The organism is Mycoplasma procyoni, from assembly GCF_017052595.1.
In the GTDB taxonomy this organism is placed as follows: Bacteria; Bacillota_I; Bacilli_A; order Mycoplasmatales; family Metamycoplasmataceae; genus Mesomycoplasma_A; species Mesomycoplasma_A procyoni.
In genome coordinates, this window is sequence record NZ_JAFIDB010000008.1 from 1 (window position 1) to 51802 (window position 51802).

General features: G+C 29.9%; 45 protein-coding genes, 1 tRNA gene and 1 rRNA gene. 39 read left to right on the plus strand and 8 right to left on the minus strand.

Translation table 4 applies throughout. The features are described from left to right. Nucleotides 1–104 precede the first annotated feature (104 nt). Nucleotides 105–890, minus strand: coding sequence for a hypothetical protein (locus JV122_RS03360; RefSeq protein WP_205843109.1), 786 nt, complete (start codon nt 888–890; stop codon nt 105–107). A gap of 7 nt (nt 891–897) precedes the next feature. Between JV122_RS03360 and JV122_RS03365 the strand changes: the two genes are divergently transcribed. Genes JV122_RS03365 through JV122_RS03375 form a run of 3 tightly spaced genes read left to right on the plus strand, consistent with a single transcriptional unit; the run spans nt 898 to nt 3199 of the window. Continuing rightward, nucleotides 898–1146 (plus strand): hypothetical protein, encoded by a 249-nt coding sequence (locus JV122_RS03365; RefSeq protein WP_205843110.1) that lies wholly within the window; start codon nt 898–900, stop codon nt 1144–1146. Nucleotides 1147–1177: 31 nt separating this feature from the next. After that, nucleotides 1178–2017, plus strand: a complete 840-nt coding sequence (locus JV122_RS03370; RefSeq protein WP_205843111.1) for a Bpu10I family restriction endonuclease — start codon at nt 1178–1180, stop codon at nt 2015–2017. 54 nt (nt 2018–2071) lie between these two features. After that, nucleotides 2072–3199, plus strand: coding sequence for a DNA cytosine methyltransferase (locus tag JV122_RS03375; protein WP_205843112.1), 1128 nt, complete (start codon nt 2072–2074; stop codon nt 3197–3199). 20 nt (nt 3200–3219) lie between these two features. Here JV122_RS03375 and msrA read toward each other — a convergent pair whose 3' ends face one another. Then, complete coding sequence (msrA, locus tag JV122_RS03380) at nt 3220–3729, minus strand: peptide-methionine (S)-S-oxide reductase MsrA (protein WP_205843113.1); 510 nt, start codon at nt 3727–3729, stop codon at nt 3220–3222. Between the two features lie 134 nt (nt 3730–3863). Here msrA and gyrA point away from each other — a divergent pair, with 134 nt between their 5' ends. The 19 genes from gyrA to JV122_RS03475 all read left to right on the plus strand — a co-directional run bounded on the left by gyrA (nt 3864) and on the right by JV122_RS03475 (nt 24125). Then, nucleotides 3864–6449, plus strand: a complete 2586-nt coding sequence (gene gyrA / locus JV122_RS03385; protein WP_205843114.1) for a DNA gyrase subunit A — start codon at nt 3864–3866, stop codon at nt 6447–6449. A gap of 130 nt (nt 6450–6579) precedes the next feature. After that, the gene (uvrA, locus tag JV122_RS03390) at nt 6580–9426 is read left to right on the plus strand and encodes an excinuclease ABC subunit UvrA (protein WP_205843115.1); all 2847 of its coding nucleotides are present in this window, start codon (nt 6580–6582) and stop codon (nt 9424–9426) included. Then, nucleotides 9413–10324 carry an HPr(Ser) kinase/phosphatase gene (hprK, locus tag JV122_RS03395; RefSeq protein ID WP_205843116.1) on the plus strand — a complete coding sequence of 304 codons (912 nt, stop codon included), beginning with the start codon at nt 9413–9415 and terminating at the stop codon, nt 10322–10324. Before uvrA ends, hprK begins: the two co-directional genes overlap by 14 nt. Then, nucleotides 10324–11286 (plus strand): prolipoprotein diacylglyceryl transferase, encoded by a 963-nt coding sequence (locus JV122_RS03400; protein WP_205843117.1) that lies wholly within the window; start codon nt 10324–10326, stop codon nt 11284–11286. Before hprK ends, JV122_RS03400 begins: the two co-directional genes overlap by 1 nt. A gap of 1 nt (nt 11287) precedes the next feature. Beyond that, on the plus strand, nt 11288–12205 hold the full coding sequence (locus JV122_RS03405) for an NAD(P)/FAD-dependent oxidoreductase (RefSeq protein ID WP_205843118.1): 918 nt from the start codon (nt 11288–11290) through the stop codon (nt 12203–12205). 67 nt (nt 12206–12272) lie between these two features. After that, nucleotides 12273–13166: an RluA family pseudouridine synthase gene (locus tag JV122_RS03410; RefSeq protein ID WP_205843119.1), complete on the plus strand. Its 894-nt coding sequence runs from the start codon at nt 12273–12275 to the stop codon at nt 13164–13166. A 67-nt stretch (nt 13167–13233) separates the two neighbouring features. Then, nucleotides 13234–14031 (plus strand): Rho termination factor N-terminal domain-containing protein, encoded by a 798-nt coding sequence (locus tag JV122_RS03415; protein WP_205843120.1) that lies wholly within the window; start codon nt 13234–13236, stop codon nt 14029–14031. 186 nt (nt 14032–14217) lie between these two features. Further along, nucleotides 14218–14475 (plus strand): 30S ribosomal protein S16, encoded by a 258-nt coding sequence (rpsP, locus tag JV122_RS04780; protein WP_205843121.1) that lies wholly within the window; start codon nt 14218–14220, stop codon nt 14473–14475. 4 nt (nt 14476–14479) lie between these two features. After that, nucleotides 14480–15154 (plus strand): tRNA (guanosine(37)-N1)-methyltransferase TrmD, encoded by a 675-nt coding sequence (gene trmD / locus JV122_RS03425; RefSeq protein WP_205843122.1) that lies wholly within the window; start codon nt 14480–14482, stop codon nt 15152–15154. Continuing rightward, on the plus strand, nt 15144–15500 hold the full coding sequence (rplS, locus tag JV122_RS03430) for a 50S ribosomal protein L19 (RefSeq protein WP_205843123.1): 357 nt from the start codon (nt 15144–15146) through the stop codon (nt 15498–15500). Before trmD ends, rplS begins: the two co-directional genes overlap by 11 nt. Before the next feature lie 64 nt (nt 15501–15564). Then, entirely contained in the window at nt 15565–16341 is a 777-nt protein-coding gene (locus JV122_RS03435) for a hypothetical protein (protein WP_205843124.1), read from the plus strand. Continuing rightward, a complete protein-coding gene (locus JV122_RS03440; RefSeq protein WP_205843125.1) occupies nt 16314–17393 on the plus strand; it encodes a M42 family metallopeptidase in 1080 nt (359 codons plus the stop codon). The genes JV122_RS03435 and JV122_RS03440 overlap by 28 nt, the downstream gene beginning before the upstream one ends. Nucleotides 17394–17401: 8 nt before the next feature. Further along, nucleotides 17402–18487 carry a M42 family metallopeptidase gene (locus tag JV122_RS03445; RefSeq protein WP_205843126.1) on the plus strand — a complete coding sequence of 362 codons (1086 nt, stop codon included), beginning with the start codon at nt 17402–17404 and terminating at the stop codon, nt 18485–18487. A gap of 7 nt (nt 18488–18494) precedes the next feature. Next, complete coding sequence (locus tag JV122_RS03450) at nt 18495–19049, plus strand: hypothetical protein (protein WP_205843127.1); 555 nt, start codon at nt 18495–18497, stop codon at nt 19047–19049. Between the two features lie 62 nt (nt 19050–19111). After that, nucleotides 19112–19197, plus strand: a tRNA-Leu gene (locus JV122_RS03455). Between the two features lie 118 nt (nt 19198–19315). Continuing rightward, nucleotides 19316–21130 carry a hypothetical protein gene (locus JV122_RS03460; protein WP_205843128.1) on the plus strand — a complete coding sequence of 605 codons (1815 nt, stop codon included), beginning with the start codon at nt 19316–19318 and terminating at the stop codon, nt 21128–21130. 25 nt (nt 21131–21155) lie between these two features. Beyond that, nucleotides 21156–22130 carry a 6-phosphofructokinase gene (pfkA, locus tag JV122_RS03465; RefSeq protein WP_240463521.1) on the plus strand — a complete coding sequence of 325 codons (975 nt, stop codon included), beginning with the start codon at nt 21156–21158 and terminating at the stop codon, nt 22128–22130. A gap of 332 nt (nt 22131–22462) precedes the next feature. Then, complete coding sequence (locus tag JV122_RS03470; RefSeq protein ID WP_205843129.1) at nt 22463–23200, plus strand: MAGa3780 family membrane protein; 738 nt, start codon at nt 22463–22465, stop codon at nt 23198–23200. Between the two features lie 58 nt (nt 23201–23258). Continuing rightward, nucleotides 23259–24125 carry a DegV family protein gene (locus tag JV122_RS03475; RefSeq protein ID WP_205843130.1) on the plus strand — a complete coding sequence of 289 codons (867 nt, stop codon included), beginning with the start codon at nt 23259–23261 and terminating at the stop codon, nt 24123–24125. 22 nt (nt 24126–24147) lie between these two features. Here JV122_RS03475 and JV122_RS03480 read toward each other — a convergent pair whose 3' ends face one another. The 4 genes from JV122_RS03480 to JV122_RS03495 all read right to left on the minus strand — a co-directional run bounded on the left by JV122_RS03480 (nt 24148) and on the right by JV122_RS03495 (nt 27805). Beyond that, nucleotides 24148–25464: an MAG0480 family ComEC-like protein gene (locus JV122_RS03480; RefSeq protein WP_205843131.1), complete on the minus strand. Its 1317-nt coding sequence runs from the start codon at nt 25462–25464 to the stop codon at nt 24148–24150. A gap of 1 nt (nt 25465) precedes the next feature. After that, the gene (locus JV122_RS03485) at nt 25466–25972 is read right to left on the minus strand and encodes an MAG0490 family ComEA-like DNA-binding protein (protein WP_205843132.1); all 507 of its coding nucleotides are present in this window, start codon (nt 25970–25972) and stop codon (nt 25466–25468) included. A 111-nt stretch (nt 25973–26083) separates the two neighbouring features. Continuing rightward, nucleotides 26084–27136, minus strand: coding sequence for a DUF3137 domain-containing protein (locus JV122_RS03490; RefSeq protein WP_205843133.1), 1053 nt, complete (start codon nt 27134–27136; stop codon nt 26084–26086). A 9-nt stretch (nt 27137–27145) separates the two neighbouring features. Continuing rightward, the gene (locus JV122_RS03495) at nt 27146–27805 is read right to left on the minus strand and encodes a LemA family protein (RefSeq protein ID WP_205843134.1); all 660 of its coding nucleotides are present in this window, start codon (nt 27803–27805) and stop codon (nt 27146–27148) included. A 172-nt stretch (nt 27806–27977) separates the two neighbouring features. Between JV122_RS03495 and trpS the strand changes: the two genes are divergently transcribed. The 9 genes from trpS (at nt 27978) to rbfA (ending at nt 40012) form a co-directional block, all read left to right on the plus strand. Continuing rightward, complete coding sequence (trpS, locus tag JV122_RS03500; protein ID WP_205843135.1) at nt 27978–28964, plus strand: tryptophan--tRNA ligase; 987 nt, start codon at nt 27978–27980, stop codon at nt 28962–28964. Next, on the plus strand, nt 28964–30721 hold the full coding sequence (gene thrS / locus JV122_RS03505) for a threonine--tRNA ligase (protein WP_240463524.1): 1758 nt from the start codon (nt 28964–28966) through the stop codon (nt 30719–30721). The genes trpS and thrS overlap by 1 nt, the downstream gene beginning before the upstream one ends. Beyond that, entirely contained in the window at nt 30705–31097 is a 393-nt protein-coding gene (locus JV122_RS03510) for an MAG3450 family membrane protein (protein ID WP_205843136.1), read from the plus strand. Before thrS ends, JV122_RS03510 begins: the two co-directional genes overlap by 17 nt. A gap of 70 nt (nt 31098–31167) precedes the next feature. Further along, a complete protein-coding gene (locus JV122_RS03515) occupies nt 31168–35487 on the plus strand; it encodes a PolC-type DNA polymerase III (protein ID WP_205843137.1) in 4320 nt (1439 codons plus the stop codon). A 75-nt stretch (nt 35488–35562) separates the two neighbouring features. Beyond that, nucleotides 35563–35979, plus strand: a complete 417-nt coding sequence (locus tag JV122_RS03520; RefSeq protein ID WP_205843138.1) for an LSm family protein — start codon at nt 35563–35565, stop codon at nt 35977–35979. Nucleotides 35980–35988: 9 nt separating this feature from the next. Continuing rightward, the gene (locus JV122_RS03525) at nt 35989–37605 is read left to right on the plus strand and encodes a NusA N-terminal domain-containing protein (RefSeq protein ID WP_205843139.1); all 1617 of its coding nucleotides are present in this window, start codon (nt 35989–35991) and stop codon (nt 37603–37605) included. Continuing rightward, nucleotides 37595–37873, plus strand: a complete 279-nt coding sequence (locus tag JV122_RS03530; protein ID WP_205843140.1) for a YlxR family protein — start codon at nt 37595–37597, stop codon at nt 37871–37873. Before JV122_RS03525 ends, JV122_RS03530 begins: the two co-directional genes overlap by 11 nt. Beyond that, nucleotides 37857–39662 carry a translation initiation factor IF-2 gene (gene infB, locus JV122_RS03535; protein WP_205843141.1) on the plus strand — a complete coding sequence of 602 codons (1806 nt, stop codon included), beginning with the start codon at nt 37857–37859 and terminating at the stop codon, nt 39660–39662. The genes JV122_RS03530 and infB overlap by 17 nt, the downstream gene beginning before the upstream one ends. Continuing rightward, the gene (gene rbfA / locus JV122_RS03540; RefSeq protein ID WP_205843142.1) at nt 39662–40012 is read left to right on the plus strand and encodes a 30S ribosome-binding factor RbfA; all 351 of its coding nucleotides are present in this window, start codon (nt 39662–39664) and stop codon (nt 40010–40012) included. The genes infB and rbfA overlap by 1 nt, the downstream gene beginning before the upstream one ends. 52 nt (nt 40013–40064) lie before the next feature. On the opposite strand, the gene JV122_RS03545 is transcribed toward rbfA, so the two are convergent. After that, nucleotides 40065–40895, minus strand: a complete 831-nt coding sequence (locus JV122_RS03545) for a hypothetical protein (RefSeq protein ID WP_205843143.1) — start codon at nt 40893–40895, stop codon at nt 40065–40067. Then, nucleotides 40885–42936, minus strand: a complete 2052-nt coding sequence (locus tag JV122_RS05080) for a S8 family serine peptidase (RefSeq protein ID WP_205843144.1) — start codon at nt 42934–42936, stop codon at nt 40885–40887. Before JV122_RS05080 ends, JV122_RS03545 begins: the two co-directional genes overlap by 11 nt. A gap of 318 nt (nt 42937–43254) precedes the next feature. Between JV122_RS05080 and JV122_RS03555 the strand changes: the two genes are divergently transcribed. The 8 genes from JV122_RS03555 to JV122_RS03590 all read left to right on the plus strand — a co-directional run. Beyond that, entirely contained in the window at nt 43255–44487 is a 1233-nt protein-coding gene (locus JV122_RS03555) for a YbhB/YbcL family Raf kinase inhibitor-like protein (RefSeq protein WP_205843145.1), read from the plus strand. Then, nucleotides 44480–44833 carry a YigZ family protein gene (locus JV122_RS03560; protein ID WP_205843146.1) on the plus strand — a complete coding sequence of 118 codons (354 nt, stop codon included), beginning with the start codon at nt 44480–44482 and terminating at the stop codon, nt 44831–44833. Before JV122_RS03555 ends, JV122_RS03560 begins: the two co-directional genes overlap by 8 nt. Nucleotides 44834–44920: 87 nt before the next feature. Further along, complete coding sequence (locus JV122_RS03565; protein WP_205843147.1) at nt 44921–45739, plus strand: energy-coupling factor transporter ATPase; 819 nt, start codon at nt 44921–44923, stop codon at nt 45737–45739. Continuing rightward, the gene (locus JV122_RS03570; RefSeq protein ID WP_205843148.1) at nt 45730–46629 is read left to right on the plus strand and encodes an ATP-binding cassette domain-containing protein; all 900 of its coding nucleotides are present in this window, start codon (nt 45730–45732) and stop codon (nt 46627–46629) included. The genes JV122_RS03565 and JV122_RS03570 overlap by 10 nt, the downstream gene beginning before the upstream one ends. Before the next feature lies 1 nt (nt 46630). Then, the gene (locus JV122_RS03575; RefSeq protein ID WP_205843149.1) at nt 46631–47548 is read left to right on the plus strand and encodes an energy-coupling factor transporter transmembrane component T family protein; all 918 of its coding nucleotides are present in this window, start codon (nt 46631–46633) and stop codon (nt 47546–47548) included. A gap of 11 nt (nt 47549–47559) precedes the next feature. Continuing rightward, nucleotides 47560–49749, plus strand: a complete 2190-nt coding sequence (ligA, locus tag JV122_RS03580; RefSeq protein ID WP_205843150.1) for an NAD-dependent DNA ligase LigA — start codon at nt 47560–47562, stop codon at nt 49747–49749. Between the two features lie 99 nt (nt 49750–49848). Continuing rightward, nucleotides 49849–51504 carry an APC family permease gene (locus tag JV122_RS03585; protein ID WP_205843151.1) on the plus strand — a complete coding sequence of 552 codons (1656 nt, stop codon included), beginning with the start codon at nt 49849–49851 and terminating at the stop codon, nt 51502–51504. Nucleotides 51505–51725: 221 nt separating this feature from the next. Further along, nucleotides 51726–51802: ribosomal RNA gene (locus JV122_RS03590) — 16S ribosomal RNA — on the plus strand; the annotation flags it as partial.

Sequence of the window (51802 nt, forward strand, 5' to 3'; positions counted from 1 at the left end):
AAGGCAAGAAAAAGCAAGAAAAAAGTAAAAAAAGTTTTTGTTTGCCTATATTTATGTAATAAATATAGGGTATAAAAAAATTCCTAAACTATTAGGAATTTGTATTAAAAACTGGGAAACACAGGAACTCCGCCAACTACAGGAGATACTTCAGTACAAGATCCGGCTGGAACAAGTGAATCAAAACCTTCTACTTCAGATGATAAAAAAGATAATACACAAACTCCACCTAAAGACGATTCTGAAACAAAAAACAATGATCAAAAAGACACTGATAGCAAAGATGCAAAAGTAGATCAAGGTACAACTGATACACAAGACAAAACAGAAGGTGAAACCAAAACTCCAGGGGACAAAACCGAAAATCCAAGCAAAGAAACAGAAACAAAAACAGAACCTTCAGTAACTAAAGACACAGAAGAAAAAGAAGATCCTGCAAATACTGAAAACCCTAAAACAAACAGTGGAACAGAAACCAAAAATTCAGAAAATACAGATGTTTCAGGAACAGATTCCTCAAATTCAAATCAGTCAAGCCAAAAGCAAGATTCAAACTCAGATTCACAAGGACAACCAGCTTCTGATTCACAAGATAATAACCCAACTTCTGGACAACAAAACCCTGCTTCAGAAACACCAGAAAACAAATCGAATACAGAGCAACCAGCAAATCCTGTTTCAAACGATACTACAACAGAAGATACAAATCAAGGTTCAGAAACTGGTTCTACAGGTTCAGCAACTGAACAACCAAGTGCAACCTCAAAAGAAACACAACCTGCAGAGCAAGCTGATTTATTTGTTGATGCATTTGTGACTACAGATGGTTGGGCAGTGAAACTTCAAAATAAATGAAATGGGCAATTTAAAAAGAAACAACCACAAAACACAGGAGCAATGCAAATTTATGGAAAAAGTGATGCATTATTTTTAGGTGTAAAAGGTGGAAATAGAGGAGATGATAATAAAATTTTTACATTAAAAGAAGGAATAACAAAAGAAGATTTAGAATCCACAGCAAGTGGCGGCTCTAAGAATTCAATATATTTTGAAGCAGAAAAAAATGAAGAAAATCACACTTTAACTATTAAATATAAAAATAAGAAAACTAAAAAAGAATACACACAAACTTTTACATTGAACTAAAAATAAAAAGAACATAAATATAAAGGAAAATATGAGTAAGAAAATAAACACAAATGGTAACTATAAAATTGAAAAGAATGATGAATATTGTTTTGTTCATGAAAACAATATTTTAAAGAAAATTAAAGATAATTACAGAAAGAAAGGAAGTGAATTAAACACTTTCTACAATGATAAATATAAGACTTTTAAAAAAGAAATAAATAGCCTTCATTTTACAATTGAAAATGAAGAAAATTTTAGAAAAGCAGCAAAAATATTTGAAAAATATATGGCAGATTTAGAAAAATTCGCCAGCACAAATGAAATAAAGAGTCAATCAAAATTTTCATCTAGTTTTTTAGAGGAGATGAGTTTTCATTTGTTTAAAGATTTAGAAGAGATAAAATCTAATGAACTGGAATTTAAAAACAAAAAGATTTTTTCAGGTCTAAGATTTAATTCGGATTTAAATCTTGAAATACTAACTAAAGATGTAGATTTTTGTATAGGTAAGAAAATGTCTATTAAATTAGGAAACGAAAAACCTATTGAAGTCTTTTTACCCATAGTGACTGTGGAAAAGAAAACTTACATCGATTCTACAATGTTCGGAGAAGTTAAATCTTCTAATAGGAATCTAAAAAATGCTGTTTTAAATTGTAAAACTTTTTTACTGGTTGGATATGTTAACATGGATGTGAAAAATCTGCACTCAATCAAGTATGAAGCATTTTTAAATGGAATATTTGTGTTGAAAAAAGATCAGAATGATAAGAAAATAGATGAAATGACATTGTTTAGGTATTGAGAAGAAGTGAAAAAAAGTATAAAAGATTTTAAAACTGAAAAAAGAATTGAATTTCCTGGTGTAATTCTTTGAAATGATTAACAAAAAATATATATTTTTTATATAATTCAATGTGAAAATATTAAAAGGAGAACAATGAAAATAATAGATTTATTTGCTGGTTGTGGCGGACTAAGTACAGGCTTTGAGATGTCTGGCTTTAAAGTAGAGCTGGCTATTGAAAAAGATGATTGAGCAGCAGAAACATATAAATTTAATCACCCTGACACAAAAGTGATAGTTGGTGACATTACACAAATAAAAAATATTTCAGAATTAATAAACAATACAAATGAAATTGATGGAATTATAGGCGGTCCGCCTTGTCAAGGTTTTTCTTTAAGCGGGAACAGGGATAAAAAAGATCCTAGAAACAGCCTTTTCATGGAATTTGTAAGATTTGTTAAAGAGATTAAGCCTAAATTCTTTGTGATGGAAAATGTTCCAGGAATACTTTCGATGACTACAGAAAAAAATGAAAAGGTAATTGACTTAATAGTTCAAGAGTTTAATAATGTTGGATATGAAACTAACTTTAAAATCTTAAACGCAGCAGAATACGGAGTTCCTCAATCAAGAAAAAGAGTCATTTTCATTGGAATAAACAAAAATATTAATATTGAAAAAGACAAATTATATCCAAAACCTCTTTTTAAAAATATAGAAGAACAAATAACAATCGAACAAGCGATAATGGATCTTCCGCAAATTAATTCAGGTGAAGGAGAAGAAATATCTAACTATATTTCAGAGCCAATTAATAGTTACCAAAGAAAAATGCGCGAGAAAACAAATGTTTTATACAACCATGTGGCAATGAGGCATACAGGAAGAGTTGTTGAAAGATTTAAAGCTATAAATCAAGGTCAATCAATAGCAGACGTTCCCGAAATTCACAGACAAAGAGAAAGAGGAAATTCTGGCAAAATAAGTGGAAAAACCTTTTCACAAAATAACATGAGACCATACGCAAATAAACCTTCCCCAACTGTTGCTGCCAGTTTTCAAGGAAACTTTGTCCATCCCTTTCTTAACAGAAATTACACAGCAAGAGAAGGTGCAAGACTTCAGTCGTTCCCAGATCACTATATTTTTAAAGGAAAAAGAACAACTATGTCATGAGAGAAAAAACTTTCTCAATATCAACAAATAGGAAATGCTGTCCCTCCTTTATTAGCAAAAGCTGTTGCAAAAAATATTAAAAAAGTTTTCAAACAAAATTAAAAAGTACCTCGATGGTACTTTTATTTATACTCGTCTTTTAAAAAGTTTTCTGGAATTGAGTGCATACTAATGTGGCAGTATCCAGTAGGGTTTTTAGCAAGGTATTTTTGGTGATATTCTTCAGCTGGAGTTTTATCTTGAACTCCAAGGAATTCAAAGTAATTTTCTTTATTTTCAGCTTTTTTAAATTCTTCATTGAAGCGTTTAAATTCATTAAGTAAATCTTGATCATTTGTATAAATTCCGCTTCTGTACTGAATTCCTTTGTCGTTTCCTTGTTGATTCTTTGTGTAAGGATCTACAATTAATAAAAATAAATCTCAAATATTTTTGTCATTTACAACTTGATCATCATAAACAATTCTAACAGCTTCTACGTGTGAAGAATCGTTGCAAACTTCTTTGTAACTAACTCCTTCAAAACCACCATTTATATAAAATGTTTCAGTTTCTAGAACTCCTTTAATTCTTCTGTAGAATTCTTCAACACCTCAGAAACACCCTGCTGCTATAAATAATTCTTTTTTCATAAAAACCTCCTGTTTGAATTATAAAAAATAACTATAAAAAAAAGAAAAAAAATAGACTTTTGACAGAAAAAAATGCAAAAAAACGGCCTTTTTTGATATAATTATAAATAATTATATAGATATGGAGATTAATTATGTTTTTTGATAATAATGAAGAAGAAGATAAAAAATACTTAGTCGAAGAAGAAGAATTAAAAACAGTTTTTAAAGAAGAAGCAGTTCAAGAGGAAGATGAAGAAGAGGTTGCTCCTCAAGATAAAGAAGAATATCAAGTAGAGCCAAGATTAATTGATGTTGAAACTGGAGGAATTGTTCCTAAACCGATTTCAGATGAAATGCGTAATTCATTCTTGGAATATGCGATGTCAGTTATTGTTTCTCGTGCACTTCCTGATGCAAGAGATGGACTAAAACCTGTACATAGACGTATTCTTTATGGAATGAGCGAACTTGGAATTACACATTCTGTAGCTCACAAAAAATCAGCCAGAATCGTTGGGGATGTTTTAGGTAAGTACCACCCACATGGTGATTCATCAGTTTATGATGCTATGGTTCGTATGGCTCAAAACTTCTCACTAAGATATCCATTAATTGATGGTCATGGTAACTTTGGTTCTATCGATGGTGATGAACCAGCTGCTATGCGTTATACAGAAGCAAGAATGTCTAAAATTGCTTCTTTAATGGTTGAAAGTATTAAAAAAGACACAGTAGATTTTGTACCTAACTATGATGGTTCAGAAACAGAACCTTCAATTTTACCTGCAAAATTCCCTAACTTACTTGTTTCTGGAGTTTCTGGTATCGCTGTTGGTATGGCAACAACCATCCCTCCACACAATCTTGGAGAAATCATTGATGCAACTGTTGCACTTGCTAGAAATCCAGAAATCAGTGTTAGAGAGCTAATGGAATTTGTAAAAGGACCAGACTTCCCTACTGGTGCTGCAATTTTAGGAAAAAGCGGAATTCTAAAAGCTTATGAAACAGGTAGAGGAAGCTTCATAATTAGATCTAAAGTTAAAATCGAAGAACTTAAAAACGGAAAAAGTAAAATCATCGTTTATGAAATTCCTTATGAAGTTAAAAAGCCCGCTTTAATTGAAAAAGTTAGCCAATTAGTAAAAGAGAAAAAACTTGATGGTATTGCAGAAGTAAGAGACGAAACTTCAAGACAAGGAATTAGACTTGTTTTTGACATCAAAAAAGGTTTTGTTCCAGAAGTTGTTTTAAACAACCTTTACAAACTAACTTCATTACAACTTTCATATTCAATTAACATGATTGCACTTGTGAAAGGTGAACCAAAACTGCTAAACCTTAAACAAGCACTCGAAGTTTACTTAGAACACCAATTTGAAGTCTTTACAAGAAGATTGCAATACGACCTTAAGAGAGCTGAAGAAAGAGTTCATATTTTAGAAGGTCTAAAAGTAGCTGTTGAAAACATTGATGAAGTTGTTAAGATTATTAAATCTTCAAAAAATGACCCTGAAGCACAGGAAAAACTTGGAAAAAGATTTAATTTAAGCGAAATTCAGACAAAAGCAATCATCGACATGAGATTAGGAAGACTAACAGGTCTTGCTATTGAAAAACTAATCGATGAAATGAATGAGTTATACGAAAAAATCTCATATCTAAAATCTATTCTTGCATCAAGAGAAAAATTAAGAGACTTAATTATTGAAGAATTAAATGAAGTTAAAGAAACATTCTCAGATCAAAGAAGAACAGAAATTACAAATGAAGAAGTTGGTCAAATTCAAGATGAAGACCTTATTCCTTCACAGGATGTAGCTGTTATTTTAACAAATAAAGGTTATGTAAAAAGAATTAACTTAGAAGAATACAGAACTCAAAAACGTGGTGGAGTTGGTTCAAACACAGCAACAACATACGAAGATGACGATCTACACTCAATGTTAATTACAAACACTCACACTGATTTATTAATTTTCAGTAGTTTAGGAAAAGTTTATAGACTTAGAACACACCAAATTCCTGAACAATCTAAACAAGGTAAAGGAATTCCTTTTGTTAACTTAATTAGTTTAGATAAAGATGAAAACGTGATTTCTCTATTATCAACAAATGATTATTCAGATGGACAATATTTAGTAACAGTTTCTAAAAACGGAATTATTAAAAAGACAGCAATTTCTGAGTATCAAAGAATTAATTCAAACGGAAAAATCGCTTTAGGACTTAAAGATCAAGATCAACTCCAAAGAGCCTTTATTGTAAAAGAAGAAGACGAAATTATTATCGGAGCTTCAAATGGTCAAGTTGTTAGATTCTCTGCAACAGAATTTAGAGCAACTTCAAGACAATCTGAAGGGGTTAAAGGAATTAAATTAGATGAAGGAGAAGTTGTTGTTGGTGCATCTTCATCTTCTGAAGGTCAATTCATTTTTGCTCTTGGAGAATTTGGATTTGGTAAAAAAACCCTCATTGATGAATACAGAAAAACATCAAGAGGAACTAAAGGAGTTAAAACAATTAACACAGAAAAAGCTGGTAATTTAGCTTACATTGGAAACGTTAAAGGAAATGAAGAAATTTTAATCCTTACAAAATCCGGAGTTGCAATTAGAGTTTCTCTAGAACAAATCGCAGAATCTTCAAGAAACACAAAAGGTGTAAAAATCATTTCTCTAAAAGAAAAAGACTCAATTAAAGCGATAGCTAAAATTGACGGAGAAAACGAAATTTAATAAACTAAAGAAAATTTTGCTGTTTGCAATCTTTTCTTTTTTTCTATAATCGAATAAAAAAAGGAGAAAAAAAGCAATTTTTTCGTCTTTGATAAAGAAAAAAACTTGCTTTTTGTATAATTTAAACTATATGAAAAACACACATGATTTTATAAGTGTCAAAGGTGCTAAAGAAAACAATCTTAAAAACCTTGACGTTGTTATTCCAAAAAACAAACTCGTTGTTTTAACAGGAGTATCAGGTTCAGGAAAGTCATCTTTAGCTTTTAACACTATTTATGAAGAAGGACGTAGAAGGTATGTAGATTCTTTAAGTTCTTATGCAAGACAATTTTTAGGTGGAACTAAAAAACCAAACGTTTTATCTATTGAAGGGCTTTCACCTGCTATTTCAATCGAACAAAAAACAACAAACAACAACCCTCGTTCTACAGTTGGAACAATCACTGAAATATATGACTACTTAAGACTTTTATATGCTAGAATCGGTAAACCTTTCTGTAAAAAACACGATATCGAAATCACAAGTCAAAAAACAAAAGACATAGTAGATTCTGTATTTAAGAATCCAGAAGGCACAAAAATAATGGTGCTTTCTCCCGTTGTTACACAGGAAAAAGGTTCACACCAAAAACTTATAGAAAAGCTAAAAAAAGAAGGTTTCATAAGACTTAAAGTTAATGGTGAAGTGGTTTCAATTGATGAAGAAATCAATTTAGACAAAAACAAAAGACACAACATCGAAATTGTTATTGACCGTTTAAGTCTTGATCAACAAACAAGAAATAGACTTTCTGAAGCTATCGATATTGCTGCATTGCACTCAAACGGAATTGTAAACATCGATCTTGTTGATCAAAACAAAACATTAAGTTTTTCAAAAAATCAAGCTTGCTTACATGGTGATTTTAACATGCCACACATCGACACAAAGCTCTTTTCATTCAACTCACCGAGCGGAATGTGTGATAAATGTAAAGGTTTAGGAGTAAATTTAAAAGGAGATTTTAATCTTTTAGTTCCTGATAAAGATCTTTCTATTTTGGATGGCGCAATCAAGCTTTTTGGAAACACTCTCAACACAAAATCAATTGAGTGAAAAGAGTTTGAAATTCTTTTAAACAAATACAACATCGATCCAAAATTACCAATTAAAAAACTAACTAAAGATCAAATAGAAATCATTAAATATGGTTCAGATGAAGAAATTGAATACACACTCGCTTCAGAAAGCGGAAATAAATACAAAAGAATTAAAGCCATTGATGGAATTATTACTAAAATTGAAAAGAGATATTTAGAAACAAGCAGCGAAGATCTTAGAAGTTGATACAGAAGATTTATGTCTGAATTCGATTGTGAAAAATGTGAGGGTTCAAGACTTAATGAATATGCATTAGCTGTTAGAATTAACAACAAAAACATCGTTCAATTAGGTGAAATCTCAATTTCTCATGCACATGAATTTATTTCAAAACTTGAAATAAATGACTTTGAAAAAGAAATTACCGAAACACTTCTTAAAGAAATTAAAGACCGTTTAGAGTTTTTAATAAACGTTGGACTTGATTATCTGTCTTTAAACAGAAAAGCAGAAACTCTTTCTGGAGGCGAGTCTCAAAGAATTAGATTAGCAACTCAAATTGGTTCTAATTTAACTGGCGTGCTTTATGTTCTTGATGAGCCTTCAATTGGTCTTCACCAAAAAGACAACAGAAAACTAATTGATTCACTGAAAAAAATGGTTGATCTTGGAAATACTTTATTAGTTGTTGAGCACGATGAAGAAACAATTTGAGAAGCTGACCACATCATTGACATTGGACCGCTTGCTGGAGAAAATGGAGGTCAATTAGTTGCTCAAGGAACAATTGATGACATTATAAAATCAGAAAATTCAGAAACAGGAAAATTCCTTTCTGGAGCTAAAAAGATAGAAATTCCCCGTATAAGAAGAGCGGGAAACGGTCAATTTATTATTCTTAAAGGTGGAGCAGAAAACAATCTTAAAAACATTGATGTAAACATTCCTTTAGGTAAATTTGTTGCTATTACAGGAGTGTCAGGTTCAGGGAAAAGTACTTTAGTAAACGAAATTATTGTTAAAGGAATTGAGGCTTCAATGTCTAATGAAACTATTAAAGTTGGTAAACACAAATCGCTTTCTGGTTTCCATAATATAGACAAAATTGTGCAAATTACTCAATCTCCAATCGGAAGAACTCCGCGTTCAAATCCAGCAACCTACACAAGTGTTTTTGATGACATTAGAGACGTTTTTGCAAACCTTCCAGAATCAAGAGAAAGAGGTTATTTAAAGGGAAAATTCTCTTTTAATGCTTCAGATGGGCGTTGTGAAAAATGTCAAGGGGATGGTCATTTAAAAATAGAAATGCACTTTTTACCAGATGTTTACGTAACTTGTGATCACTGTGATGGAACAAGATACAAAGCAGAAATTTTAGAGGTTAAATACAAAAATAAAAACATTTCAGATGTCTTAAATATGACTGTTGAATCAGCACTTGAGTTTTTCTCTGGAAGACCCAAAATTACAGCAAAATTAGAGACTTTAATGGAAGTTGGACTTGATTACATCAGACTCGGTCAATCAGCAACTACTCTTTCTGGAGGTGAAGCTCAAAGAGTTAAGCTTGCTAAATATTTACAGAAAAAACCAACAGGAAAAACAATTTATGTTCTCGATGAGCCAACTACGGGACTGCACCCACTTGATGTTAAAAAACTACTCAATGTTTTAAATAAGCTTGCTGATCACGGAGACACAATTTTAACAATTGAACATAATTTAGACTTAATTAAGGTTGCAGATTATATAATTGATTTAGGACCTGATGGTGGAGATAGAGGAGGGCAAGTAATTGCAACAGGAACTCCTGAGCAAGTTGCTCTAAATCCAAATTCCTACACAGGACAATATCTAAAGGAGATTTTAGAAAAAGATGGAAAAAAATAAAATTGATGTACAGCTAATAATCGAGCTTTTTGGTTTACACAAAGAAAACGATTTCGCTGGCCAAATTGCTAGACCTTCAATTAATCGAGCTGGACTTGCGCTTGGAGGAAACTATTTAGGAGAAGCACTTTGAAAAAACATTGTTGCTTGAGGAACTAATGAATCTGAGTTTTTAATCTCTTTAGATCACACACGCAGACTTGAAGCTATTTCTAGAGTTTTAAACTGTAAACCACCTTTATTAATGCTTTCAATTGGTTTTTCAAGAGAGTTATTACAGGAAGTTTTAGAAATTGCAAATCAGTGTGAAGTTCAAGTTGTAACAAGTGAAGAACACCTCTCTACACTGATTGCAAACATTGGTAGTTATTTATCAGAATTCTTTGCAAAAACAGTTGCTGTACACGCGAGTGCGGTTGTTGTAAATGGTGTTGGAGTTATGATTATTGGGCCATCAGGAATCGGAAAATCTGAAGCTGTGTTAGAATTAATTCAGGACGGACATACATTTGTTAGTGATGATACAGTAATTATTTCGCGTTTAGGAAGCAGGTTCATCGGAAAGCCTTCGCCAATCACTGAAGATCTCTTAGAGGTGCGTGGAATAGGGCTAATCGACATCAGACACACCTATGGATCAACAATGATGCGTTCAAAAATGGACATTGATTTAGTGCTTGAATTGGTCGCTTTTGATAGTTCTGTAAGTTTTGATCGTTTAGGAACTGAATATATGGAATATAATGTATTAGATGGAGTTATTAAAAAAATCCAGATTCCTGTTAAGCAAGGTAGAACAATTTCTTCATTAGTTGTTGCTGCTGTTAACTCATATTTAGTTAAAAAAGACGGAATCGATCCATTTCAAAAAATTCAAGAAAGGATACAAAATAAATAATGACAAAAGAACAATTAGCTCAATATATAGCTGATAAAGACTGAAGACCTTTTAAAGAAGGTGAGTCGTTTTGAATAATACCTAACGTTATTCCTGTTTATAGTTTCATGATCTTGCTGGGAATGGTGATCGCAATTTTAACAATTGCTTTCTTTTGAAAAAGAGAAAAATTAAGTCTTGATCACTTGTCAATCTTAATTTTTATCACCATTCCAACATCAATCATAGGTGCTAGATTAGGATTTATTTTCGAGCAATTAATTGCAGGAAATGTTGCTTCTTTAAAAGGAGTTTGGTGAAACATAAGGGCTGGAGGTCTCTCAATTCAATGAGGAGTTATCATCTCTGCTCTTTGTGATCTTTTATATATATATTTTAAAAGAAATGTTCTGGACTACAGAAAAGCACTAAGCTACATTTTACCAGCTGTTTTAATTGGACAAGCTGTTGGAAGATGAGGGAACTACACAAACCATGAGGTTTTTGGAAAAATTGATGAAACAGGAGCAAGCGTTCTTTGATTAGGAGACACAATTGCTAAAAACATGTACATCATAAGATCAACAGACACAGAAGGTGCACTAAGAGTTCCTCTGTTCTTCTATGAATTCTTAACATCATTAATTGGTTATGTTTTAATAGTTTGAGTCTTTAATTTATTTAACTGATTTAAACCAGGAACAACAGGAGCACTTTATCTAGTTTGATATGGAATCGTAAGGGCTTCAATGGAATTTTTAAGAGAAGAATATTATGTATTCTACTTTGTGTTAGCTATTTTATACATTATTATTGGACTTGCTCTTGTTGTGTATTTCGAGTTATTCAACAACTTCAAGTTACACAAAGCAAACCCAAGATACACAAAACAAAAAGAAAAATTTGGAAAACTTGTTTGAATTAAATACACAAGACTTTCTGAACTACAACTTGCACAAAATGTAAATGAAGGAGAAAAATAAAATGGAAAAAATTTATGATGTTTTAATTATTGGAGCCGGACCAGCAGGTCTAACAGCAGCAATTTATGCTTCAAGAGGAAATTTATCAGTTGCCTTTTTAGAAAAAGGTGCTCCAGGGGGTAAAATGGTTTCTCAATCAAAAATTGAAAACTGACCTGGTGACAAAACAGTTATGGGAGCAGATTTAGCTCTAAGAATGTATGAGCATGCTTTAGAATACGGAGCAGAGCATCTATATGGAGAAGTTGAAACAATTAAGTCAATTTCAGAATTTGAAAAAGAAGTTGTTTTAAAAAACCAAAAAGTTATAAAAGCTAAATCAGTTGTTATTGCTACAGGAATGAACGAAAGAAAACCAATGAGCATTGAAGGGATTTTAGAATTTGAACACAGAGGAGTTTCATACTGTGCAATCTGTGATGGACCTTTATTTGGTAAAAATCCTACAATTGTTATTGGTGGAGGAAATTCAGCTGTTGAAGAAGGTGCTTTCCTTTCTTCTATCGCTTCAGAAGTTCATGTTTTTGTAAGAGACGAAAAATTCAATGCCGAACCTCGTTTAATTGATGAACTGATGGCAAAAAGCAATGTAAAAGTTTATTTCAATTCAGAAGTTTTAAAACTTGAAGGAACTAATTCTTTAGAAAAAGCAACAGTAAGAATCGGTGATCAAATTACAGAAATTAAAGCTGCTTCTTTATTCCCATTCATCGGTTTTGTACCTGCTACAGCCTTTGCAAAAGATCTTAACATTCTTGAACCAAGTGGTTTAATTAAAGTTGATCACTTCCAAGAAACAAAAGAAAAAGGAATTTATGCAATTGGTGATGTTACACAAAAAGAAATTCGTCAAATTTCAACGGCTGTAAGTGATGGAACAATCGTTGGTAAAATTCTTACAAACAGATTATCAAAATAAACACAAAAGAGATTGTTTTAGTCTCTTTTTGTTTTATTTTAAAACTATTTTTATATAATTAATTAATATGAAAAAAATAGTACTAGAAGTAGAATACAAAGAACGTATAGATAAATACATCAGCGATAATACAGAAATTTCCAGAAACGATGCCAAAGACATTATTTTAAACAAAGGGGTTGTTGTTAATGAAACAATAGTTGTTAACAAGCCAAACTTTGTAGTTTCTGAAGGTCAAACAATTTTAATCAGAGATATTCCTGTAAAAGAAATGAACATCGAACCAGAAAATATTCCTTTAGACATTGTGTATGAAGACGATGATTTAGTAGTTGTAAACAAACAAAGCGGAATAGTTGTTCACCCAGCTCCAGGAAACCTTTCAGGAACTCTTGTAAATGGTCTTTTATACCACTTTAAAAACAACCTTTCAGATCTAAATGGAGACATGAGACCAGGAATTCTACACAGAATCGACAAAGACACATCAGGACTTTTAATAGTTGCTAAAAACAACAAAGCACACCAATTTTTAGCTCAAGAACTAAAAGATCACAAAATCAAAAGAAAATATAAAGCAATTGTTGAAGGAATTGTTACAAACGAAATTACTCACATAAACCTACCAATCGGTAGAGATCCAATGCACCGCCAAAAAATGTGTGTTATCAAACAAAACTCAAAAGAAGCTATCACACACGTTTATCTTGAAAAACTTTTCAATTACGAAAACAAAAACTACTCACTTGTAAGATGTGAATTAGAAACAGGAAGAACTCACCAAATCAGAGTCCACATGGCTTACATTAAAAATCCAGTTTTTGGAGATCCTTTATATGGTAAAAAAGTTGATGAGTTCAATCAAAGACTGCATGCTTATGAAATTGAGTTTATGCACCCAAATGGAACTATGATGAAATTCAATGCTCCACTTCCAAAAGAGTTTGAAATTAGCAATTAAACTATTTGAGTGCCAATTTTTAAAAAAGTAGTATAATTATTTTATAAATATTTAAAAGGAGAATAAGATGTTACCATTTTTTTCAATGAAACCTCAAAATGATTTAAAGCAACTTTGAGAAAAAGAAAAAAAAGAATATAGACCTTGAATTTTTGGTTTTCTTGCACTTGCTGTTATTTTTGTGATTTCAAGCTTATCAATATTAATTTTAAGCATTATTAAACTAACAAGTGCGACAGAAACAAACACAGGAGTTTTTGTTGTAGCTTCAATGCTGTTCTTTATTTTCGGAACTTTAGGAACTGTAAATTACATTATCGGACTTAAAAAGAGTTATAAAGAAAAAAACTTCGCAAGAATTAGTCCTAATTCCACAAGTAGTCTATTTTTTGGTTCTTTTTTATATAATCTTTACTTTTTTGGAGGAATCAGCTGACAACTACAAGCAAATATTTCACAACCTTTATATATTGTTTATTTAGTTTCTCTACCAGTTGCAATTGGAATTATTTTGACAAACTCAAAAATAAGAAAAATCTGTAGAGAGTTTGCTTTAGTTGAAGCTTATGAAAAAGCTCAAGAACAGCTAAAAAATCTAAATTTAGATGAACTTTTAAAAGATAATGCTTTTGGTCCTCTGGGTGAAATGTTTAATCAACAACACACAAAAAATACACAAGAAGATCAAAAAGCTGAACCTTCAAACATTCATCAAGAAACAGATGAAGAGATCAAAATTAGAATGAAACTAGAGGATTTAGATCTAGATCAATTACACAAATTAGCTCAAAAACTTGAAATTTCAGGATATCAAGAAATGAGCAGAGAAGAATTAATCAAAATTCTAATCAAACTTAATAAATAATAAAACAACTTAAAAATCCTTTATAAAGGGATAATAAGTTGTTTTTGTTTTTTTACAAAACAACAGTAAGATCCAAAAATTAAGTAACTAAAAAATACTGTAATGCATTTTTGCTTGACATTTAAATTTTGTGGTATAATATTTTCATCATTTAAAAACACTAATCAAAATTAAGAAAGGAATAATATGGTAAAAATTAGATTAAAACGTTTAGGAAGTAAATTTAATGCTTTCTACAAAGTTGTTGCTGCTGACGCAAGAGCACCAAGAGATGGTAGATTTATTGAAGTTTTAGGACACTACAATCCAAATTCAAAAGAATTAAAATTAAACAAAGAATTAGTTTTAAAATGACTAAATAATGGTGCAGTTCCAACAGAAACAGTTAGAACTCTACTAAAAAAAGAATCATTATTAAAAACATTTGCAGAGTCAAAAAAATAGATAAATGAAAATTAATTTTTTAACTTTGTTTCCAAACTATTACGAAAGTTTTAAAAACGAATCAATAGTAGCAAAAGCAATTGAAAAAGGTTTAATTGAAATTAACGTTGTTGACATCAGAGACTTTAGTCAAAACAAACATAAAAAAGTTGATGATCAAGTTTATGGTGGCGGACAAGGGATGTTACTTCAAATTGAACCAATTGATTTAGCTCTACAAACTGTTGCAGGAAGAAAAATTATAGTAAGCCCTCAAGGAAAAGTATTCAATCAACAAAGAGCCAGAGAATTATCCAAAGAAAAGGAAATTACCTTTATCGCAGGAAGATACGAAGGTTTTGATGAAAGAATAATTGATTATTTAGTCGATGAGGAACTTTCTATAGGAGACTTCGTTTTAACAGGTGGAGAGCTTCCATCAATGGTGATTGCAGATGCTGTTATAAGACTTGTGGATGGTGTTATAAAGGAAGAATCGCATCTAAACGAATCGTTTGAAAATGGTTTATTAGATTTTCCTCAATACACAAGACCAAGAGATTACAAAGGAATGAAAGTTCCGGAAGTGCTTTTTAGCGGACACCACAAAAATATTGAAGCTTGAAAAAAAGAGAAACAAATTGAAAAAACCAAAAAAAATAGACCAGACATTTTAGAAAGGATTAAAGATGCAAAATAAATTAATGACTATTGTTGAAAATTCACAAATCAGAACAGACTTGCCAGAATTTAGACAAGGTGATAACGTTAAAGTGCACGTTAGAATTAAAGAAGGTAACAAAGAAAGAATCCAAATCTTTGAAGGATTAGTTATCGCAAGAAAAAGTTCAGGTACAAGAGAAACATTTACAGTTAGAAAGATTTCTTATGGTGTAGGTGTTGAAAGAACTTTCCCTGTTAACTCTCCAACAATTTCATCAATCGAAGTTGTTCGTTCAAACAAAGTAAGAAGAGCTAAACTTTACTTTATGAGAGATAGAAAAGGAAAAGCTGCAAGACTTAAAGAAATCAGAACAAAAAAATAACAAAACTGGCATAGATGTTTTTATCTATGCCTTTAATTTTTAAAATAAAATAAGGAGCTAAAATATGTCTATCAAATGAGTAAATAAAAAAGAACCGGAAAAAACAACTAAAAAACAAACTTCTGCTAAAGCTAAAAAAGAAAGTGTTTCAACACTTACATCAAAAACTTATGATTATTACAAAGAAAAACAAGCAGAAATGGATGAGCTTTTCAAAAATGAAGAATGGGAAATATTAGAAAATATCTTAATTGAAGAATCACAAGAACCGTGAATTCCTGAAGAATTTAAAAAGTTTATTGAAAAAATGCTTGAGAAATTAGAGAAAAAAATGGGAATTAAAGAACCTAAATTTGATTTTAACCCAGCAATGGATATCAAAGAAGCTCTACAATTGATTAGGCAACTAAAACCACCAGTAGAAGATGCTCAAAACATTCTTATAATGGGTATTTTAGGAACTGAAAATCCAGAAGATATTCAAAAGGTTTTAAGTAACAAAAGACTAAAAGCTAGATATCGTAAATTTATTGTTTTTTACATGATCATGAACTTTAGTTTTGATTATGATTTTGAGTGCGAAGGAAAGAAATTCAATCCACGCAGAATGGAATATACTGCATTTCCCTTTCCTGAAATAATGCAAGCAACAGAATTATTTGAGAAAAAATTCAAAAAAAACATGTTTGAATTCGATTTAGCGATTTATTTTTTAAATGAATTTATTATTGAACATATTTTTGAATTAGACAAATATAGCATTTTAGAATACGCAAAAGATTTAACAAAAAAAGGAGCTCAAGGATGACCGAAATGAACGAAAAAATTTTTAAAAGATTAAAACAATACATGGAAATAGAAGGTATTTCTAGATACGAAGGACCTGTAGCACAGGCATTAAAAGAAAACACAAAAGATGCTGATGTAGAATACAGCTTTGATGGAATGGGTTCTTTAATTATGAAGAAAAAGAATTCAGATCCAAAAGGTCCAAAAATCATGATTACAGCACACATGGATGAAGTGGGATTTGCTGTATTAGACATTTTAGACAACGGACAAGTTAGAGTTGTTTCTGTTGGTGGTGTTTGAGGAAACACAGTAGTAGGAACAAAAGCAAAGATTGTAACAAGCTCAAATAAAGAAATTTATGGTATTTTTGGACACACTTCAATTCACATTTTAGAAGCTGAAAAAGTTCAAAAAGCAGTTGCTATAAAGGATTTATTTGTTGATTTTGGATTCAAAAACAAACAAGAAGCAATTGATCAAGGAGTTGAACCTGGAGATAGAATCTACATCCATGGTGAAACAATGAGACTTTTCAACCCTGATTTAGTTGCTGGAAAAGCTATGGACAACAGAGCGGGAGTTACAGTTTTAGACTTTGTCATCAACCAACTAAAAGACAAAAAATTACCTAACCAAACTTACTTTGTAGGAACTGTACAGGAAGAAGTAGGAACAAGGGGTGCTAAAACCTCTGTAAGTGCAATTAATCCTAACATCGCCATTGCTCTTGACACAACTGCATCACACGACACTTATGGAGCTATTTCTGGAAGGCAAAAATTAGGAGATGGAATTGCAATTAGAATTTTAGATCGTGGAACAATGATGGACCCAAAACTAATTGCATTCCTTTATAATTTAGGAAAACAAAGAAATATCTCTGTTTATAAATTCGTTGCTCAAGGTGGAGGAACAGATGCTGCTCAATTACAATATGGAAAAGGCGGTGTTGCTACTGTAACTCTCTCAATTCCTCAAAGATACCTTCACTCACCAATTGGAGTCTGTGATCTAAACGATCTAAAAGCAGGAATTGATTTAATCTGTGCCTTTTTAGAAGCAATGAACGAAGAAGAATACAACAAAATTAAATATCAATAGGAGAAAAAATGAATACAAATAAAGAAGAAATATTCTTAAGATTAAAAGAATACATGGAAATTGAAGGTGTTTCAAGATATGAAGATAAAGTGGTTGAAGCACTTAAAAAGAACACAAAAGACGCTAATGTAGAATATGCAAGAGATGGAATGGGTTCTTTAATTATTACAAAGAAAAATCACACAACAGGGCCAAAAATTATGCTTGCAGCACACATGGACGAAGTTGGATTTGCCGTTTTAGACATCTTAGACAACGGACAAGTTAGAGTAGTTGGTGTTGGAGGCGTTTGACCAAACGTTTTTGTTGGTACAAAAGCAAAGATTGTAACAAGCTCCAATAAAGAAATTTTCGGTATTTTTGGTCATACTTCAATTCATATTATTGAAGATGAAAAATACAAAAAATCAGTACCTATGAAAGACTTATTTGTTGATTTTGGTTTCAAAAACAAACAAGAAGCAATCGATCAAGGAATTGAACCAGGAGATATTATCTACACACATGGTGAAACAATGAGATTGTTTGATAAAGATCTAGTTGCTGGAAAAGCTATGGACAACAGAGCAGGAGTTACAATTCTTGATTTTGTTGTTAACAACCTAAAAAACGAAACATTACCTAACCAAACTTACTTTGTAGGAACTGTGCAAGAAGAAGTAGGAACAAGAGGTGCTAAAACTTCTGTTTCATTGATTGAACCTGATTTAGCATTTGCGATTGACACAGGAGCATCACACGATACTCATGGAGCTATTCCTGGAGTTCCTAAATTAGGTGGTGGAGTTGCAATTAATATCAAAGACAGCGGAACAATGATGGACCCAAAATTAGTTGAATATTTAGTTGCTTTAGCTAAAAAACACAACATTCCTCTTTATAAATATGTTGCTCAAGGTGGTGGAACAGATGCTGCTGAGTTGCAATATGGTAAAGGTGGAGTTCCAACAGTAGGAATCTCAATTCCTCAAAGATATCTTCACTCACCTTTAGGAGTAGCATCATTAGCTGACATTCAAGCAATTATTGACTTAATGACAGAATTCCTAAAAACATTTGACCAAAAAGCATTTGATTCAATTAGATATAAATAGGAATAAAATGGAAAACAGAACAAAACAACAAAGAGAGCTAAAAAACTATTCCATAGTAATTCTGTCTCTTTTAGCTTCAAAATTTGTTATTGGTCTAGCAGTCTTTATTACTTTTGTTGTTGCAATTTTTCAAATAATTGGTGATCAAATTACTGAAACAAATCAACAAATTAGCTTGGAAAAAATAAATATAGCAGGCTTAATTAAGTCTTCAATTGCAATTCTTTTCTTTTTAGTCATTTTTGTCTCTCTTTCAATAGCGAACATCGTTTTAATTGTTATAAACCTGTTTAAAATGTCTAATTTCAAAAAAGACTCAAAAGAGGCAAGAGGAATCTTTTTTGTCTGAATTGCAGCAGTTGTTTTCAGTGCACTTGAAGGCTTAATGGTCTTTGCAAATATCTTTGCTTTTGGTTATATTTTAGCTGGATTCATCATTACAATTGTAGTTTCAATTAAAACAATTAGTTGAGTTAATAAAGAGATTAAAAATCCGATTCAACAAATTAATATCACTTCAAATTTTAATAAAAACCCTTTTGATGAAAGTGGTTGACTTTAATTTTTAGAGCCTTATTTATCTTTGTTTTTAAACAATTTATGTGGTAAAATAATTATAAATAAGGCTCATTGGTGAAATGGTAGACACAGGAGATTCAAAACCTCCCGCAAGTGATTGCGTATCGGTTCAAGTCCGATATGAGCCACCAATGCTCAAAAAAGCACCATTAAATAGACTGTTTTAGTCTATTTTTTTCATTTATAAGATTAAATGTAGTATAATTTCAAAAATAAATCTATTTAAAATATTTATAAATAAAGGAAACTATGAAAAAAAATAAACTTTTAAAACCAATTCTTTTAAGCACAATACCTTTTGTTGCGACTCCTATTTTCTTTTCTTGTCAACAAAAAGCACAAGACACAAGAGATGTTAAATATACAGTCGATGCAAAATCAACTTCTGTGACTTTAAACTTTTCAGGAAACGTATTTACCAAATTTGATTTCAAAGACAAAGAAGTTAAATTTGAATACAAAAAAGAAGCTGATACAGACTTTAAAGAACAACCTTTTTCAACTTTAGCAGGAAACTTAGAAAGTGGATCTGTAAAACTTTCAAACCTAGAAGTTAACACAAAATATGTTTTCAAACTTTCAGCAAGAGACAAAGCTAAAGATGGTCAAACAGCTTCTGAATTTAAACAACTTTCAATCGTTAGTTCTAAAGATAACTTAGGAGACTTCTCAACAACTGTTTCTCCTGATATTTCTGAAGCAAAAGTTTCTTTAGTTGATGCAAGAAAAGCTACAGCTTTCCAAGCAGAAATTACTTTTGCACAACCAGAAAAATTCAAGGACAAGTTCTTTAAATTTGAAATTGCTGAACAACTAAAACCTGCAGATTCACAAGTTTTAGCAAGACAAAAGAAACTTCCAGCAGTTTCTGTGCAATATACAGACACAACAAAACCTTTAGTAGTAATGTTTAATGAAAATATTAAAGGACAAACAGCTTACAATGTTCTTTCAATCATGTTTGGAGATACAAAAGAAACAGCTACACAAACAATTACTTTTGAGGATTCAGATTTACTAAACACAATTCAAACAGAACCAAGAATTTCAGCACTAAGAAGAGTTGCTTCAGTAGAAAAAGATGGAGTTAAATACTTAACATTATCTGCAGATGTAACTTCAATCGATAAAGATGGAGTTTATGAATTGGCAATTCAAGAACTAAACAGATACAAAAACAAACCAATTTTACAAGCAAGATTCGATGCAAGAAAAGCTTTAGATGACTTAAGTGAACAAACAGCTGAAAGAGAAATATTAAGAGAAGAAATCAGAAAAAATAACGACTGACTAAAAGTTAATGAAATCGTTGAAAGAGTTAACAAACTAGTAAGAAATGAAGTTTACAACAAAAACAAAACTGTGATTGACGGATTATTAGAAAACATTACAGACGCAGCACTTAAAGCAGAATACACAAAACAACTAAATGACACTGTATCAGTATCAGTATTAGTTGAGCTTTGAGAACTACTAGAAACAAGAAAATCAGTAAGTGAATTAATTAATGCTATATCAGAAGATCAAAAAGCTAAAAAAGATGAATTTACAGCATCACTAAATGCAGTAAAAACAAAAGAAGAACTAATGGCTTTAGAAACTAAAGTTAAAGAGTTTAATGCTTCAAACGCAACAAAACCATCAACAGAAACAGAAACTACAACAGATACATCTTCACAAGGAAATGGTGGAGAACAAGTTCAACCAGCAGCAGCTTCTACAGACCCTGCTCAAGGTTCAGATGCTTCAGCTCAAACAAACCCTGTAGCTCCTGCAGATCAACCAAAAGCTAAAACAACATTCGTTGATGTTAAACCTGCAACTGGACCAGAAGACTACGTTAAACCTATTGTTGCTAAAGTAACTGCTACAGAAGAAAACATGACTTCATTAACATTCACATTCGAAGGTGAAGGAACAAAAGTTAAAGGAAGACAATACATTTTAGCTATTGATAAACCTTTTGTAAAAGTTGAAACAAAAGATGGTGCAGATAGCAAAGTAGAATTAACAGTTAAACCAAGCTTAAAAGATCAAACAATTGAAGATGTTAACGAAAAATAACATCAAATAACATAAGAGGACAAAAATGGAAATTAAAAAAATAGCTGTTCTTACATCTGGTGGTGATGCCCCAGGAATGAACAATGCAGTTAGATCAATTGTAAAACATGCATTAGCTAATAACATTGAACCTTATTTAGTTTATGAAGGTTATAAAGGTTTATTTAATAAAGAAATAGTTTCTGCAAGAAATATTAATGTAGACCAATACGTTTCACAAGGTGGAACATTTATATATTCAGCAAGATTCCCAGAATTCAAAAATGAAGATATTAGAAAACAAGCTAAGAAAAATTTAGAAGATCTTGGAATTGATGCGTTAGTTGTTATTGGTGGTGATGGTTCTTACATGGGAGCACAATTACTGCATGAACTTGGTTTAAAAACAATTGGATTACCAGGTACAATTGATAATGATATTACATCAAGTGATTTTACAATCGGATATGACACAGCACTAAACACAATTGTTGAAGCTGTTGATAAATTAAGAGATACATCAAACTCACACAACAGATTTTTAATGTTAGAGGTTATGGGACATGGAGCTGGTGATTTAGCACTATATTCAGGATTAGCAACTGGAGCTGAAATCATCATTACAAATGAACACACAATGACTAAAGAAGAAATAGCACAAATTGTTGAAAAACAAATCAAAGACATGAAAAAGAGAAGTGTTATCGCAATCGTTAGTGAATTTATTTATCCTAACCTTAAAGAAATCGCTGCCTACGTGCAAGAAAAAACAGGAATACCATCAAGAGCAATGGCTCTTGAACACGTTCAAAGAGGTGGAAACCCATCAGCTCAAGAAAGAATTCTTGCAACACTAATGGGAATTAAAGCGGTTGAGTTATTAAAACAAGGTCAATCAGGAGTTGCTATTGGAGTTTCTCGTGGAGACATTGTTGCAACACCTATTTTAGAAGCTCTACAAGCTCCAAGAAAAAGTAATAAAGAAAAAGCAATTAAATTTAATAAATTAAATCAAGCATAAGGAGGAAATCATGAGAAGAATCAGAAGAAAAGAAATGGCTGAAAGAAAAGCTAAAAGAACTGAAAAAATCAGAAAAGAAGCTAAAAAAGCAGCAGCTAAAGCAGCAACACAAAAATAATAATGATTTTAAAATTCCTTTATCAAAAGGAATTTTTTATTTTGTTTTTTTCACATAATAGACTAAAAGTTCATTAATCAAAAATCTAAAATAAAGGCCAAACAGGGATTTTAGAAAAAATAAGATTATGCAATAGAATAAAATAAACTTTTTTCAATAATTGCTATACTAAGTTTTTTAATTGTTTTTTTAAAAAACAATTTATTATTTGTCTATGAAACAAATAAAACAAATGTACAGTAATTTAAACAATAAAGTAGCCTTTTTCACTGGTCTTTACATTTCTGTTCAAACAATTGTTTTTACAATCATTTTAACAGTTGTAAAATTTTCCAAAAGTGATGCACAAGGATTTGCTGCTAATTTATTAAATTTAGAACCTATATTCTACTTTACACACCACAGCAATATGTTTTTTGGAGTAGCATTATTGCTTTTTGGTTGAAAAGATAATGAATTTTACAAAAGACTTCTATTCAGTTCAGTGGCTCTAATGTTCTTTACAATTTTAATTTATTGAGCTTTCATTTTTGACTGAACACAGAAAAACGAAAGAGAAGGAGAGTATTTAAGTAAAGTTTGAGCTTGAAGTCACAACGTAATTACACACATCATCGTGCCTATTTTATCATTTGTCTTTTTAGCTCTTTACAGAAAACAAATTACAATAACCTACAAAACATTTATGTGAATTAACATTTACATTCTATCTTATGTTGGATTTATGTTAGTTGTATTCTTAATTAACTTTATCGCTACAAAAGGTCAAGTTGTTGGTTATGACTTTACAGATCCTTTCAAACCTTTTGGTTATAAAGGAGGAAATATATTCTTAATCATTCTTTTAGATATTTTATTAGTGTTGCTTTTTGTAAGCTCGCCTTCAATTTTGATAATAGCAACAAAATTCTCATTCAATATCAAATACCAAAAACTAAAAACTAGATATTAGTCTAGTTTTTTCTCTTTATTTTCTTATGTATAAATAAAATTAGTTTATAATTTAGATTATGAAAAAACTTGGGATTTTATTAGATTCATTTGGAGGAGTTTCAGAAAAGGTTATTAATGAAGCCGGATTTGAAATGATACCTTTACAATTTACAATCGATGATGTAAATTATATAGACGATGGAAATACATTAACAAATAGAGAAGTATCAGAAAAAGTTAAAAATTGTACTTCAGCAGCAACTTCACTTCCTGCACTCGCAAGAATTGAAGATACATTAGCTAAAATGAATGAAGAATACGAAAATGTAATCGCTTTTGTAACTTCATCTGCAATTTCATCAACTTACCAAACAACTGTTGTTTCTTCAAGACAATATGGAGACAAATTCAAAATTATTGACAACCACTTCTTTGGAAATCAAGCTTTTGAGTTAGCTAAAATGCTTGTTGAATTATCAGACAAAGGAATTGAAATTGATAGATTGGTTGAAATTGCAACAGATGTTGCCAACAGATCACAAAACTTTTTAATTGTAAAAGATTTAAGTTCTTTAATTAGAGGTGGAAGACTTAAAGGAATTAAAAAAGTTATTTTAAATTCACTAAAACTTATTCCTTTATTAAAAGTTGATGAAACAGGAATCAATTTCAGCGGACTTAAACGTACACTAAAAGGAAGTTATTCAAAAGTTATTGAGAAACTAATTGAGTTTATTGGCGGAGAAACTAAATTAGAAGATTATGAATTTAGATTCATGTATGCTGGTGATGAAGAAATGTTTGAAAAAGCAAAAGAAACTTTAGAAGGTTACGATGCAAAAATCGACAAAGAAGATATTGCTTCTGCAACAGTTCTTGTTCACACAGGCTTTGGTTGTTCTTCAATTGGTGTTTGACCAAAACTATCTAAACTAAAAATCTAAAAGACCTGATGGTCTTTTTTGTTTATCTTTTTTGAGCATAAACAATCGTGAAAAATGCAAAAGCATAAATCCCTAAAAAAGACACAATAATTGGTATTTTAAGATTCGCAATTAGCTGATAATTTTTTAAGAATTCCAACAATTCTATCACTAAAAATGATAGAAAATCAAGAAAGTCTTTGTTTCAAATAAACACAATTGAAACAACATAAAATACAGAAATGATGGGACTAAAAATAATTGAGTTTATGATTGCTAATAAATTATAAGTGGTATTAATACTTACATTTATAACAAGAAGTGAGCTTAAATTAGCAACAATTGATATAAGCACCAAATTAAGCACTTTAGACTTGATTTTGAGCTGAAGTACTAAAATAATATTCAAAGTTATTAAAAAGCTTAAAATAAAGGAATATGAGTAGATTATAAAGGGATTATAGATAATAAATGCCAATGCTATAAAAATCAATATCTGAAGTTTTGAAAACCTTTGTTTAAGCACAAACTTATTCAATTGAATTGCGATAATGAAAATAAAGGCACGTAGTGCTGAAATTGGAAAAGATAAAATAAATAAATAGCTTAGTGAAAAAATTACAAAGAAACTAAATTTTAGCTGCTCTTTTCTTTTGATGAAGAAAAAGAGTTTGTAAATAAAAATCTTAATTATTCCCATATGAAAACCCGAAACAACAAACAAATGATAAATAGAAAAATCTTTTAATATCTTTTGAATATCTTTAGAATCTTGACTTTGAGCAACTAAAAGAAGTGAAACAATTTTTTTAAAATTTTGTGGAGAATCATTGAAATAATTGAAAACTTCTCTTTTAAATGAAAAATCAAGATGATAAGTCTTTTGAATTTTGAGTTCTGAAGCATAATAAAAGATGTTTAGTGATTTGTAGTAATTAAGATTCTTTCTCAGATTTTCGTTTGTTTCAATCTTTTCAATTTTAAATTCAAAATCATAAACAGAAAAAGGATCAATCTTTTTGTCAAGAATTAAAACGTTGAGTGATTTGTGACTAAAATACAGGGAATTTCCGTTTTTTTGAATATTTAGAGAAGTGGCGATTTCTTTTTTATTGATTAATTGTGAGCTTGATTTTTGGATAACAATCCAAATAAAAATTACAAAAAGGATCGCAATTAAAATAATAAATTTCTTGTTTGGTTTTAGAAATATAGAACTCAAAAAGAAAAGAGAAAAAGCAATAATAAAAGAAATTTTTTGTGTGTCCATTGCTAAAATAAAGAAGATTATTGTACTCAATCAAAAGATTAGTTGCAGATCAAAGTTATAGAATTTTAGAATGTTTCTAATTTTGTGCATCTTAAATCCTATAATTCTCTTTTAGTGTATTTATTGTGACATCTCCAACGCCTTTGACATCAGATAATCCTTCTCAAGAGATTTCTTTATTTTTAGCGATATAATCAATAACTTTTTGAGCAATACCCTTTCTGATTTCAAGAGCAACTAAATCTTCTAATTTAGCACTCTTTAAAAGGGGTTTAATTGAGCTATTTTTGATGACAGGTATTTTTATTTCTTCATCTTTGTCAAGCACTCTTTCAAGGTCTAAATTCGAAATGTCAGCATTTGTTTTTAGTTTGTGTTTAAAAAGTATTTGTCTGAGCGTAACTCCTTTTTTGTGAAACAGTTCTGCAGGAAATTCTATTGCTCCTGAAACCTTGATTTTTATGAGAGTCATCTTTTGTGTAGCTGTGTAATTTGGGTGATTATTTTGCCTAAAAATCAAGAAACCAAAAAAGGACATTAAGACCATTAATGCTGCTGATATTATGATAATTTTCTTCTTTTTATTTCTTATTTTCACACCTAGAATAGAAATTTTTCCCCAAAAACGGCTAGAAAAGGAAAAATTTGGGAAATCTACTGTATTTTTTCCTAAAAAAGTCCATCAAAAAAATAGGCCAGAAGCCTATTTTTAATCCAAGTAAGATGGTATAAACATTATTGAAACTAAGTAGTATAAAGTGTAAATATCCATTATGAAATCTGTGTATAGTTCATGTAATAATTTAGAAGCATCAAGTTTGTTTGATTTTCTGTTTAGAACCATAAATTGAGGGTCAATTGTGTACATGAAATAAATGTCTTTTCCGTTTGAAACTATTTGTAAATCAGTTGCTTGAACACCTTGTTTATCAAGCATTCTTTTTACAGATAACTCCATTGAAAGAGGTGTATACATTTGTCTAATTTTTAGTTCATCATCAGAAATAACTTTAAACATTTTGTTGAATGTATCGTTTTCTAATTTGATGTTACCTTTTGAACCGAACAATCCTTTTCCTCTAAATAAAGAGAAAGCGAAAGCTCTTTGTCCAAGTGCTTCTGTAGAAAGTTTTAATAAACCTCTATAAAAACGTCTTTCATGTGTTTCTTTAGTTTTTGGATTTCTAATAATTTGTAAGAATGTAGAATTAACAAATGAAACTGGGAACTTATTTCTAATCATTACAAATTTTGGTTTAGAATATGTTTCTAAGAAAGCATCTGCAGGGATGTTGTTTACATAATTTTTGATTTCACCAATTGTGATGTTTGCTTTATAAGCATTAGATTGTCCAGAAACATTATTTCCTAAATATCTAATTGAGGATTCTAATGTTTCAAAAGCTTTTGCATAAAGATCTTCAATAGGGATTTTCTTTAGAACGTCATCAAAAATTTCATTTCTTCTTTTTGTATAAATTCTAAAAATAATAAATCATGCAATAAGGATAAGAATTGCTAATACAAACAGTCATCCACCAATAGCAAAATGTTGAGTAATAATAACAATAAAAGAAACTAAAACCATCACCATAGAAGCTACAAAAGTAGCAATTGCAGCGATTTTTAATTTCTTTAATCAATCGATTAAATCTTTGTTCTCAAATCCTTTGGCGATAGCTTCTTTAAATACTGGATAAAACTCTTTATCTGATATCTTTCTAAATTCACTAAATGTTTTATAATCATTTACTCTTTTCATGTTGAGTTATTAAAGACCTTTCATTGAAACGTCTGCTCTTTGAACAGCTGAAGCTTTGAATAATGGCAATGAAGATAATTTCATTCCTGAAGCAACAACGTTAGCTGGTCAAACAAATAATTGTTCGTTAAATTCTGTAACTTTTGAGTTGTATAGTCTTCTTGCAGCAGATAGTTCTTCTTCAAGATAGATTGATTCTTTCATTAATGTGTCATATAGAGATGAAGCTTTTAAGTCTGGGTAAGCTTCGAAAGCAACATTAATTTGTCTTGAAACTCTTGTTGAAATTTCATCTAGTTCAACTCTTTCTTCGGCAGAACCATTTGAAGAGTGAGCTAGTGATCTCATTCTTGTAACATCTACTAAAAGACTTTTTTCAAATTCTTTGTATGATTTAACTTGATCCACTAATTTTACTAAAGTATCAGCTCTTTTAGCAAGTTGTGTATCGATTGTTGAAGCAGCTTGGTTAACTCCATTTTGCATTCTGTTTAGTTTGTTTCTTTTTACTATGTAGTAAATTCATCCAAAAAACAGAAGAAGAGTTCCGAAAATTCAGAAAACTACTTTTGCAGCGGTTGAAGCAGTAGCTTTTTTAACTGAGTTATCTACTCTAGCTTCAAAACCTTGTTGATCATCGTTGTTTCTTTGATCGAATAAATTTGACATCTTTTCTCCTTTTTTAAAATTTTAGTCTATTAATATTATAACCCAAACAGAAAATATATAACACGCAAGATTCAAAATCAATTTTAAAAAATTAGCTTTATACAGAAAAAGTTTGTAATTTTTATGTTGTTTTGTCCTTTTGAGGCTGCTTAGTGCTATAATTTAAAATATTATGAAAGAAAGATTAGTTACAGGAATACAAGCCACAGGAAAATTAACTATAGGAAACTATATAGGAGCTATAAAACCTTCTTTGGAAATGCAAGATAATTACGATTTATTTATCTTCATTGCTGATTTACACAGCTTAACTTTACCGATCTCAAAAGAAGATCTAAAGAAAAATAGAGAAGATATTTTTGCTCTTTATTTAGCTTGCGGTTTTGATGCAAACAAAAGTACAATATTTTATCAATCAGACGTTGATGAACACAGTGTCATGAACTGATATGCTTTAGTTAACACGACCATGGGTGAGCTTTCAAGAATGACACAATTCAAAGATAAATCATCAAAAATTAAAGCAGATAACGGAACGACATTGATTCCAACAGGTTTATTAATTTATCCAACACTGATGGCAGCAGACATCCTTTTATACAACCCTAAAATTGTTCCAGTAGGACAAGACCAAACGCAACATTTAGAACTTACAAGAAATATCGCTGAAAGATTCAACAAAAAATACAAAACCAAATTTAACTATGTTGAAACCTACAATCCAAAAGTCGGAGCAAAAATTATGGGTCTTCAAGATCCTACAAAGAAAATGTCAAAATCAAGCAGCAATGCAAATGATTCCATTTTCCTTTTAGATGATCCTGAAGTAGCTTACAAAAAAATTATGAAAGCTGTAACAGACTCTGAAAATAAAGTTTATCTTTCAGATCAAAAATCTGGAGTAAAAAATCTTTTAACCATTTATAGCGTTTTAGAAAACATTTCTTTAGAAGACGCAGAACAAAAATTTATTGATAAAAACTACAAAGAATTCAAAGAAGCAGTTGCTTCTTCTGTAAAAACTTTTTTAATTGATTTACAACAAAAATACAACCAAGAAAAAACAAAAATACACGAATTAGCTTTATTAGGAAAACAAAAAGCTAAAGCAGTTGCACAACAAACAATAGCACAAATGAAAAAAGGAATCGGATTATAATGAAATTTAACAAAGAATTAAACCATACAACAAGTCACTTATTAGCTGCTGCAGTTATTAAGCTTTATCCAAATGTAAAATTAGGATTTGGACCAGCAACTCAAGAAGGTTTCTACTATGACTTTAAGTTTGAAAACCCATTGAGTGACGAAGAGTTATCAAAAATCGAAAAAGAGATGCAAAGAATTGCATCAGGTGGATACAAAATGGTTCAAACAGACGGAAAAAACTATGACTTTTCTAACAAACCATACAAAAAAGAACTTTATGATGAAATTATCAAAAGAGGAGAAAAAGCAACTTTCTTTTCTTTAGTTAGCCCTTCAAACGGACAAATTCTTTTTGAAGATTTATGTTCAGGAGGACACGAAGGTTCAACTTCAAAAATTAAAAACTTCAAATTACTTTCTATTGCTGGAGCTTACTGAAGAGGAAACAGCGACAACGAACAACTAACAAGAATTTATGGAACTTCTTGAGAAACAAAAGAGGAATTAAATGAATTTCTTGAGTTATTAAAAGAAAGAAAAGAAAGAGATCACAGAAAAATCGGTAAAGAACTAAACATTTTTACATTCTCACACTTATCAGGGCAAGGACTTCCTATTTGATTAGAAGATGGAATGAAAATTAGAAATGCCATTAGAGACAAAGTTCTTTATTTTGACAAAAAATACGGATTTAGAGAAGTTCTAACTCCACATTTTGGAGCTGAAGAGTTATACAAAATTTCAGGTCATTTAGCACACTATAAAGATGATATGTTTAAACCAATCGAAGTTGAAAATGAAAGATTAATCGCAAGACCTATGACTTGTCCACACCACATCATTCTTTTTGACAAAGAAAAAAGAAGTTACAAAGAACTTCCTTTAAGATACTCAGAACAATCAAGACTTTACAGATATGAAAAATCTGGAGCGCTAACAGGACTTGAAAGAGTTAGAGGAATGGACTTAACAGAAGGACATATTTTTGCAAGAAAAAGCCAAATCATTTCTGAATTTAAGCACCTTTACACAATGATTACAGAAGTTTTATCTCAATTTGATATTAAACTAGATTATGTTTCATTTTCTAAAAGAGATCCTGAAAATAAAGAAAAATTCTTCCAAGATGACAAAATGTGAGACCAAGCTGAAAAAGATCTTGAAACAGTGCTTAAAGAACTTGGGATTGAGTATGAAGAAAAAATTGGTGAAGCAGCTTTCTATGGACCTAAAATTGACTTCCAAGTTAAAACTGTTTTAAACCACGAAATCACAATGTCAACATTGCAACTCGATTTCCTTCTACCTCAAAAATTCGACATTTCATTCATTAATGAACACAACGAAAAAGAAGTTCCTGTATTAATCCACAGAGGACTAATCGGAACATACGAAAGATTTATTTCTATTCTTTTAGAACAAACAAAAGGGAATTTACCTTTCTGAGCTAGTCCAAAGCAATTTGCAATCATTCCAATTGAAAATGCAAAACACCTTGAATATGCACAAGAAATCAAAGACAGACTTGATTTTCACAATTTCAATGTAGAAATCGATGATAGAGACGAAAGAATGAACAAAAAAGTTAGAGAAGCTCAAATGCAAAAAACAAAATACTTAATTATTCTTGGTGATGAAGAGGTGAAAAACAACTCAGTTTCACTTAGAGAATATGGAAAACAAGAAACTGAAACTCTTCCTTTTGATGAATTCTTAATTAAAATGATGCATAAACTACACTACAAAAAACATGCAAAAAAACACTAAAATCCCGCAGTGGATTTTTAGTTTTTTGTTTATATTAGTTCCAGCTGCTGCAATTTACTTCTTTTTTTCACCTGATGTTTGAAAAAAAGAAGTTATTCCTTTTTGAGCACTTAACTTAATTTCTATTTCTTATGTAATAATTGCCTTTTTTATTTGCTTAATCTTTTATTTCTTGAAAATAGTAAAAATTAACTTTTTCAACACAAATATCCCTTTATCAATCTGTTTTTTAGTAATCATAATTACTTATGGATTAGCGGGTTATTGAGTTATTTTAAGAGTGTTTTTAGTCTTTGTTTCAATTTTTACAACAATACCTGTAATTGTGATTACAGGACTAATAACAAAAAGACAGATCAAAAAGGCAAAAATATAACTTGTTATGACACCGCAAAAAGTGGTGTTTTTTTCTTGTTTTTTAGGCCAAAATTGGTATAAATTTAAGTATGAAAATAGATGCAGCATTTAAAAAATTCGCCAAAGAAATTAAGTTAGAATTATCTGAAGAATATCACTCAATGATTGTAGTTGCAGCTCGCTATGAAAAAAGCCTAGGAGTCTTTGTGGTTGAGCTTGAATCAATGAATGTCCTTGATCCTATTTACTTCCAGAGACTTTATAAAAGAGTTGTAGATTGTGCAACTCCTTTTGACATTGTCTTAAGTTACTATGATGATTCCAAAAAAGAATTTTTAATTAATAAATACTTCGATTATGCTTATTTAATTGCAAGTGGACTTGATCCACAATTTTTAGAAAACAAAAGATGAGAACTTAAAGGAAATGAATTTTTCATTTACTTTAGAACACAACTTGAAATTGATGAAACTCAAAAATACTTTCCAAAAGCAGAATTTTATTTAGATCGTTGAGGTTTTAAAGGTATTAAAGTCATTCCTTTAGTTGATCAAAAACTAAATAGACAAATAGAACAACAAAGAATGATCCAAAAACAACAAGAAGAACTTGAAGCTCAAAGAGCTGCTGAAAAAGCTGCTCAAAAACAAAAAGAAGCTCAAAGTTTTGAAAACAAAAGCAGCTTTAATTCCTTTTTAAAACAAAAAAGTTACTACGAAATGTCAATTAAAGAGGCTCTTGAAACACAGGAATTTAATGTTTTAGTTACAGGAGAAATCTTTAAAAGAGATGAAAATTTAACAAAAACAGGAATGCTTATAACTGTTTTAACTATAACAGATTATGAAGAAGCAATTAAGGTTAAAATCTTTTCAAAAACAGATGAAGAAAAAGAAGAACAAAAGAAATACATTGAAGGAATTACCATTTCTGTACAGGGAAATTGTGCAAAAGATGACTACTTAAGACAAAAAACAATTTCAGCAAAAAATATTACTATAGTTAGTGTAATAAAAGAAAAAAGAAAAGATACAGAAGAACAAAAAAGAGTTGAGTTATATGCTTTAACAACAATGAGTGCAATGGATGGTTTAGCTTCCGCAACTGATTATGTTAAGTTTGCTAAATCAATTGGACACAGTGCAATAGGAATAGCTGATGTTGAGTCTGCACAGGCCTTTCCTGACTTTTATCACAGTGCTAAAAAGGAAGGAATTAAAGCGATTTACGGAACAACATTCAATGCAATTATGTCAACAAACGATTCTGTAATTAATCCTATAAATCAGAATTTAAAAGGTGCTAGATATGTTGTATTCGATCTCGAAACTACAGGATTTTCCCCTAGATTCGAAGATATTATTGAGTTTGGTTGTGTAATTGTTGAAGAAGGAAAAATAACAGATAGACACCAATTTTTCATTAAAGCAACTAAACCAATTCCTGCTTATATTACAGAACTTACAAACATTAGAGAAAGTGATTTAGTTAATGCTTTAAGTCCTGAAGAAGGAATTAAGAAAATCAGAGAAATTCTAGATGGCAGCATCGCTGTAGCCCACAACGCCAACTTCGATATTAACTTTGTAAACGAAAAAATCCTAAAATATGGACTAGAAAAACTCAATATTTCAACAATCGATACAATGATTGTTGCAAGAATTGTAAACCCAGATTCAAAGAAATTCAGACTTGAAAATCTTGCTGCAAGACTGGGAATTACTTATGATTCAACAGAAGCCCATAGAGCTGACTATGATGCTGATGTTTTAGCAAAAGTTTGAGTGCAATTTTTAGTCGATCTTGAAAAATACAATATTTTTAGCGTTGACGATCTGGTTAAATACGACAACCCACAATTGCACTCCAAAAAGTTTGCTGATGAAATTGTTGTTTATGTTAAAAATCAAGCTGGTCTTAAAGAATTATTTAAATTAATTTCAGTTGCATCTACAGAAAACTTTTTCAATGGACCAAAAATCTTCTTTGATCAACTCAAAAGAACACCAAATCTTTTAGTTGCTTCAGGAACTCTAAAATCTAGACTAATCAATAAAGTAATTTACTCCACAACTGAAGACATAGAAAAAGAAGTTGAAAAATACGATTTTATCTTTTTACCACCTTTAAGAGATTTTGCACACATTATCAACAGAAACGAAATTTCTAAAAATGACTTAATTTTTGCACTTAAAGATCTTGTGCGTGTAGCTAAATCTAAAGGAATTAAAGTTGTTGGAACTTCAGATCCAAGATATATAGAAGAAAAAGATAAAATTTTCCACAACATCTATATTAATGCAAAAGGAATTGGTGGAAAAAGACACTATCTCTTTAAACACAAAGAGAAAAACGCTATTTATCCTTTACAAAACTTTTTAACTACAGATGAAATGTATCAAGCTTTTGATTTTCTAGATGACTATAATTTAATAAAAGAAGTTGTTGTTACAAACTCTAATTTAGTTGCTGAAGAATTTGAGGACATTCAAGTTATAAAAGATAAACTTTATGCACCTATTTTTGATAACTCAAAAGAAAATCTTGAAAAGTTAGTTTATAAAACTGCAAAAGAAAAATACGGAGAAATCCTTCCAAAAGTTGTTGAAGAACGTCTAAAAAGAGAGCTAGATCCAATTTTAAATTACGGATTTGATGTTGTTTATTGAATTAGTCATAAATTAGTTGCTAAATCACTGAGTGATGGTTATTTAGTAGGTTCTAGGGGATCTGTCGGTTCTTCTTTAGTTGCTACAATGGCGGGAATCACAGAGGTTAATCCATTGATTCCACACTACATTTGTTCTCAATGTAAATTCAGTGAGTTCTTTGATGATGGTCAATATTTATCTGGATTTGATCTACCTGATAAAAAATGTCCAAAATGTAATACAGATCTGCAAAAAGAAGGACAAACAATACCTTTTGAAACTTTCTTAGGTTTCAAAGCTGACAAAGTTCCTGATATTGATCTTAACTTCTCAGGAGATTACCAACCAACAGTTCACGATGAAGTTAGAAATCTTTTTGGAGAATATCATACTTTTAGAGCTGGAACAATTGCCACAAATGCTGAAAAGACAGTGTTTGGTTATGTAAAAAATTACATCGAAGAAAATGATATTGAATACTCAACTTCCTTTATTGAGTTTCTGGCTTCAAAAGCGAGTGGAGTTAAGAGAACAACAGGACAACACCCAGGTGGGATCATCATTATTCCAAAAGAATTTGATGTTGAAGACTTTACTCCAATTAACTATCCAGCAAACAATGATTCATCAACTTGAAAAACAACTCACTTTGATTTCCACTCAATTCATGACAATGTTTTAAAATTAGATATTCTTGGACACGATGATCCTACAGCTATTAAGATGCTTGAAGAACTTACAAATATTAAAGCAACAACAATTCCTAAATCAGATCCAAAAATTCTTTCTCTGTTTTCATCCACAGAATCTTTAGGAATAAGTCCGGAAGATATTTCTGGCGAAACTACAGGAGCTATGGGGATTCCGGAATTTGGAACTAACTTTGTTAGAGGAATGTTGAAGTCTGCTAAAGTAAAAAGTTTTGCTGATCTTGTTGCAATTTCAGGTCTTTCTCATGGAACTGACGTGTGAAAAGGAAACGCTGACGAGTTAGTTGTTAATCAAAAACTTTCTTTCAGAGAAATCGTTTCTTGTCGTGATGACATCATGGTATTTTTAATTAATAAAGGTGTTGAACCAATTAAAGCATTTAAGATCATGGAAAACGTTAGAAAGGGAAAATCAGTCACTTCAGACGAAGAAATTGAGTTATTAAGATGCAATGTACCTCAATGATACATTGATTCAATGAAGAAAATTAAGTACCTTTTCCCTAAAGCTCACGCCACAGCTTATGTACTAATGGCTTGAAGAATCGCTTATTACAAACTTTATCACCCACTAGCCTACTATGCAACTTATTTCACAACTAGAGCCGATGTAAGTGACATTGAAACACTTACAGGAGGAAAAGAAAAAATTTCCAACAAAATTAGAGATCTAAAAAGAAGGGAACACACAAAAGATAAAGATCAAGCCCTTTCAGTTAAAGAAGAAGACTTGATTCCGATTCTTTCAATTGCTGAAGAAATGCACGCAAGAGGATATACAATTTCACCAATTTCACTTGATGTTTCTTTAGCAACTAAATGAATTATCGATGAAAAAAATAAAACTTTAATCCCTCCTTTTAAAACTGTTGATGGACTCGGGGAAGCTGTGGCAAACTCAATAGTTGAAGAAAGAAATAAAAAACCTTTTAGCTCAATTGAAGATCTTAAATCAAGAACCACACTCAACAAAACTCTAATTGAAAAGCTAAAACAAATGCAAGTTTTAAAAAATCTTAACGAAACTGAACAGAATTCTCTTTTTTAGTTTATAATATAAATAATAAGTAATAAACAAGGTTGCTTCTTTGCAACCTTTTCATATTTAATTTAAAGGAGTTTGATGGAAATATTACAAAAAATTAAAGAAAATTTTAGCGATGTTCTCGAAGTTTATTTTGAAAAAGAAGGCGTGCTAAAATTTTTAAGAGTTAAAACGGCTTTAAGAAGTTTAAGCGATATTGAAACTTTATCAAGAAAAATTTCTGACTTCATTGATAAACATGACACAGGAACTGAAGAGTTTTATTTAGATGTGTTTTCAAAAGGAGCTGAAGAAGAAGTTAAAATTGAAGATCTTGATAATTTTATTGAAAAAAACTTACAAGTTTGATTATCACCAGATCATTTTATTTTAGGAAATCTTTTGGAAAACAAAGAAGATTCGATTATTTTAAAAGTTAATAAAAAAGGCAGAATTGCAAAAGAAGAAATTACAAAAGAAAAAATTAATAAAATTAATACTTATATAAAATTTTAAGGAGCAAAAATGGCAAAGAAATTAAAAAGCGAAACAACAAAAACATCTAAAAAAGACTTTTTTAAATTATTAGAAGAAGTATCATCATACAGAAACATTGGAATGGAAGGAATTGCAACTTTATTAGAAGAAGCTTTTCAAAAAATTATTAACAAAGTAGATCAAGAAGCTGAAATTAAATTAGTTGTTGACTACAAACGTAAAGACTTTAAATTAATTAACTCAAATGCTTTAGTACTTGAAGATCAAGAACTAGAAGAAATTTTAGAAGAAGCTGATGAATCAATTAAAGTTGGAATGATTTCTTTAAGCGAAGCAAAAGAAAAATATGACAAAAATATTGAAGCAGGTGATTCTTTAGAGATCGAAATTGACTTTGAAACTCTTCCAAAAAGCGTGTTTACCCCTGTACAACAGTTATTTAAGCAAAAAATAACAGAGATTGTAAGAAAAAATATTTATGAAAAATACTTACCTCTAAAAGGGACATTAATTAAAGCAAAACAAGTTTCTACTGTAAGATCTGGATATCTATATGAAATCTTAGAAGACAAAGTTCAAGCATTCATGCCAAGACATTTCTCTTCTAAAAAGAAAAATGAAACAGGTGCTGTTGAAGATGTTTACATTGAAGATGTTTTAGCAGAATCAAAAGATACACAAATTATCATTTCAAACTCTTCAAACAACTTATTAAAAGAATTAATTACAAGAGAAATTCCTGAAGTTGCATCTGGTAGATTAGTTATTGAAAGAATCTCAAGAATGCCAGGAGTTAGATCTAAAGTTGCTATTAAATCTGCAACAGAAGAAGATTTCGACAATGAAATCGGAACAATTGTTGGAAAAGACGGAAGCAGAATTGAAGGAATTTCAAGTGAACTTCAAGAAGAAAGAATTGACATCATTAAATTCTCTGAAAACATTGAAGAATTCATTACAAACTCACTTTCACCAGCTAAAGTTATTTCAGTTATAAGTCCAATTAAGTCAAAGAAAATTAATAAATTTATTGTTATTGTTCCAGATTCTCAACACACATTAGCAATCGGAAAACAAGGAATCAATGTTACACTTGCAGCTGAATTAACAAGAACAAAAATCGACTTAACTTCTTATTCAAAAGCAATAGCAGCAGGAATTAATTTTGAGTGAAATGGAAACATCAAAGATGAAAAAGAACTTGAAGTTCTAGAAGCTGAAATCAGAAACATCAAATCTCAAAACAAAAGACTTTCATCACCTTTCAAAAGCAAACAATCATCAAGAAATCAAAAAACTTACTCACTTGATGAAATGGATGCAGATATCAACAGCATGAATGAGTTCTTATTCAGAGAATTTGAAAAAGATTCACAACAAAAACAAACTCCATCTGTTGCTAAAGAAAAAGAAAAATTTGATGCAGATAACATTATAGAAAGCGCGCTAAATGACTTTGAGTCTTCATTTGAAGAACAATCAGATGCACACAATGAACCTGCATACACAAAAGAAGAATTAGAAAATATTCAAGAAGAAATCAAAAACTATTCTTTTGATAATGATTTAGCAAACTATACAGGATTAAAAGAATTCGATTTAGATAAATTCAACTGAGATGACGAAGAGGAAGATGAAAAGTAAATCTCACTCTCGCAAATGTATAGTTACTAATTCTATATTGCCTATAGAACAACTTCTAAGATTTGTTTTAGACAAAGAAACCAATACTATTTTAGTTGATTTTGATAACAAAATACAGGGTCGCGGAGCTTATGTAATAAACTCAAAAGAAACTATTCAAATAGCATTTTCTAAAAAACACTTAAATCGTTCTTTTAGAATGAATGTGACTAAAGAAAATTATGAAAAATTAACAAAGGAGATAGAAGAACATGGCGAAAAAAAATAATAGAAAATCCAATTTAGAAGAAATAAAATCACAATTAGTCTCTGTTAAAACAGAACTAAAAGATGGCGTTTTCATCTTTACAGGACCAATGACAATTGCTGAATTTACACAAAAAATCAATAAATCAGCAAACGAAGTTATTACTGCATTTTTCAAAAAAGGAAAAATGTACACACTAAACCACTCTTTATCTGAAGAAGAAATTGCTGAGTTATGTTTAGAATACGGATTCGATTTCCAAAAAGAAACAGAGATCAATGCATCTAACTTTATGGAAGAAATTCAAATCAGCGATCAAGAAAGCGAAATGGAAACAAGAGCACCTATAATTACAATTATGGGACACGTTGACCACGGAAAAACAACACTTTTAGACAGAATTAGAAAAAGTAATGTTGTTGAAGGAGAAGCTGGAGGAATTACTCAACACACAGGGGCTTACCAAGTTGAATTCCAAAACAAAAAGATCACTTTCTTAGACACTCCAGGCCATGAAGCCTTTACAGAAATGAGAGCAAGAGGAGCTAAAGTTACTGATATAGTAGTTTTAGTAGTTGCTGCAGATGATGGAGTTATGCCGCAAACAGTTGAAGCCATTTCTCATGCTAAAAGTGCTAAAGTTCCAATCATTGTTTTTGTTAACAAAGTTGACAAACCTAACACAGATATTGAAAGAATTAAAGCAGAATTATCAACTCATGATATTCTTCCTGAAGAGTGAAAAGGAGATAATATCTTTGTGTATGGTTCAGGGAAAACAGGACAAGGAATTCCTGAATTATTTGAAGCAATCAACCTTCAAGCTTCTGTTTTAGATCTTAAAGCAAACAAAAACCGTTATCCAATTGGAACAGTTGTTGAATCAAGACTTGATAAAGGAAAAGGTGCAATTGCTACTTTAATTATTGAACACGGAACACTTTATCCAAGAGACTTTATTGTTGCTGGTTCTAAATATGGAAAAATCAGAACAATGGAAGATTCAACAGGAAAAAGTGTGGAAAAAGCAATTCCTGGAATGCCAGTTGTAATTACAGGACTAAATTATGTTCCTTTAGCTGGTGATAAATTCTTTGGTTTTCCAGATGAAAAATTTGCTAAATCATTAGCAGAAGAAAAAGCATTCAGCGACAAACAACAACAACTTAAAGAAAGAAATTCAATCACTTTTGAAGACGGTGTTAAAGTTGTTAAAATCATCATCAAAAGTGATGTTAATGGAACAGCTGAAGCGATTAAGTCTTCTCTAGAAAAACTTAAAAATGAAGAAGCTGCAGTTCATGTTATTCACTCATCTGTTGGAGAAGTTACAAAAGCTGATATTCTTTTAGCTCAAGCTTCAGATGCTATTATTTATGCCTTTAATACAAACGTTCCAAGCTCCATTAAACAATTTGCCAACCAAGAAAAAATTGAGATTAAAGAATACTCAATAATTTACAAAATCATTGAAGAAGTTGAAGCAATCCTTAAAGGCTTCAAAGCTCCTAAATATGAAGAAAGAAACACAGGAGAAGCTTTAGTTTTACAACTATTTTTCTACTCAAAAGTCGGAAACATTGCTGGTTCTACAATGGTTAGTGGAAAAATGAAAGCAGGTTCAAAAGTTAGAGTTTTAAGAAAAGGAAAAGTAGTTCATGTTGGAAAACTTGATTCTCTAAGAAAAGGACCAAACGACACAAAAGAAGTTTCTTCAGGTATGGAATTTGGTTGTCACATTGCTAAATTCGATGACATCAGAGTTGATGACATCATCCAAGCTTATGAGGAAGTTTTAATCGAAGAATAATGAATCTAATTAATTTAAGAAAAAAAGAATCACTGTATTTATTATTAATTTCTAAAATAATTTCTGAAGATATTAATAATGCTAATGTAATTGATCCAACAGTTTCTGAAGTTCAATTATCAAAAGATGGTTCTCATCTAAAGGTCTTTGTGAGCTTTTTAAAAAGTTCTCAAAAAGGACTTGAGGGACTTGAAAATGCAAAAGGTTTTATTCGAAGAGAACTTGCTAGAAGAACAAATTCAAGGACAGTTCCAGAACTTCATTTCTTTATTGATGATCTAGCTGAAAAAGCAAGTAATATTGATAAAATTCTTGCTGAAATTAAAGCAAAACAAAAAGAAAAAGAATAAAAAAATAACCGAAAATAGCACTCAATCAGGCTTTTTCGGTTATTTTTTTAGTTTATTTTGCAATTGGAACTATATGGAACTCTATATCAAATAAATTGTCTTTTAGATTCTCATCAAGTTCTGTCTTTTTGTTAAGTGCTAAATCTTTTAGATTTATTAGTTGGTTGTCTGGAAGTGAAAGTTGTTTATCGCTTCTTTTAATTGCAATCAAGAATATATATTTAGAAAAGAATGTGTTATTTACAACTCCGTCTCCAAAATCAACACTCTCTAAATCTGGATGTCAACCAACATCTTTCTTATACATTTGAGAAAAAGAAATGATTTCATTAATTCAATATTTAATATCTCCTGAATAAAATTCATCAATATGTATTCTTTTGTTTTCTCCTTTTACTACTTCTTCTTTTTCATCTTTTATATGATCAAAATTAGTATTTCAGAAACTATTTGAATTGAAAATTAAACCTCTTAAAAAATACCTTGCTTGTTTTCAATTTACAATTGGAATAAAGGTTGTTTGAGTATCATTTCTTTTAAGATTAAAAAGATTTTGTTTCTGAAATTTAATATCTACAAAGTCATCATAGTCTTTAGCAGAATTATAAAAAACTGCATTATTTTCTTCTTTTGTGAGTTTAACTTTATTTTTTAAAAAAGTAAATTTGTTAATATCACTTATTTTAATATTCACTTTTGATCAATCATTTTCTAAATTTTCAAAAGTTTCTACAGCAGTTTGATATTGTGTTTCTTTTTCGTTAAGATCTCTAATTAATGGGATTTTTTCTTCTTCAAGTTGATCTGATTTTTGTAGTGTACATGATGAGAAGATTAAAGGCATTATAGGTAATGATAGAAAAAAGAATTTTTTATTTTTCATTTTTCACCAAATAACTGACTGCAATTTGGTCTGTTTCCCTATTTTGTGAACTTGAGAATTTATAAATGTAGAATCTATACTTTCCACTTTCTGATGCCTTATGTTCTAAAATTTCTTTATTAGATTTTGAAGATAGAGTTCTTTCTACTCTAGTTCAGGTTTTTGAACTCTCGTTTCATTTTTCTAGAATAATATCGAAATCAGTAATCGATTTATTCTCTAATTTATCTTTAAAAAATTGACCATTCTTTTTGAAATTTAAAAGGGAAGAATTTTCATAGTCTTTAAAACCGTTAAAATATCATGCACTTGAAATTGTTAAATTATCTCCTTTACTCAAAAATATTTCTTCTGATTTTGTATTTCATAGTTCGCCATTTTCTGTTGAAGCAGGAATGTTGTATACTTTTAAATTTTTAACAGCAGCATTGGCATCTTTGTAATTAATAACACCTGAACCAAAAGATTCACTGTAGCCAGTTCCGTGTATTAAGTCTTTTTTCATTTCGTTAAATTTAGTTGATGAAACCCCAATTATAGATAAAATAGAAATTGGATTTTTTTTGAGCACAGAATTATTTCTTATTAGTTTAGAAATAACCCCTGTTACAAGAGGTGTTGAATAACTAGTACCCCTTCTTAAGCCGCTTATATCGCTTATTTCTTTGAAATTATACAATGTTCCTGGAGCAGTAATTGTTACTCCTGGAGCACTACCTTTAAAATAGAATGAGGAACTTTCTTTTGTTGAAAAACTAGAAATTTCTTTGTAATTATCGGTATTTACAGAACCAACAACAATATTATTAAAATTATTTTTAAATGAATCTAGTTTATTGTTTTTTTTGTATTGTCCCTCATTACCGGAAGCAAAAATAAATAAGATTTTAAATTTTTTAGTAATAATATCTAAGTAGTAAGAAAAGTTGTCATAATCCTGTGGATAAAAGTCCTCATCATTACCAATTATTCCAAAACTTCCATTAACCAAATCTACATCATTTGCAATTAATTCTTTTACAAGATTATCGACGCTTGAAATAGAATCGAAAACTAAAACTTTAGGTTTTGAATTATCTTTGCGTTGATATACTCATTTTTTTTGATTCACATCATAAAGTTTAGCAAAAGTATCAATTCCAGAAAGACCTCCAACAATTGATGCAACATTGGTTTTGTGGATATCATATGAAGTATCATCATTGAAATTGATTACTTTTATTTTAGAAACTTCAAAATTATCGGAATTTTTTATTTGACCACCTTCTCAAATAGCCACCTTTGTTCTTGTTGTATTTATAGGTTCTGAATTTCCACTTGATATACTAATATTTGTTTCTGAAAAATCATCTTTAACAACTTCAAATTGCTTTTTATAGTATTTTTTTATTTCTTCCGCATTGTATTTAAAAGTGTAATTTTTTGTTTTTTCTTTTATTTCCACAGGTTTTTTGTATATTGATGTACAGTTTCCAAGGTTATCAACCTTATCTAAACAAAATGTATTGATAATTCCTTTTTTTGCATTTTCTTCTGAAATTGAAGAAATTTTTTCTTTAATTTCGAAATTAGTTATTGATTCTTTCTTTAAAACATTAAGAATGTAATCGATATTTTCTTCTTTAACCTCTAATCAAACTAAATTAATAGTTGAAGAAAAGAAACTTGACACGATAATATCATCTTTTATTTTTTCAGCTAGATTTTCAAGGAATTTTTTGTTATTTTCCTCTGTCTTCTTAATTTTTGTTAAATTATCTTCCTCACTTACTGTTGTGTCATCTGTATAAATTATAATTTGTTTATTTTTTGGAAGACTCTTTATGAATTTATTTGCAATTTCACTCTCTAAATCATCTCCATCTACTACTCCTTTTGTGTTGAAAGAGTAAATTCTTTCAAATACTTCATTAATATTGAATTTAGCATTATCGTAATTTACGCTTTTATCGAAGTTTGTAGAAAAGGAAGTTGCAAAAAGAGGAAGAGTTAAAGTTCCTCCGAGATATCCTAAAATTTTAAATAATTTATTTTTTTTCATTTTTTTCCTTTCTTGATAGCAAAAACACCTTCTTCCAAAGAAAAAAGGTGTTAGATTATTCATTTTTAGTTCTTTTTTCTAGGAAATTATATGACAAACAAAAACATTTTTAGAAATGATACGTTTATTCATTTTAGTAATGTTTTTGATAAAAGTCATAACTTCTCCTTTGCTATCACTATTATTATAAATGATTTTTTATGATGCAAAAACAAAAAGAATTTTTTTTGATTATAACAACAAAAATATTTCTTTTGTTTTTTAATCACATAATAAGAAATTATATTTTTATATCGCTTTTTTTAGTAAAATTTAAATATGAAAATTTATATTAAAGATGTTAAAAATGGTGTATTAAATACTATGTATGGAAACGGTAATTCAAAAGATAATTCCGTTAGTTTTCCTATAAAATGAGACAAAGTAAAAGGTGCTAAATCTTATGCAATTACTTTGATTGATAAAGAAGCAACAAGAACAATGGGCGCTCCTTTTATTCACTGAATTGCTGCAAATATTAAAACTAATAAAATTGATTGAGATTTTTCTTTCCAAAACAAAGATAAAATACTGCAAATAGAAAACTCAATGACTTCTCAAGTTCCTTTACATTTAGTTCAAAGAATACAGAAAAATGCTGTTCCAGGGGTGTTTTTAGGTCCTTTTCCAATTGAAGCAGATCACAATTATGAACTAAGAGTTTTTGCTTTAAATACAGAAAAAATAGAGGCAGATGATTTCAACAAAGAAGAACACGTTGCCTTTTTTGATGACTTTCAAACTTGATTGATGCCAAAAATAATTGATCAAGGTTTTAGTTCTTTCCTTTATAGAACTAAATTTAAAATTGAAAATGGCCAAATTGTAGAAAACAACAAAACTGAAGAAGAATTAAACGAACCTTTAGAAGAGCAAGAACAAAGTTTTTATAAACATAATACAGAAATTCAAAAAATTAATATTAAATCAAGTGGAATTTATAAAAAAGGAGATTTCAACTATCTAAAAAACTTTTATGTAGGTAAAATTCATGGAGACTATTTCCACTCTGTATCAATGCCTCTAAAATGAAATAAAATCGAAGGTGCTAAAAGTTATTTAATAACTTTATTAGGAAACGCAGAGGTAAAAGTCTTTGGAACTCCAACAGTTTATTGAATCAAAAACATTAGTGCAGATCAATTTAGTTCTGATGAAATTTTATTAGAATCACAAGTAATAAATGAGCATACTAAAAAAGACATTTTAGATCAAAAATACCACTATATCAATACTTTTGGTTCTCATGTAGCTCCTTTAATAGCTGCTGGACTAAAGAGTGATCCTCAAATTTTTAGATGAATTTCCAATGATTATGGACTAATCGATCTACCTGGAATGAGCTTTAAAAGATCTGGAGTTTATACACTAAGTATTTATGCTTTAGATATAGAACAAATTCACGAACAAAATGACCAATTTCAAGTTATAACACTGACAGAAGCTTTACAAAAAGCTAAATCACATGTTATTGCGGAAGGAAATTTAGTTTTTAAAGTTGAAAATGAATAATATTTATGAAATTAAAAAATCAAAATTCATAGCTCTAAAATACACTATCAATTCAAAAGATGATGTTAAAAAAATTATTGATGATCTCTGAAAAGAACACAAAAAAGCAAGACACATTTGCTATGCTTTTGAATTTAGAGATCAAGAAGGAATTATGCAGTATGGAATGAGTGATGATGGAGAACCTAAAGGTACTGCTGGCAAAGTAATTTTTAATTTAATTCAGTTGCATAAACAAAGTAATATTTTAGTTGTTGTTGTAAGATATTTTGGCGGAATAAAACTTGGATCAGGTCCACTTTTAAGAGCTTATTCTACAGCAGCTAACTTAGTTTTCAAACTTTAGAAAAATATAATAAAGATTAACACATAAGTGTTAATTTTTTTGTTTTTTTATTTTATAAAATAAGGCTAAAAAAGTATAATTGTAATTATGATTAAAGTAAAAGATGTTTGGTTCAGTTACAATTCTTCAAAGGATGCACAAGGAGCAGAAATAAAATATGCTCTTAAAAACGTAAATGTTGAATTTGGAGATGGAAAATACATAGCAATTTTAGGACACAATGGTTCCGGAAAATCAACTTTGTCAAAGATTTTGACAGGGATTTTTAAACCTACACAAGGACACGTGGAAGTTAATGGAATTCAGATGGCAAAAGATACACTAAAAGATATCAGAAAAGAAGTTGGAATTATTTTCCAAAATCCAGACAACCAGTTTGTCGGTTTTACAGTTGAAGATGATATTGCTTTTGGTTTAGAAAACAGAAAAGTTCCGCAAGCTCAAATGAAAGAAATTATTTATAGACTTGCTGAAAAAGTTGATATGCTAGACGCTTTAGAAAGAGAACCTCAAAATCTTTCTGGAGGTCAAAAACAGAGAGTCGCTATTGCTTCTATTTTGGCTTTAGATCCTAAAGTTATCATTTTTGATGAAGTAACTTCTATGCTTGATCCAAAGGGAAAACACGATGTTTTAAAAATTATTAGAGAAATTCAAGCAACTCGCCAAAAAACTTTAATTTCAATTACTCACGATATGGACGAAGCAATTTTAGCTGATGAATTATTAGTTTTAGCAAAAGGTGAAGTAGTTGCTCAAGGTTCTCCTGCCGAAATCTTAAAAAACAAAGAAATTATTGAGCTTGCAAAAATTGATTCTCCATTCATTTATAAACTTTCTGAAAAAATTAAAAACATTGATCCAACTTATGATCAAGATGAGTTATTGGAGCAAATATGCAAATAAAAGTAAAAAACATTAATAAAATATATGACAAAGATTTACCAAGCGAGCTAAAAGCTTTAGATGGCGTTTCAACACAAATCGGCCAAGGGGAATTTATTGCCATCATCGGTCAAACAGGATCTGGAAAAACAACTTTTATTGAGCACATGAATGGACTTATTAATCCTGATCAAGGGGAAATTGAGTTCTTTTATTTAAAACCTAACAAAGAAAAAATTGAAATCGAAACAACCTTAGTTTTAAAAAAGAAAAAGTGATACCAAAGAAAAATAAAGGGACTAAAGGACATTAGAAAAAGAGTTGGAGTTGTTTTCCAATTTGCTGAGTACCAACTTTTTGAGCAAACAATTCTTAAAGATATTATTTTTGGAGCTGTTTCAATGGGAGTTCCAAAAGCCGAAGCGATTGAAAATGCTGAAAAGATCATTGAGTTAGTTGGACTTGATCGAAGTTATTTAGAAAAATCACCTTTTGAGCTTTCTGGAGGTCAAAAAAGAAGGGTTGCGATTGCTGGAATTTTAGCAATGAATCCAGATATAATTTTCTTTGATGAACCAACAGCAGGTTTAGATCCGGTTGGTATTGAAGAGACTTTATCAATCTTTGATAAACTACACAAAAATGGGAAAACAATAGTTATTTCAACACATGATTTAGACAACGTTTTACAGTGAACACAAAGAACTATTATCTTTAAAAAAGGTCAAATAATCAGAGATGGAGACACTTATGAAATCTTAAGTGACAACCAGTTTTTAATTGAAAACAAAATGCAACCTACAAAACTTTTATCCTTTGTAGAAAAACTCGAACAAAAGGGATTTAAGGTAGGAAAAGTAACAAATATCGATCAATTAGCACAAAAAATAAACGAACTGAAAGGAGAATAAAATGAATGTAACTATAGGTAAATATGTACACAAAAATACCTTTTTACACAGAATGGATGCAAGACTAAAATTAATTATTAACATTTTAATAATTAGTATGTTTTTCATCGCTTCTCATTTAATAACTTTAAGCATTCTTCTTTTACCGATTTTAATATTTTTTGTAACAACAACCAAAAAGCCGCTTCATTTATTAAAAATGGCTAAAATGCCCATTTTTATCTTTATATTCACTTCAATTTTGTATGGATTTATCTTAAGTGATTTAAGTAATTTTGAAAAGAAAGAATACTTTTTACATGGACTAAATCACGAGCAATCATATGATCTAATTTCAAAAACTTTATTTGAGTTCCACAGAGGATTTTTTAACTTTAAATACACATATTTAGTTTTTAATAAGTCTTTAATTTTAGGACTAAGAATCTATATTATGCTAATTGTGACAACTCTATTAATTTATTCAACAAAACCAATAGCACTTACAAGAGCCATTGAAGATCTTTTATCACCTCTAAAATTAATTAGAGTTAACACAGGGGTAATTGCAATGATTATCTCAATTGCAATTAGATTTATACCTACTTTATTACAAGAAGCAATGAGAATTATGAAAGCTCAAGCTTCAAGGGGTGTTGATTTTAAAAACGGAAAAATCAATGAAAAAGCTAAATCAATGATTACTCTAACTATCCCACTTTTTGTGATGTCTTTTGCAAGAGCAGAAGATCTAGCAAATGCCATGGAAGTTAGAGGTTATGATCCTTATGAAAAAAGAACCAAGTACCGTAGTTTAAAATTTGAGTGATTTAACTGATTAGTTTTAGGTCTTTTAGTTGCTTATGTAACTTGTGTGATTTTAATTGAAAACAATGTTATTCAAATTCCTTATTGATGAGCAATCACTGCTCAAGTTTAAAAAGGAGTAAAATGTCAAAACTTACAGAAGCACAAAAAGAAGAAATAAGAAAAAAAATAAGAGATTTAAGACAATTAATTCACCATCACGATCATTTATATTTTGATCAAGATAATCCAGAAATCACAGACGGAGAATATAACGAGCTTGTAAAGAAACTAATAAAACAAGAAAAAGAATATTACTATTTATTTTCTCACGAAGAAAACATGCTTTCTCCAACGAAGATAGTTAAAAAAAATTCAACTTCCAATTTTGTTAAAGTTGCACACAAATATCCAATGCTTTCTTTAAATAAAGCATACTCAAAAGAAGAACTGGAAAAATTTGAAAACGACATCAAAGCTGATTTAAATCAACAAACAGAATTTTATGTTGAACCAAAAATCGACGGACTTTCAATTGCTCTTCATTACAAAAACGGAAAATTAGTGCAAGCACTAACAAGAGGTGATGGTAAAGAAGGCGAAGACATTACAGAGAATATTCTCAAAGTTGATGATCAAAATTTACCTAAAGAAATACCTTATTTAAAAGACATCGAAATCAGGGGAGAAATCTATCTAGATAAAAACACTTTTAAAAACTTAAATACAGAAATAACAGAGTGTCAAATTGAATTAGAAAAACAAAAAGAGCTAAAAGAAAAACTAAACGAATCATTAGATCCTGAAGATAATAAAAAAGCAAGATCAATCAAACTCCCTAAGTGTCTGCGTTCAAAAACTTTCTTAAATCCAAGAAATGCGGCTGCAGGAATTGTCAGAAGAAAAAATGGCGAAAAAGCCGAACTTTCCTTTATAAAAGTTTTTCTTTATCAAGTTATGAATCCGCTGGAACACGAAATTTCCAGCGTTGATCAAACAATTAAGTTTCTTAAAGACAACAAACTTCCAGTAAATCAAAGTGCTCAAAAAGTAGAAAATATTTTGGAAGCTTTTGAAATCATTAAAGACATCGAAAATAAAAGAGACGATCTCAATTATGAAATTGATGGAGTTGTTATTAAGGTTAATAATCACAAGTTTTTTGAGCAACTTGGAGCAACTTCAAAATATCCTAAAGGTGCTATAGCGTACAAATTTTATGATGAAATCGCAATCAGTGTTTTAAAAGGAGTTGAGTATCAAGTTGGAAGAACAGGAAAAATTGCTTATGTTGCACAACTCAAGCCAACTTTATTAAACGGAACAACAGTTTCAAAAGCTTATTTACACAATTACCAAAACATACTTGAGCTTAAAATCAGGATTGGTGAAGAAGTTAAAATTAAAAAATCAGGGGAAATTATTCCGCAAGTTATCGAGTCGCTTAAAAAGTTTGATTCAACAAATATCGTTATTTTAGAAAAGTGTCCAAGTTGTCAAACTCCTTTAGTTAACACAGAAAAAGAACAGTTTTGTTACAATGAAGACTGTGTTGAAAAAATCAAAAGAAGAATTGAACACTTTTTCTCCACAGATGCTGTAAAGGTTGATACACTTTCTTCAAAAACTGTTTCGCATTTATACGACAATGGCTTTATAAAAGATATTTATGATGTCTTTTTATTAAAAGACAAAATGGAACTTTTTCATTTAACAAATGAAAAATATAAAGAACTAAAAAACACCAAAAATAAAAACGAAAAAATGAACTGAAAAATCATGCAAGTTGATTCTCAAACAAAGCTATTTAACGCTATTGAAGGTGCTAAAAAGACTCCGTTATTTAAGTTTATTTATGGATTAGGAATCAATAATGTTGGATACAGAAACGCGATTCATTTAGCTAAAAAAGTTAAAACAATTAAGGAACTAATGGATTATGATTTTCAGAGTTTAATTGAAATTAATGACTTTGGTCAAACAATTGTTGATGAAATTACAAAATACTTTAGTGACCAAAAAAACAGAGAATTACTACTTAAATTAGACACACTTAATTTTGAATTTCCAGAACCATTTTTAAATAATCAAACACAACTTTCAGAAAAACTAAAAGATATTTCTTTTGTAATCACAGGGGAATTGTCTGAAACAAGAAAACACTTTCAAAACTTAATCGAAGCACACTCAGGAAAACTTTTAGGTGCAGTAAGTTCAAAAGTTAACTATTTAGTTGTTGGAGATGATCCAGGAAAATCAAAGATCGAAAAAGCACAGAAGTTAAATATTGAAATAATTGATGAAAAAGGACTGCTAAAACTTATTCAAAAATAGCCAGCTAGAAGCAAAAACATTAAAAAAACACATTTTTTAGTTTTGTTTTTGCTTTTTTTCATTTTATTTATATAATTAATTAAACTTATAGGAGGAAAAATGAAAAATAAATTAAGCGAAAGACAATTTATATTCTTCGGACTTAACTACATTGTTGGTTTTGGATTTATTGCTACAATCTCAAGTGTTATTTCAAAAGGGCTATGAGGAAGTCTAATTTTTGTCTTAACTGCTTTTATTTCCATGTCAATTATGCTTGCTTTTGCAAGGGCAAGTCAGAATTATGCAAATGAAGTTGGTGGAACATATATTTATGCTAAAAAAGCATTTCCAGAAAAAAAACACAGATGATTTCTGTTTTTACAAGGTTGAAACCAGTTTGCTCAAGTACCTTTATTTGCTGCAACAACACCACTTTTCTTTGGTGGGCTAATGTCAGCTTTTGATCAAAACAATGCTGTAATTTACCAAGTTGTTTCAGTTGCTGTATTTATGATTTTTATCATAATTAGCGCACTTGGTTTTAGATTATCAAAGTGATTTGTATTTATAAGTGGAGCAATTAAGTGAATAGTAATTGGACTTGGGTTGTCAATTGTTGTTTATTTATCTCTAACACAAAGACAGTTTGCTGCATCTTTTGCAAAAGATGAAAGAATTACAGTTTCAATTATCGCGACAACAGTTCTTAATTTTACTTATGCATTTGCGGGTGGAGAAGGACTTGTCGGAATTTCTTCAGATGTTAAAACAAAGAGATTCAAAAAACTTTTATTATTAATCTTTGCAATTGTTTTAAGTTTTTATTTCATCTTTTATTTAATTTATTTAGGAATTGATGAAAAAAGCGTGCTTACAGAAAACAATTCAATTTCCTTTGGAATTATTTACAAAAGTGTTTTTGGAATTACAGGATTAATAATTTTTGCTGTTGGAACTTTTTTCAACAGAACATCCAGTTCAATTTCTTCAAATATTTATTATGCAAGAACTGTAGCACCTTTAGCAAAAGATGGATTTATCCCAAGTTTATTTGCTAAAAAATCAAGAAACGGAGAATACAAAAACTCGATTGTTCTTGTAACTATTTTTGCTTTATTTGCGATGGTTATTTTCACAATCATTCCAAACATTTTAGGAATCAGAGAACAGTTTTCAGCAATTTTAAACGCAGGAACAATTGTTTTCTTAATGCAATATTGATTCTCAATCTTTTCTATTTTAATAATCTCACTCAAAAATAAAGATTTCAAAATCCCTATTTTTGAAAAAATCATTTACTCACTAGCTTTATTATTAATTGGGTTTATAGTTTTAGTTTCATTTATTCCTCCAATTGTAGGAGATGCATATAGTTTAGAAACAGCAATTTTATTACCAAGCTATGCCGGAACTATCTTAATAGGTTATATTTTCTGATTTGCTTGATATTTATATAATAAAAATAAATCAAAAGCTCAAAAAGAATTGAATCAAAAAATAGATCATTTAGATCAACAATTCTTATATATAAATGTATTATTAGAAAATTTAGATTCTAAAAATAAAGAAAGAGTATTTAAAATTTATAAAAGATTAAGAAAAAACTATAAAAAGAATTATCTAAAAAATTCTTCTAAATTTAGTGAACTTGAATCTGATGAGGTATATTTCTTTAATTTATATAATAGACTAATAAACATTTATAATAAAAAGCACCCAGATAACATTGAAAATATCCAACAAGAACTTGAAAGTTATAGATTTATGAAGTAGTATTTAAAAAAAATGCTACTTTTTTTAATAATTTGCTTTTTAAAAAATGAAAATGTTGTAAAATAAATAAGCATTATTGATGGAAGCAAAACAAAAATAAAAAATTTTAAAAAAATGTTTTGAAAAAAATAAATAATGTGTATAATTGATATTGTCCGTTATGAAACGGCAGATAGATCTTTCAAAACTAGATACAAAAACCATAATACATTCATAAATTCAATTTCAAGAGTTTGATCCTGGCTCAGGATGAACGCTGGCTGTGTGCCTAATACATGCATGTTGAACGAAGCAGTGC